This window comes from Paenibacillus sp. HGH0039, from assembly GCF_000411255.1.
Lineage (GTDB): Bacteria > Bacillota > Bacilli > Paenibacillales > NBRC-103111 > Paenibacillus_F.
Genome location: NZ_KE150412.1, coordinates 301,609 through 359,279, shown reverse-complemented (window position 1 = coordinate 359,279; position 57,671 = coordinate 301,609). Strand labels below are relative to the sequence as shown.

Below are 57,671 nucleotides of genomic sequence, written 5' to 3'. Positions count from 1 at the left end.
ACCGTTTGCAAGCATATCTGCCGGAGGAACGCATACGATTAGGCGAAGAAACGGGAAAAAGGAGGATCGCCTATGCCGGCTGACGAGATGCAGGTGACTTCGCTTGTATCGGGGTTTTTACCGCAAGGGGCGGAACTAATGACGATAGAGAAACCCTCTCCGCACACTGCGATTCACTCGCCCGACTTAACAGGAGACGGTATACCGGAAATTGCGGCGGTTTACCGGTTAAACGGTGAAATGTACCTGCTTGTATTGACTTACCGGGACGGCGTTTGGCAGAAGGCGGCGGCTGTAAAAGGAACCGGCTACGCCGTAACGCTGCTGTCGTCCGCCCCCGTGCTGCGGGCCGGTCTCGACAATCTGCTCGTGGGCTGGCAGATCGGTTCCATTTGGTCGAAGCTGTCGGTTTACGAATGGACGCCGGAAGGGCTTACAGATGCCGCTCCCGCGGACATGAGCTACAGTTATATCGAAGTGGGGGATATGCCGGGTCTTGCCGGACGTGACGGAAAAGCCGAAGTGGCGCTTTGGACTCATGATACGGGGAAAGCCTATAGCGTCCAGGTGCTGAGGTGGAGCAACGGGGCGTTTGTGCCGGCGCCGGATGTCTATCCCTATTATTTTCCGCGTGTGGTCCGGTACTACGAGGAGATGACCCGGCGGCATCCGGATTATACGTTTTACTGGTACTATCTGGCCGACGCCCAGTACCGGGCCGGGCTGCCGGAGGCGGCGCTGGTATCGGTCCGGAAAGCGCTGTCTTTTCCGAATCCTTTTCCTTCGCGTGACAAATTGCTGGAGCTCCGGCTGAACATTTTGGCGGCGCTCGGCAGATCACCCCAAGCACGGATGCCGGCCCTGTTTCCCGCTTCATTGAAAACGACGTCCGGACTGAAATGGGGCTACATCGATTCGGAAGGAAGGCTGGCGATCCGGCCGATGTACGAGGACGCCGCAGATTTCCAGCGGAACGGACTCGCCGTCGTCGGACGGAACGGGAAATACGGCCTGATCGACCGGTCGGCGCGCTTTGTCGCGCCGCCTGTTTACGATTCGATCAATCCGTTTTCCGGTCGGCGGGCGGTTGTCATCGACAGCGAAGGCTTCAAGCTGATCGACGAGAAGGGTAAAGTTCTGACCGGACGTGCCTACCCGTTTATCGCCAATATGGAGGACGGGAGAGCCGTTTTCTATGTCACCGGCGGGGGAAGCGGCGATACCGGAACGAGCAGATACGGCTATCTCGATGCGCAGGGCAGAGAGGTGATTCCGGCGCAGTACGAGGAAGCGAACGATTTTCACGACGACCGTGCCGTCGTGAAAATCCGGGACAGCGACTATGCGCTTATCTCCCCGGACGGTCGCAAGCTGGCGTCCTACCCTTACGCCTACGTCGGACCGCACGGAGACGGCCTTCTTGCGTTTCAGCAGACCTCCGGCGGCAAGTATGGCTACATCGATGAGCGGGGGAAAGTCGTTATTGCGCCGTCCTTTACGGTGGGGCTGCCGTTCCATGACGGCCGTGCCGTTGTCAGCACGTCGGAAGACTACAAGTGGACATACGGCGTCATCGACAAAGCGGGCCGATATGTGATCAAGCCGGCTTACAACGACATCCGGGATTTGGGAGAGAAGCGGTTTGCACTCGGCAGGGCGTTAGATCCCGAACAGCCTTTCCTCGGTTCGGTTTACGCGATCGCGGACTGGAACGGAGCGCTGCTGTCGGATTTTCTGTACGACGAGGTTTCCGACTTCAAGGGCGGTTTAGCTTCGGTGGCGGGAGCTGAACAAACCTATTTCATCAACCGCAGCGGCAAACCGGCGCCGGGCTATCCGAGAGTGGAAGGAAGCGGCTCACTCACGCTCGAGCGGGGAGGACTGATCAAAGCATACACCGATCGCAGGCTGGCTTATCTGAACCGGGCCGGCAAGGTGATCTGGCATCAGAACACGGTCATTTCCCTGACACCGCCTTACAGCGTAAGAGAAGAGAAATATAAGCCGAACCGGGACTATCTCGTCTATTATCCGCAGGTCGAAGGAATGAAGGACGAGACGGCGCAGCGGAGTGTCAACACCAAGCTCAAGGAATGGAGCCAGGTGAAGCCCGTTCCCGGAGACCGGAAGCTTGATTATTCATATTCCGGCGATTTCGAGGTCGCTTTTTACAAGGAAAAACTGCTTGAGCTGGAACTGACCGGGTACAAATACCCGTTTGGCGCCGCCCACGGCATGCCTTCCAAAACGTATGCGATCCTTAACCTGGAGAACGGCCGCATGTATGCGCTCAAAGATTTGTTTAAACCGGGAAGCGACTATGTCCGCATACTCAGCGGTATCGTGGGCAGGCAGATTAAAGAAGACCCGCAATATGCGTACGTGTTTACGGACAGCTATACGGGCATTAAGCCGGATCAGCCGTTTTATGTGACCGAGAATGCGCTTCATCTCTATTTTTTTCCGTACGATATCGGTCCGTATGCCGCAGGTTTTCCGACTTTTACCGTCCCTTTTGCCCGGATTGGCGCCATCGTCGACCGGGAGGGAGAATTTTGGAAAGCGTTCCATGCTTGAAGGGGGACGTTTTTCTTTTTTTGTTATCATTGATAATCATTATCATTTAAATTAAAATAGAGAGAAGCAGGGGAATCACGACGTCGATTATTATAAATCCCAGATGAGGGGGAATGCAGATGAAGCCGAGCAAATCAGCGGCACGCATCGAAGGTCGCGGAGAGCGCGCGGCGGCCACGAGACCATACCTGACTGACATCCGGGTGTATATGGATTCGCATTATCACGAGCAGCTGACCGTCCGGCAGCTTGCCGAACGCGTTCATGTCAGTCCGAAATATTTTGTCGATCTGTTCAAAAAAACGTTCGGCCAGAGTGCCATGGACTATTTGACCGATTTGAGGATCAACCGGGCCAAGCGTTATTTGTCCGAGCCCGAACCGCTTCTGTTGAGGGAAATCGCCCAGCGTGTGGGATACAAGGACGAATACTACTTCAGCCGGAAATTTAAAAAGGAAGTGGGCATGTCTCCTACGGAGTTCGCGCGGAGTTCGAAACACCGGATCGCGGCTTGGTCCCCCGACATGACCGGGTATCTGATCGCCCTTGGCCTGACGCCGCTGGCGGCTCCGCTTGATCCCAAGTGGACGGCTCATTATTACTACTCGTACCGGAAAAAAATCAGATACGCGCTGAAGCTGACGGACCCTTATATTACGGGAACTTTCGAGGAAAATGCGGATCTGATGGCACGCCTGAGGCCGGATGCCGTCGTGGCCGGGGACGGATTAAGCGACGAGCAGCAGGATACGATCCGTAAAATAGCGCCCGCTCTTTTTGTCCCGACTTCACGTGAGCTTGGCTGGCGGGAGTATTTGCGCCTTGTCGCGGTTTTTCTGAAACGTACCGACGAGGCGGAGCAGTGGATCCGGGGCTACGACAAGCTTGCGGATGAGGCCCGTATTCAGTCGGAGGGGGCGCTTGGAGATGACCGGATCCTGATCGTGCGGCTTTACGGCAAAGGGCTGTATTCCTACACGAACCGGGGAATGGAGGATGTGCTTTTCAAAGATTTGAACCTGCGGCAGGTCTCACCCGGTAAGCAGTCCTCCCCGATCCGGCCGGAAGATATCAAAGCGCTTGATCCAAGCCGGATTCTTGTCCTGGTCTGCCCGGAATCGGAGTCGAGGGCTTACTGGCTTGCCCTTCAGCATTCACCCGAGTGGAAAACGATCGGAGCGGTCCGTTCGGGAAGCATTTATCCCATATCGGCCGATCCTTGGCTGGAATACTCCCCGGTCGCCGTCGCACGTATGCTGGATGAAGCGATGCTGCTGTTTACGGGAAAATGTCCAAACGCCTTTCTGGATCATGTGCATGGCGGAAGCCCTCCCGCTGACTTATAATTCCTGTGAATGAGAATCATTATCATAGGGGGCAGAGCTTAGTTATGCGCAATTCATTCTTGAATAAAATCGTTACGGTGAAGGTGCTCGCCGTTATATGCACCGCTCTGATGCTGACCGCTTGCGGAGCTAATCCGAATGCGGGATCCGCTGACGGCAAAGCGGGAGACACAAGCGCTTCGGCGGCACCGATCGGTGCGGCCGGCGGACAGGAACGGACGTTTACGGACGAGTTTGGCCATACCGTCAAAGTGCCCGCTTCTCCAAAAAGGGTCTTTGCGCCCTACTTGGAAGATTCGCTCACTAAACTTGGAGTGACCCCGATCGCCCAATGGTCTGCGGGTGGACAAGGCAACAGTTATTTGAAGGAGAAGCTGAGTCAAGTGCCCAAGCTTGATTTTTCGAGCGGTGCCCCTTCTCCGGAAGTCGTGACCGAACTTCAGCCCGATCTGATTATTCTGCAAACCGAATCGTACGCATCCAACGGAGTTTACGAGAAATACTCCAAGATCGCTCCGACGTATGTATTCAAAAACGCTTCAAGCGACCCGGCTTCTTCACTAAGCAAGATCGGCGAGCTGCTGGGCAAGACCGAAGAAGCGAAGCAAGCTTTGCAGGCCCACGACAAGAAAGTGCAGGAAGCGAAAGCGAAGCTGCAGCAGGCTGCGCCGGGTAAAAAGGCAGCAGTCATCCGTTTCGCGAGCAGAGGCGTAAGCCTGATGGGCGGCAAATATCTGGCTGGCGCTGTCGTCCACGATAAGCTCGGATTCGGTATGTCCAAGCTCGTGGACGGCAAAAACTCCGCGGCCATTTCGCTTGAAGTGCTGCCGGATCTGGATGTGGATTACATATTTATGATGAACCAATACGGCCAGGGGACGGAGCGGATGAAAGAAATCACCGAAAGTCCGTTTTGGAAAAAGATTCCTGCCGTCCAGGCCGGACACGCCTATGAGGTGAACAGCGAATACTGGCTGGGAAGCGGAATGATTGCGGACGAAATGATGATCGACGATGTGGTCAAGCTGATTGCAAAATGATGGAGAGAACCGTGTTCGGGATTAGCCCGGACACGTTTTTTTTTCTGTAAACGTATTTGCTAAAAATGGATTTTGAACAAATAAATTCCGGATTTCTTCCATGTGCCGGGGAGAGAGGAGCCTATATAATTTTAAATGAAAATGATTATCAATATCACTTAATTGGTTGATTACATTTCTTTATTAGGAGGCCGCAAAGAATGGTTTCACGTGTGGAAACACCCCGCAGAACATTTCAGGGAGAGACGGCGTATGGCGGCGTGGAGATTCCGAACACCGAACAGCGGGTGATGCGTTCGTCCAGAACGAATCTTTCTTACCGGATTATGACGGCACTTCCGCCGGGACCGCCTCCTGCGACGGGCTACCCCGTCTTTTATGTCCTGGACGGCAATTCGGTATTTGCCACCGTAGCGGAGGCTTTGCGGGTTCAATGCCGACGTCCCGAAGTGACGGGCGTCAAAGCGGCGCTTGTCGTAGGCATCGGGTATCCGACGGACGAACCGTTTCATCCGCAGCGATACTTCGATTACACGCCGGAAAAGACAGCCAAGTATACGCGCAAGCCGGACGGAACTGTGCTTCCGGAGCAGGGAGGCGCGGCTGCCTTTCTCGATTTCATTCAGGAAGAGCTGAAACCGGTCATCGCTAGGGAGTACCCCGTCGACATTACGAATCAGACGATCATGGGTCATTCCCTTGGAGGATTGTTCGTCCTGCATACGCTTTTTACAAGACCGGAATATTTCCGTACCTATATCGCCGGCAGCCCGTCTATCCATTGGAACCGCGAATGGCTTGACGTGCGGGAGAAGCTGTTTACGGCTGCACTTGACGCGGGTTCGCTGCAGAGGAGTTCGGGTATCCGGGCACTGATTGCGATGGGCGAACTGGAAAATGCGCATCCCTCGGGCAATTACGGGATGGCGAAAGAGATGGCCGCCAGGCTCTCTAACATGGAGAGCCGCGGTTTAAGCGTACAGTGGCATTCGTTCGAAGACGAAGGGCATGTCTCCGTCCTGCCGGGACTGGTCAGCCGAGGACTGCGTTTCGCTTCCCGTCCGTGACGAAAGCGGGCTAAGCAGCAGGAAATACAGCCAATGGAAGGGAGCGAATTGAAGGATGAAAGAAAGCCCGTTTGCAGGTGCGCCGTACACGGGAATCTCCGGCAAAGTTGCCGTCGTGACCGGAGCCGCCCAAGGCATCGGTGAAGCGGCGGCAGCCGTTCTTGCGGGCCTGGGCGCCGTAATTGCCGCCGTAGATCTCCAAGGGGAGAAGGTGGAGCGGTCAGCCGAAGCTTTGGCCAGCTCGGGCGCTTCCGCCGCAGCCTATGCAGCCGACGTGTCGGACAGCAGGAGCGTGGAAGAAGTCATTGCCCGTATCGAGCGTGAGCAGGGCCCGGTCGATATACTCGTGCATGCGGCGGGAGTGCTGCAGCACGGAACCGGAGTAACGCTCGGCGACGAGGAGTGGGAGCGGACATTCGCCGTGAACACGACCGGCGCCTTCTATGTGTGCCGCTCCGTCATCAGCCGCATGTCCAAGCGCCGCAGGGGGTCGATCGTGCTGATCGGCTCTAACGCAGGGACCGTGCCGCGTTACGGCATGAGCGCCTACGCCGCTTCCAAAGCCGCCGCGGCCATGATGCTGAAATGCCTGGGTCTTGAACATGCCGCGGAGGGAATCCGCTGTAATATCGTTTCCCCGGGATCGACGGACACACCGATGCAGCGGGGCATGTGGGAAGACGAAAGCGGGGAATTCAAGACGATTTCGGGGTCGCCGGAACTGTACAAGCTGGGTATTCCGCTCGGGAAACTGGCGACTCCGGAGGATATCGCCTGGGCCGCGGCTTTTCTCTCGTCGGATCAGGCGGGTCATATAACGCTTCACGATATTCGAATCGACGGCGGAGCCACGCTAGGCCGCTGACAGATAAAAAGGAGTGGATAAACATGATGCTGGGACAAAAAGAAAAATTGTTATCCCCGGCCGACTTGCTCGATAAATACAGCGAAGGTTCGGCGTTTTATTTCGGCTCGCCCCGCCAGACGCTGCTTGCGGAAGGAGAGCTTGTCCGACTTTCCGTTGACGGGAAAGGGGAAGACCTGGAGCGGCTGCCCCGCCGGGTCGCGGACCTGCTGACGGGTGTCCGTGCGGGTAATGCCGCCGAACCCGTTATCGTCGGCGCGATTCCGTTCACCGTGAACAGCGGTGTCAGACCCGAACTGTTCGTTCCGCTGCAAACCCTGTGGGCGGGTCCCCTGCCGGAATCGGAGGAGGCCCTTGCCGAGATTGCGGGTGATACGGACCGTCCTGTTTTTGCCGGGGAAGCCGCTGGCGGAACCTTCAACATCGTCTCGTTTCCAACGGAATCCGATTACGAGGCGGCGGTGCGAAAAGGACTGGAGCAGCTGAGGTCCGGCAAACTGCGCAAGGTCGTCCTGTCGCGTTCGCTGCGGCTGGAAAATTGCCCGCCCGTTCAAACGGGACGTCTCCTGCGCCGCCTCGCGGCAGGCAACACGCGCGGCTACACGTTTGCCGTTCCTTTGCGGGGACAGCAATCTGCAGCGGCCGGCAGCGGCCACAGCGCCGGACAGGGCCAAGGCGCGGCGCCGGCTTCTGGCGCTCACACGCTGATCGGCGCCAGCCCGGAGCTGCTTGTCGCGCGCTCGGGCCAGCTGGTCACGGCCAACCCCCTGGCAGGCTCGGCCGCCCGCAGCAGCGATCCCGCCGAGGACAAGCGGCGTGCAGACGCGCTCCTGCTGTCGGCCAAAGACCGCCACGAGCATGCGGTTGTGGTCGAAGCGGTAGCCTCCGCGCTCCGGCCTTACTGCCGGAAGCTCGATGTACCGGCCGAGCCTTCGGTCATCGGGACCAAAACGATGTGGCATCTGTCCACGAAGGTAACCGGAGAGCTAATGGAACCGGCGGCAAGTTCCCTTGAACTGGCGGTCGCCATGCACCCGACGCCAGCGGTATGCGGCACCCCGACAGGTCCCGCGAGAACCGCCATCCGCGAGCTCGAATCGTTCGACCGAAGGTATTTTACCGGAATGGTCGGCTGGTGCGATGCGGCGGGTGACGGCGAGTGGGCGGTGACGATCCGCTGCGCGGAGATCGGGGAAGATGCCGTGACTTTATATGCGGGCGCCGGGATTGTCGAAGGTTCGGACCCCGCTGCCGAGCTGGCCGAAACCTCCTCGAAGCTCAAAACGCTGCTTCTCGCGATGGGAATGGACCCGGAGACGGGAAGCGGCGGGGGAGGGAAAAGCGTATGAGCGAAGATTATCCGTACTGGCCGGACGAGTTCGTCCGGAAGTACCGCGAAGCGGGCTGCTGGCGCGGTGAAACGTTCGGCGGGATGCTCCGCGAACGTGCCGCCGCTCATGGGGACCGGACCGCCATTGTCGGCGGTGAAGCGCGTGTCAGCTACGCCGAGCTGGATTTGAACGCCGACCGGCTGGCTGCCGGTTTGAAAAGACTCGGAATCCGGAAAGGTGACCGGGTCGTCGTGCAGCTTCCGAACGTACCGGTTTTCTTTGATGTGATTTTTGCGCTGTTCCGGCTTGGCGCTCTGCCCGTCTTTGCACTGCCGCTGCATCGCCGGAGCGAGATTGTTCATATCGCTTCCTATTCGGAAGCGGCGGCCTATATCACCATCGACAAGTACGCCGGCTTCGACTACCGCACGCTGGCTTCGGAAGTGAAAGCCGAAGTTCCCGGCCTTCGTCACGTACTCGTAGCCGGAAATCCGGGCGATCATCTGAGTCTGGAAGAAACGTACGTACACGAAATTCCGGCTATTCCGGGTAAATTACATCCCTTACAAGTGGATAGATCCGAGGGACAAGCATCCGATGGTCCGGAAGATCAGCCGGATACGCGGGATGCCGGGCCCGCTCCCGGAGACACCGCTTTTCTGCAATTGTCCGGCGGAAGCACGGGGCTTCCCAAGCTTATTCCGCGTACGCACGACGATTACATATACAGTCTTCGGCGCAGCGCGGAAGTATGCGGGCTGGACGGCGGCAGCGTATATCTCGCCGCTTTGCCGGTTGCGCATAATTTTCCGCTGAGCTCGCCCGGGGCGCTCGGAACCTTGTACGCTGGAGGCACGGTCGTGCTTGCGCGTTCGGGCAGTCCGGACGAGGTGTTTCCGCTGATCAGGAAGGAAAAGTGCACCATTGCGGCCGTCGTTCCGCCGCTGGCGCTTGTCTGGCTGGAAGCCGCCCGGACCAGAGGCGAAAACCTTCATCCGCTCCAGGTTCTTCAAGTAGGCGGAGCCAAATTCAGCGAGGAGGCGGCCAAGCGCGTCAAGCCCGAGCTGGGCTGTACGCTCCAGCAGGTTTTCGGCATGGCGGAAGGTCTTGTGAATTACACCCGGCTGGATGATGCGGAAAGCGTCATTACGGGCACACAAGGACGGCCCATGTCACCGCTTGACGAGGTGCTTATTCTCGATGACGAGGATCGTCCGGCGGCTCCGGGAACGATCGGTCATCTGCTTACCCGGGGACCTTATACCATTCGCGGCTATTACAAAGCCCCCGAGCACAATGCGCGCAGCTTTACGCCGGACGGCTTTTACCGGACGGGAGACCTGGCACGTTTGACCCCTGAGGGTAATCTCGTGGTGGAAGGCAGAGCCAAGGATCAGATTAACCGGGGGGGCGACAAAGTAGGCACGGAGGAAGTGGAAAACCATCTGCTTGCCCATCCCGCCGTCCGGGACGCCGCGATCGTGGCGATGCCCGACGATTTTCTGGGCGAGCGTTCCTGCGCTTTTATTTTGTCGAGGGATCCTCATACGGGGGGCGACGAACTGCGTTCCTTCCTCCGCCGCCGCGGCCTGGCCGCTTATAAAATCCCGGACCGGTTCGAATTCATCGACTCGTTTCCCCAGACGGGAGTCGGCAAGGTGAGCAAGAAGGATCTTCGCCAGCGTATTGGGGCTTTGCTGCTGGAAGAAGCCGGAGTTAAAAGCTAGATTCGCACAGCGGGTCATCGGACAAGGATAGCCCGGCTAACTTTATAGAGCCTGACAAGGAGAGGATTGAAATGGCAATACCATCCGTACAATCATACCCGATGCCTACGGCGGAGGATTTACCCGTAAACCGGGTTTCCTGGACACCCGACCCGTCCCGGGCGGCGTTTCTTATTCACGATATGCAGCAGTATTTTATGGCCTGCTTCGAACCAGGCCAATCGCCCGGGGTTGAGCTGACGGAGCATATCCGGCTGCTCGCAAATCGCTGCAGAGAACTGGGTGTGCCGGTTATTTATTCGGCCCAGCCCGGTGCCCAGACACCTGAACAGCGCAGGCTGCTTCAAGATTTTTGGGGGTCCGGTATCGGGCCCGACCCTCGGGAACAGCAAATCATTGCGGAACTCGAACCCGGAGACAACGATATCCGGCTGACCAAATGGCGCTACAGCGCTTTTCAAAAAACGGATTTGGCCGAGCAGTTGAAAGCGATGGGACGGGATCAACTGATTATCGTCGGAATTTATGCCCATATCGGCTGTCTGATGACGGCCTGCGAGGCTTTTATGAGAGATATCGAGGCCTTTATGGTCAGTGACGCTCTCGCCGATTTTTCGCGGGAAAAACACGACCTGGCGCTGGAATACGCGGCCGAGCGCTGCGCGTTCACACTGACGACGGAGCAGCTGCTGGCGCAGTGGGCAAAAGAGACTCCGGAAGGCGTGAACTTCGGGCAGGCGGAAGCGGGGGCTGTTTCAAACGCAGCCGGCTCCTTAAACGGAGCAGCCGCCGGTATCGCCGAGACCGCCGCGGCTGACGGCCCGACGGACGGGCCGGAAGCGACGGGCGCTCCCGATCCGTACGCCTTTGCTTTGTCGGCTCTGCGGCAGCAGGTTGCCGGGCTTTTGCGGGAGCGGCCGGATGCGATAGGAGACGAGGATAATCTGCCGGAATATTGGGGACTCGACTCCATCCGGATTATGACATTGGCCGAACGTTGGAGAAGCCTGGGGGCGTCCGTTACGTTCGCGGAGCTTGCCGAAGAACCGACGCTGCTTGCCTGGAGCAGACTGCTGGCTTCCAGAACCGTAACCTTCGTCCCGAACGGGGATTATTACGATGCGGCCGCAAGGGGGGAGCGTTGATGATAGAGAGCGCCCTCCGGCTGCCGCTTTCCGGCGCTCAGCAAGGAATCTGGTACGCCCATCAAATGGACGCACAGCGTTCCGTTTACAACACGGCGGAATGGCTGGAGATTCACGGTAACATAAACGAGGAACTACTGGAACAAGCGCTGCGGCTGACGGTGCAGGAAGCGAAGTGGCTGCACGCCCGTTTCGGCGAGGACGGCGACGGACCGTGGCAGGAGCTGGGACCCGAAACGGACTGGGCTCTGCTGAAAATAGACGTCAGCCGGATGAATCATCCTCATGCCGAGGCGGAAGCCTGGATGCGCCAGGATTTGCAGAAGCCCGTGGAACTCGCGGAAGGACCCTTGTTTACCCAGGCGCTGATCCGGCTGGCTTCCGACCGCTGGTGCTGGTATCAGCGCATTCATCATATACTGATCGACGCGTACGGCTATGCGCTGCTTCACCGGAGAGCGTCTCAGATTTATACCGCTCTCGCATCCGGCCGACCCGTTCCGCCGCATAATTTCGGTTCTCCCGAGCAAGTTCTCCGCGAGGAGGAAACATACCGGGCATCGGGGCAGCACGGACAGGACCGGGCGTACTGGCTGGACAAGCTCGCGGACGCCCCCGACTCTTCCGTCATGGGCAGAGGCGGAAACAGCCCGGATGGCAGCCCTCTCCGGCAGTCGGGACGACTTGCTGCCGCGGCAAGCCGCGTGCTGACCGAATCCGCCGCCGAGGCCGGATGCAGCTGGGCGGAAGCGGTGCTGGCCGCCGCCGCCGCTTACGTGCACCGGATGACGGGCTCCGCGGATATCCGGCTCGGCCTTCCTTTGATGAACCGGCTGGGCAGCTCGGCCCTGAATGTACCCGGTATGGTCATGAACGTCCTGCCGCTGTGCCTGACCGTCAAGCCGGAAACGAGCTGGGGAGACTTGAGACTGCAAGTTGCGGCGGAACTGCGCAAACTCCGCAGGCATCAGCGCTACCGGCAGCATGATCTTGTAAGAGATCTGGGTTTGCTGGGCGAGAGGCGAAGGCTTTACGGGCCGATGATCAACATCATTCCGTTCGTGGAAACCCCTTCTTTCGCCTCGGCCGGAACGGTTCGGCACTCCATTTACGCAGGACCCGCCGACGATCTCTCTCTGCATATTTATGAAGCCTCAGACGGTGACGGCTTGCAGATCGATTTCGATGCGAATCCCGGCATTTACAGCGAGCAGGAACTTTCGGGCCACCGGCGCCGTTTTCTCAGCTTCCTTGAGTCGGCCGCCTTCGCTGACCCGGATACGCCCGCCGGACTGCTGGACACCCTGCTGCCTTCGGAGAAGGACCTGCTCCTGAACCGCTGGATCGATACCGCTTGCGACGTGCCCGGAGATTCACCCGCAGAGCTGATCCGCCGGCGTGCGGAGCTTTCGCCCCATGCGGCTGCCGTTCTGTGCGGCGGACGGACGCTGACGTACGCGGAGCTGGACCGGCAGGCAGCGGTTCTTGGCGCGGAGCTTAGACGGCTCGGGATCGGGCCGGAGCGGCTCGTCGCGATTGCGCTCCCGCGGAGCGAGGCGGCCGTCGTTTCCATCCTGGCGGTTCTCCGGCTGGGAGCGGCCTATATGCCGGTTGATCCGGACTATCCGGCGGAGCGCATCGCCTACATGCTGGACGATGCGCAGCCGGCCTGCCTCCTGACGGATACGGAGTCGATGCGTTCGCTGCCGGATACGGGCAACGTGTCCCTGCTGCTGCTCGATGAACTGGGCAAGGGAGACCGTGCGGAAAGTCCCGGTTCCACTCCGAAAACCGGAGACCATGCAGATGCCGAATGTCATCCGCTGCGCCCGTCTCCGCTCCATCCCGCTTATGTGATCTATACCTCCGGCTCCACCGGCAGGCCGAAAGGCGTGCCCGTAACCTACGGCGGCCTCGCCAATCTTCTCGACGCCATGCAGAGGAAGTTCCGTCTTCAAGAAGGAGACAGCTTCTTATCGGTGACGACCATTGCGTTCGATATTTCCGTAATGGAGATTTTACTGCCGCTGATCGGAGGCGCTTGCCTGGATATCGCATCCCGGGAGCTGATTCTCGAACCGGGGGCGCTGGCCCGCAGAATAAGGTCAACCGGAGCCTCTATCATGCAGGCAACGCCGACTTTGTGGCAATCGCTCGTATCGGCGAGACCGGGAAGGCTCGACGGCCTGCGTGTCATTGCGGGAGGGGAAGCTTTGCCCCTGAGCCTCCAGCTTGCCCTGCAGGAACTTGGCTGCGAGGTGCACAACCAATACGGCCCGACGGAAACGGCCATCTATTCTACCGCGGCCGCACTTCCAGGGGGTTCGATGATCAAGCCTCCGATCGGTCCGCCGATCGCCAACACCCGGACGTATATCCTGGATGCCGGGCTCCAGCCCGTCCCTCCGGGAGCCGAAGGGGAACTGTACATCGCAGGCGCCGGAGTGGCCCGCGGTTATTTGAACAAACCCGTTCAAACGGCGGAGCGTTTTGTAGCCGATCCGTGGGGAGAACCGGGTTCGCGCATGTACCGCACGGGCGATCTGGCCCGCTGGCTTCCGGACGGAAGCATCGATTATCTGGGCCGGGCGGATCATCAGGTAAAATTACGCGGCTTCCGGATCGAACTCGGCGAAATCGAATCCCGTATCGCCGGACAGCCCGGCATAGCTCAAGCGGTTGTCGTGGTCAGGGAAGACAGGCCAGGGGAGCGGAGGCTCACCGCGTATGTCGTGCCCGAGGAGCTTCATGAACCGGATCATGCCCAATTGAAAAACCAGCTTCAGCAGGAGCTGCCTGAATATATGGTCCCGCTTGTCTGGGTTACCCTGGCGAGCCTTCCGCTGACGCCTAATAAAAAAGTCGACCGCAAGGCGCTGCCCGTTCCGCAAATGTCCGGCACCGCAAAAGAAGCTTCCGCACGGACGCCTCACGAGGAACTGCTTTGCCAGGTATTCGCGGAGGTGCTCGGCTTGTCCTCGGTTGGCATCGACGACGACTTTTTCCGTCTGGGCGGGCATTCGCTTCTGGCCGGACGAGCGGTTCTGCGCATACGCGAAACGACGGGAGTAGATGTGCGGTTGTCCGGCATATTCGAAGCGCCGACGGTTCGTGAACTTGCACAGCTTCTGGGCCGGAAAGGAACGCCTATCCCGCCGGTCGTTCCGGCCGCTCCGGGGGTTGCTGTCCCTCTATCAAGGGCCCAGAGACGCTTGTGGTTCTTATACCGCCTGGAGGGCCCGAGTTTCACCTACAACATCCCGCTGGTGTGCACGCTCTCCGGGAAGCTGGACCGTCAGGCGCTGAAGCAGGCCCTGCTCGACGTTACCGGACGTCACGAGCCGCTGCGCACCGTATTTCCGGAAACGCCTGACGGCATGCCGCAGATCCGCATAATGGACCGCGAAGCCGCCGCCGATATGTTTGTGTTTCAGGTTGTTCCGGCAGCGGGCCTGGAGGGAGACGACTGGCAGGAATCGCTCGACCGGGAAGTTCGTCACGGATTCGAGCTGTCTTCCGAGATCCCGCTGAAAGCGGTCCTTTTTGAACGGGAGGAAGAGGAATACGTCCTGCTGCTCATCGTGCATCATATCGCGGCAGACGGCTGGTCGCTCTCGGTTATCACGTCGGATCTGTCCGCCGCCTATGCGGCCCGGATTGCAGGCCGTGACCCGTCATTCAGCGATACTCCGGTCCGGTACGGCGATTTTACACTGTGGCAGGAAAAGCTGCTGGAAGAAGAAGGGGAGCCGCAAAGTCTGATGGGAAGCCAGCTGGCGTACTGGAAAGAGGCGCTGCGGGGTCTGCCCGAGGAGCTGCCGCTGCCGGCCGACCATCCGCGCCCGTCCGTATCCGGACAAGCCGGGGGTGTGATTCCGTTCCGGATCGGCGAAGAATTGCATGCGCAGCTGCTCGAACTGGCGGCCGAAGGGAAAGCCAGCTTGTTCATGGTGCTGCATGCGGCGCTGGCGGCGCTGCTGTCCCGGTTGGGCGGCGGCGAGGACATACCGGTCGGAAGTCCCGCTGCGGGCCGGCCGGACGAAGCGACCGGATCGCTCGTGGGCATGTTCATCAACACGCTCGTGCTCCGGGCGGATCTTTCCGGACAGCCCACGTTCCGCGAGCTGCTCGCACGTGTCCGGTATACGGATCTCAGCGCCTACGAGAATCAGGAGCTGCCGTTCGAGCGGCTGGTCGAGGCTCTGAGCCCGGCACGGTCCCGTTCGCGGCATCCGCTGTTTCAGATTATGCTAGTGCTGCAAAATACGCCGGCCACGAGGCTGGACCTGCCGGGAATCGTCTCGAAGCTGGAGCTGCGGGGGACAGGTTCATCGAAGTTCGATCTTACATTCGAACTCACAGAACATCGGCGCTCGGACGGGGAACCATGCGGCATAGAAGGTTTGCTGGAATACAGCGCGGATTTGTACTTGCCGAACACGGCTGAAGCATTTACCCGGCGGTTCCTGAAGCTGCTGGAACAAGCTGCCGCGCAGCCCGATCAGCCGGTCGGCCGCATAAGCGTGCTGCTGGAGGAAGAGAGGCTTGCGCTCACGGCCAAGCTGAAACCGGAGGCTGCCGAGCAAACGATCGCAGGCGGCAAACTGTCCGCCTCCGGACGCACCCTCACGGAGCTGTTCGAAGGGCAGGCCGCACTCCGTCCGGATGCTCCCGCTGTTGTGTACGGCACGCAGACGCTGAGCTATCGGCAGCTCAACGAACGGGCCAACCGGATCGCCCGCCTCTTGATGGAGGAGGGAGCCGGACCCGAGCAGTTCGTAGCTCTGGCTCTGCCGAGATCCGCGGATCTTCCGGCCGCCGTACTGGGCGTGCTGAAAACGGGAGCGGCTTATCTGCCCCTCGATCCCGATTATCCGGCCGACAGGCTGGCTTACATGCTGGAAGATGCGGGACCTTCGATTCTTGTTACTTCGGCGGACGCCGCTGCAGGTCTGCCGGAAGGAAGCGGCTTGAAAGTCGTGGTACTGGGTGATTTTTACTGCGAGGAGCGCCTGCGGCGGCTGCCGGATTCTGATCCCGAACCGGCTCTGCGTGCAGGAAGACATAACGCCCTCCATCCCGCATATCTCATCTATACGTCGGGTTCGACGGGCCGCCCCAAAGGGGTCGTTATTCCTCATGAAAATGTGATCCGGCTGATGGAATCGACAGAGGAATGGTTCGGCTTCGATGAGACGGACACCTGGACGCTGTTCCACTCGTACGCCTTCGACTTCTCTGTATGGGAGCTATGGGGCGCACTGTTGTACGGAGGGAAGCTCGTCGTCGTGCCGTTCTCCGTAAGCCGTTCGCCGTCCGAATTCTTGGATCTGCTGGAAGAGCAGGGCGTTACGGTGCTCAATCAGACGCCTTCCGCTTTCTATCAGCTGATTCAGGCGGACCGGGAGCAGTCAGAGAGAGCTTCTGCTCTTTCGCTCAAGCATGTCATTTTCGGAGGGGAAGCGCTCGATCCCGGAAAACTGGAGGAGTGGTACAGCCGCCATCCGGATCATTTCCCGAGACTCGTCAATATGTACGGCATAACGGAGACAACCGTGCATGTGAGTTACTATCCGTTAGACCGCCGCAGCGCGGAGGCAGGGTCCGGCAGCGTGATCGGCGTGCCGATTCCCGACCTGGACGTATACGTGCTGGACGATAACCTGGAGCCTGTACCGTTCGGCGTGAGCGGGGAGATGTACGTGTCCGGAGCGGGACTTGCAAGAGGCTACTGGCAAAAGCCGGAGTTGTCCGCTCAGCGTTTTGTCGCCGATCCGTTCGGTACTCCGGGAAGCCGGATGTACCGGACAGGGGACCTTGCCAAGAGATTCGCCGACGGCTCTCTGGAGTACTTGGGCCGGGCCGACCAGCAGGTGAAGCTGCGCGGCTTCCGGATCGAGCCGGGCGAAATCGAAGCCGTGCTGGAGAAGCACCCGGCGGTTGCGCAGGCGGCCGTCGTCCTGCGGGAGGATCAGCCGGGTGACAAACGGCTGGCGGCGTATATCGTTCCCGCTCAGTCCGGCGAAGTACCGGACACGGGCATGATCCGCCTGCACGCCTCCGCGGCGCTGCCGGATCATATGGTCCCTTCCGGCATCGTCGTGCTGGACAGTCTGCCGCTGACCGTTAACGGCAAACTCGACCGCAAAGCGCTGCCGGCTCCCGTCTACGCTTCCGCAAACGGAAGCCGGAGTCCGCGGACGCCGCAGGAAGAAGTGCTGTGCGGACTGTTCGCGGAAACGCTCGGCCTGGAAGATGTCGGTATCGACGACGGATTTTTCGAACTGGGCGGGCATTCGATGCTGGCCGTCCGTCTCATGAGCCGGATACGGGAGGTATGGGGCAAAGATCCCGGTATCGGTCTTCTGTTCGAAACGCCTACAGTGGCCGGACTTGCCGCGAGGCTTGAAGAGGATACGGGTGACGGAGCGCTGGAGATGCTGCTGCCACTGCGGTCCAACGGTTCCGGCGCACCGCTGTTCTGCGTGCATCCGGCCGGAGGACTCAGCTGGTGCTACGCCGGCTTGATGAAACATCTGAATCCGGACGTTCCGATCTACGGGCTGCAGGCGAGAGGCATAGCCGGTCCCGACCGGCTTCCGCAGACGCTGGGCGAGATGACGGAGGATTACATCCGCTGCATCCGAACCGTCCAGCCGGCGGGTCCGTACCGCCTGCTCGGATGGTCGCTGGGAGGCAATGTGGCTCACGCCATGGCGGTGCAGCTGCAGAAGGAAGGCGAATCCGTCGAGTTTCTGGCCATGCTGGACGCCTATCCGAGCCACTACCTGCCGCTGCGGGGAGAGCCGGATGAAGAAGAGGCGCTGACTGCTCTGCTCGCTCTCGGCGGGTACGACCCCGACAGCATCGGAGACGAGCCGCTGACGATGGAAACCGCGATTGAGATTTTGCGCGGAGACAACAGCGCGCTGGCTTCGCTGAGTGTCGAGACGATCCGCCAACTGCGTGTAACCTACGAAAACTCGGTCAAAATTTTGGCGGCCTATGTGCCGGAGAAATACGAGGGCGATCTTCTGTTTTTCCATTCGACGATCATTCCGGATTGGTTCGATCCTATCGATCCCGATATGTGGATTCCTTATGTGGGAGGACAAATCGAGCGTCACGATATCGAATGCCGGCACAAAGATTTGTGCCAGCCGGGACCGTTGTCCATCATCGGCCGTATGCTGGCCGGAAAGCTGTCATCCGCAAACATGAAGGAAGGGGAGGGAAGTTTCCATGGGCAATCCGTTTGACGATCAGAGCGGTTCCTTCCGGGTTCTTGTCAACGTCGAAGGGCAGTATTCGCTTTGGCCCGCTTTTATCCGGACACCGGACGGCTGGACGGCCGTTCTGGAGGAAGGCACGCACCAGGAATGTCTCGACTATATCGAGAGCAGTTGGACCGATATGAGGCCGGCCAGTCTGCGGGAGTAACGAGAAAGAGCATCCGATGGAAGCGGAGTTTTCCGAACCGCTAGGGGCCCTCTTGACTTCGCTTATCCTAAAAAGCGCGAATGCAAATAAAGGAAAGACGGTACCGGGTCATATTGCCCGGATACCGTCTTTTTTTATTCTCCTCCATGGAAAAGAACCGTTGTTACATATAGCGCTGCGCTGTATCATACCGACGCAGAACGGGCGTAGTCGCAAAGCGACGGAGGGTCTGGTCGGGAGAGCAGACAGCGGCAAAACAGCGCTGTCTTCCCAAATCCTTCTAAGCGGAAAAACCGCTCTAGCCAGAAGAGCGGCCCGGTTAAAACTATGCGATGGAGAGGGGGCGGATGGATGGAGAAGAGATACAGTAAGGGGGAGAGCCTAAACAGGTGTCTCTTCCGGCCCGATCTTTTACTTGCCGGTCTTGACTAACCACTCCGCTAATTCTTCGGTCTGGGACAGTACGGCAAGCGGGTCGTAGTACCAGGAACGTTCTTCCGGCCACACGTACAGTTTTCCGTTCTTGACGGCAGGCAGCGTGCTCCAAACCGGATCGGTGCGGAAGTCTTCGGCGGTTTTGTTGTTAGCGGTCACGATGATGTAATCTCCCGCATAACGTCCCAGCATTTCGGCCGAGATTTCGGCCCACTGTTTTTTCATGAGTTCGTCGGAGATTGCGGCAGGGGGTTTTCGGCCCAGAGCCTGGTACACCGGCTGACCTCCGCGTCCGAAATTATCCCCGTAAACCCATATGTTTTTATCGGAGCTTTCCATGATGGAAAAAGAAGCATTGGCAGGCAGGACGGCATCGACTTTGGACTTGGCCGCGGCGATGCGCCGGTCGTAATCCGCAAGCCATGACTTGGCTTCGGTTTCTTTGCCGAGCAAGGTGCCGAAGTATTCCAGTTCCTCGCGCGCGTTTTTCAATGTGCCGTACGGTATGACCAGGGTCGGTGCGATTTTGCTGAGCTGCTCGTAAGTCTCCGCGTTCCCGGTAATGATGAGATCGGGCTCCAGCCCGGCTATACGCTCTACGGAAGGTTTTCCGTAAGTTCCCGTATCCGCAACTCCGTTCAACGCTTTTTTGTAATAATAATTGTTCAGGGTTAATCCCGGCGCTCCGGCGGGTATGACATTAAGGGCGATCAAGCTGCCCAGATATTCCTCTGCGACGATCCGCTGCGGACGGGCGGGAATTTGAATCTCCCCTTTGACAGTGGAGACCTTTTTGAATTTTGCTTCTTTCGTTGTACCGGTTCCGTTCCCGCTCACATCCGAAGCTTGTACGTTCATTGTGCCGGACACGGTATTGCCGGCAGCCGAGTCCTCGCGTCCGCCGCAGCCGGATAGAATAACGGCCGCGAGCAGAAGGAAGGCAGTTGCTGCCGCCTGCAAACGGTATCGGGCGAATCGCTGATGAGAAAACATGGGTTGTCCTCCTAAATAAAAATGATAATCATTCTCATTAAATGTACAGCGGAAAGACCCCAAGAACGATACACATACATGATATCCGATCATGTAAATTTGTGATCCGGCGTCAATACGTTCATCAAAATGCGCAGCTGTTCCAGCGAGGAGAGCGGATCGAAGCCGAAGAACAGCTCCGGTTGATCCAGCAGGTAAACCCTGCGCCGGCGGACGGCATCGAGCGCCAGCCATTCCGGCGACCGGAACAGCCGCATCAGACGCTGCCGTCCATGAGAATCGCAGGGCAGCGAGGTAATAAAAATATGATCGGCGGCATATTGCACGATAGCTTCCACAGAGGTCTCCACGTACCCGCGCCACGATAAGCCCTGCTCGAGCATCCGCTCAGGCGGACGAAACCCGATGTCGTCATACAAAATCTGGCAGCTCCTGCCGTGACTGCTTCCGAAGCCGTAAGCCTTGTCCGGGCCGATTTCCCAGACGGCCGCCGTACCCCGGCTTCCAAGCTGCCGATCCAGCTGCCGGTTAATCGGAATGAGCCGCTTGTCGTAGAGCGCCAGCCATTCTTCTGCCTCCCGGCGTTTGTTTACGATGTCGGCGATCATCCGGAACTGTTCCCGCCAGCTCATCGTTTTGAAAGGCAGTTCCAGCACCGGGGCAAGCGGAAGAAGGGACCTATTTTCTTCTTCCGTATCATAGCTGATAATGATGTCCGGACGGGCGGCGGCAACCGCTTCATAAAAACTGGCGGAAGTACGGCCGTAAGGGTTGAATTTCTGCCCCTCCGGTATTTCGGGACCCCCCGCGATTTTCTCGGTCCAGCCCGTGTAAACGCCAAGCTCGGGAGTAATTCCCAGCGCAGTCAGAATAGCTGTATAGTTTTGATTAAGCGCGGCGATCCGCTTGGACTTCCCCCGGTAAACGGTAGGGGAAACGCCTACCGATTCTTTAAATTTACGGCTTAAATATGCGCCTTCTTTATACCCTATCTCGTGAGCGAGCGTATTCAAGTCCGGCGAACCGGTCAAAATCCGCTTCTGGGCGCCGCGAATCCGCAGCAGCGTCAAATATTCGTTGAAAGTTCGCCCGGTATACTTGCGGAAGGCGCGGGAAAAGTGCTCCGGGCTCACATTCGCTCTTTCGGCCAGCTGATCCCGCGTAAGGTCTTCGACAAAGTGCGCTTCCATGAAACTAACGCTCTGCTTCAGCCAGGAGCGGCCGGTCCTCTCCCTGGAAGCCAGCTCTTCGTAGAGCCCGTTCATCAATTCGATGAACAGCTGCTGTATCCGGAAAGGACCGCCCAGCTTGGGCTCGCGCCATAGTTTTTGCAGCTCGTCGGCCTGTCTCAAAAGCTTTTCCGGGCAACCGTGCAGAGGTTCGGGACATTGCAAGACACCGGTGTCCGGGTCTGCCGTGCCCAAGCGCCGGTACTCGATAAGCACACCCTTCAGCAAGCCGTGAGATGTCACGTCCAGCTTCTGAAAATCGTCGCAAAGATATATGCTTCCTCGGGAAACTTCGTACGGTTCTTCATGTATGCGCAGCACACCGCTTCCGCCAAGAACGACGAAAATCCGGGAACAACCCGTGCGTTCGCTGCGGCCAAGCTCTTTAACTTGGCTGTCCACTTCGGTAATACGAAAGGGGATATAAAAGAGATGAGCCGTAGAAACCGGCTCTGTATGGGGGCTGGAGATATCGGTCATGGCGATGATTTTCTCTCCTTCAGTGATAATGATTATCAATTATAGGTTTAGTATAGCAAAAGATTGACGAGGAGGGCAGACCTAACCATCTTTTTGAAAAAGCTCTTTCCCGGCTGACGTGAAAAGTGGACACCCGGTCCGCTCGGTTACGAACTCCGTGCTGCCGCTTGCCAAAACGAAAACGATACGTTATAGTGGTTTTGATTAGATTATCTAACTAACAGGAACGATGAAGGCTGCACCGGGAATGATCGAACAACGAAAAGGCGGATAACGGAGAAGGGAGGTGCATGACCGTGAACAGAAAACCCGCCAAGGAATATTCGACCGAACAGCAGCTGCCGAGACTGGGGACGAAGCCTTACCTGGATTTGCTGGAACGGACCGCGAATTCCGATACGGACCGCGATTCCGCGCTTACCGGCCTCCTTATGCTCTGGCTGGGGGACAGTGTGTTGGATGTGATGGATATTCATTTGTCCGATTATGACATCACGGAGAGCAAGATGGATATTCTGCTGCTGATCTCCCTTCATCAAGACAAAGAGCTCGTTACCCCTTCTTCCATAGCGGACCGGCTCGGAATACGCCGCTCCTCAGTGACGTCTTTATTGAACTGGCTCGACAAGAGAGACCTGATCATCCGCGAGCCGTACAGCAAAGACGGGCGAATGACACATATCCGGCTTAGTCCCGAAGGGAGCGAGTTGGTTAAGCGGGTGCTGCCCGAATTCTGGTCCACCTGCGCGTCCCTCGTCGAGGAATTGGATAAAGAGGAGCAGGAGCTGTTTAATAGGATGCTCGTTAAGCTTAACAGAGGCATAGAAAAACGGCTCGGAACCGGCAGATAATTTTTTTGATCATGTAGTTAGATAATCTAATCATATATCTGTTTTAAATCCAATCAACTTGAGGTGAAAGTATGAGTAATCAAACCCAACTTACGAATGCTTCTGTCGTGCGCAGAAACTATTCTCTTATGACCGTGATTTTGTGCTGGTCCGGTCTGGCGGTCATGTCCAGTCTGTATGTGACAATTCCCCTGATATCGGTTTTTGCCCGGCTGTATGACATAACGCCGACAGAGGCGGCCGCTGCGGGAAGCACGTTTTCGATCGGCTTTGCTCTCGGGTGCCTCATATATGGCGCTCTGTCCGATAAATACGGGCGAAAGAAGGTTATTTTTACCGGTCTTCTTGTTCTGACGCTTATTTCGCTCCTGTTGGGCACTGTCCATACTTTTGCGTGGATCGTAGTTCTCAGAGGACTTCAAGGAGCGGCGGCAGCCACTTTTTCTCCGGTAGCGCTTGCCTATGCCGTGGAAATGTATCCGGCGGAAAAACGCGTGACGACCATCGGTTTTATCAGTACGGGATTTTTGACAGCCGGAATTGTGGGACAGGTGCTCAGCAGTCTGATCAGCGAGCAGTACGGATGGAACGCGGTCTTTTATGTGCTTGCCGGTGTTTACGCGCTGACTGCGGTTCTGGTTTATGTATTTCTTCCAAAAGGAGGCGCCCAGCAGGCTCACGCGAATATTTGGGAGCCGATCAGACAGATCGGGCAAGTTTTTGTCCGTAAGCAGCTCGTGCTCAGTTATGTGGTCGCTTTCGTTCTGCTCATGTCTTTTGTGAACATGTATACGGTGCTGGGCAGTTATTTAAGCGGAGCTCCCTTCGATCTGGATAAACAGGGAGTTTTGGTTGTCCGGTCCATCGGAATCGCGGCCATGCTTCTTTCGCCGTTTGCCGGACGTGTCTCGAAACGCTTCGGAATACACATGACACTGCGGGGGTCTCTGGCGCTGGCGGCAGCCGGATTGGCTTCGATGGGGCTGATCTCCAGTCTGCCGGTTCTCGTTGCGGTAAGTCTCGTATTCGTGGCGAGCATCGCGCTGGCGGTTCCTTCACTCGTCTCTCTCGTCGGCCAGTTGGGCGGTAAACTGCGCGGAATAGCGGTGTCCGTCTATACGTTCGTTTTGTTTGCGGGAACGAGCTTCGGTCCGGTGTTGTCGCTTTCTTTTATGAAAAGCTTCAGCTATCCCGTTACGTTCCTTCTGCTCGCTTCCATTTTGTGCATAGGTTTGGCGGCTGCCTGTCTGATTGGCCGGGAGGAGCCTTTGGAAATTAAAAAATCGCGGTAAGGGAACGCATCGGCTTGTGCCGGGAGGTTTTTAACAACGCGCCTTCAACAAACACCGGGAAATGAAAAGGGAGCCATCTGTCCGTATGAGCGAACGGGTGGCCTTTTTTTGTTCGCCGGATGCAAATAAATGTAAATAAGCTTCTGGTAACGGCGGCATAGATTGTGCTACGATTTCATCTAGAACGGAGTGAAGGTATGGAGAAAACCAGAGAGAAAACCAGAGAGAAGACCAGATTATTGATCATCGAAGATGAAGAGGCTATTGCGGATTTGCTTGCTTACGGGCTGAACCGGGAAGGGTTTGAGGCTTTCACCGCCCATTCGGCGGCGGAAGGCTTACTCAAGATCGGCCAGGTGCGGCCCGATCTGCTTCTGCTTGACTGGATGCTGCCGGATTTGAGCGGGCTCGAAGTATGCAGACAGGTCACGGCCGCCTATAAAATCCCGATCATTATGATTACGGCCAAATCGGATATTACCGACAAGATTCAAGGGCTTGAATACGGGGCGGACGACTATATGACAAAACCGTTCGATTTGCGCGAGGTGGCTGTCCGCATCCGGACGGTGCTGAGGAGAGTCAGCCAAGCGAACGTAACGCCGGAAGCGCCGGCGGGTGCCGTGATCCGGTTCAGGGACATCGAAATCGTCGAGCACGAAAGAATCGTCACAATCGGCGACGAGGCTGTCGATCTGACACCGAAAGAATTCGATCTTCTTCTCACGCTGTGCAAGTACAAAGGCAAGATTTTCACCCGGACGGAACTGCTGGATTTCGTATGGGGCTACGATTATACCGGAGATACGAGAACGGTGGACATCCATATTCAGCGGCTGCGCAAAAAACTGGGAGCGGGCGATCTGATCGTGACGGTGTTCGGGGTGGGATACAAATTTGAAAAACAGGTGGATTAACGGCATGTTCTCGACCATCAGAGCCAAATTTCTGATCGGGCTGTTCGCGATCTTTTCCGTTTCTTTTCTGCTGCTGAATCATTTCGTCGTCCGGATTATTGAAACCAGTAATGAAAAGATCATTACCCAAGACTTGATCCAGCTCAAAAACAACAGCAGCATTTACGTCAAACAGGCGTTTCTGATTAACCATTTCAACACGGATGACATGTACTTCCAGCAGATGGCGGAGGAAATGGTCCGGGATCTGAACCATGTCACCTCCAGTCATACAAGCGCTTATTCGGTTGCGGGAGATCTTATCTTTGCTTCGGACGAAGCGAAGTTTTTGTCTGCGAATGCGGACGATCTTCAGTATGCGCTGGACGGAAAAACAGCCTACCGGATTCAATACACGGACGAGAAGGCGGAAGTGTTTTATGCCTATCCGGTTATTGTCGAAGGCAAGAAAGTCGGCATTCTGCGGTTCGGCAAAGATTTTTCATTGCTGTACGAACAAAGAAAACACATTCTGGACGTTTTCTCTTCCGTGACGATCGCCATTTTTATTGCGGCGTTTGTTTTTTCCTATCTGCTGTCCAGAAACATTACGATTCCCCTCATCAAGCTCACTAAAGCGTCTTCGGAAGTAACGAACGGCAACCTGAATATCAAGATCGGTTTCCGCAGAAAAGACGAAATCGGGCAGCTTGCGCACAACTTCGGCAATATGATCGTGCAGATCAAGAAACAAATTCAGCGGATCAAGAAGGATCGTGACCGATTGGAAGAACTGAACCGGCATCGTAAGCAATTTTTCGATCATGTCACGCACGAACTGAAAACGCCTCTTACTTCAATCATCGGGTACGCCGAGCTTATCCGTGAAGTAGGCAGCCGGGACGAAGCTTTTTTTGCCAAAGGAATGAATCATATCGTGAGTGAAAGCAAACGGCTGCACGAAATGGTGCTTCAACTGCTCACCCTATCCAGGGAAACCGGCGGACAGGATGCGGCGGAAACGATCGAACCGGGCCATATTCTGCGTGACGTATGCGACGGAATGCTGCTGAAAGCCCAGAAGTACAACAAATTCATTCATTGTGAGGCGGACGAAAACCTGTCCCTGGTCGCGGACCCGGCTAAAATCAGGCAGCTTTACATCAATATTATCGACAACGCGATCAAATACGGCCGGTCTCCGTCCACGGTTCATGTCAAAGCCGAGAAACTGCCGGGATTCGTCCGGATTTCCGTGAAGAACGAGGGGGAAACGATCCCGTCCGGAGAATTGGCTAAAATTTTCGAGCCGTTCTACCGGGTAAGCGGACCGGCCGACGGGGAAGCCGGCAGCAGCGGTCTGGGTCTGAGCATCAGCAAAGCGATTGTAGACGGGCTCGGCGGTACGATCGGGATAAGGAGCGCCGAACAGGTGACGGCGGTCCTCATCGAATTGCCTTACGAGGCGGCCGGGGAGGGGGAAGCAGGATGACAAAACGATCTATGCTGAGCTTGCCGCTTCTTTTGGCGGCATTAGCTATGCCGGCCGGCTGCGCGGGTTTGCCGAAGGCGAAAACCATCGTGATGGGAGACACGGCGGTAGACGCGCATACGGAAGAGGAAAGCACCGATTTTGAAACGAACAAAATTTACAAACTCTCCTTGCCCGGAAACAAGGCGGTGGATGTATGGGGATGGATGTCTTCCCGACTTCTGCTCGGTTCTTACAAAAACCAGGAGACGAAACTGGATATCCAACTGGTGGATTACCGGAATTTGTCCGCCGTGAGTTTGACCCCGCTTGCGGGGGATGCGCAGACCGGGAAACCTTCACCCGACGGGAAGTATATGGCCTATACGGGCCAGTCCTCTACCGGGGAGACTTTGTATATACTCGATCTAAACACGTCGCAAAGCTTCGCCCCCGGGATACCGGATAAATGGAAAGGGATTACCAGCGCCATGACTTGGTCCAACAACGGCCGGTACTTGTCTTTTACGGTAAAAAGCAGAGAGTACGGGACCGAATCCATTGTCGTATATGACATGAATAGCCGGACATCGCAGGAAATTCCTCTGCCGAGATGGCAGGAAAACAGCGAGGCGCCCGCTCCACGGGTGTTGAAACGCGATAGCAAATATACGGTGATTTCGGTTAAATTTGCGGACGACGGCAGCACGGCCCTGATGGGGCGGATAGGCGAAGATGGTTCGTATGTTACTCTCGGAGCGGTAACGGAGGATAAATGGACCCGCAAGTTCGAACATTCGGCCAGTGAGCGGCAGTTTGATTATGTGAACGACAGCCAAATTATTTTCCTCGACGCCAAAAACACACTGACGCTTTACGACGAGCGCGATGAGAATACGGTCGCACTGTCTGCGGGGGTCAGCACTTTCCGCCTGTCCGGCGATAATAAAACGATCGCCTACGCAAAGGACGAAGAGTCACTCTACGTCGCAAAGCTGCAGGGCCATAACATGATCAAGGAGAAATTGGTCTACAAAGGTCTTGTGTTGTCCCAAATGGACTGGAGTCCCGATAATAAGAAAATTTTGATAACGGGCTGGAAGTCTTACGACAGAGCTCCTGCTACCGGCAATCCGGAACAAACTCCGCTTGTGATCGAATTCAAATAGAATCAGCTTCTCCTAATATGGAGCGCCAAAGAAACGTACCTCCTTCGCGGACAAATTCGTGGTGATATACACAAGAAAAGCACCTTTCCAAATGCTGCGCTAGCATGAGGGAGAGGTGCTTATTTCACGGAAAATTTTGTCCTATTTTCATTTCATTTCATTTTATTAGAGTATGCAAATTGGGCGGGGACAACGAACTCTTTTACGTTGACAACAGTAAGTCCGTCTTTAGCTTTCATATCGCCGGGTCCTTTTATCCATTTTATCACTGTTTTCTTAAGGCGATGATTTCTTCCTCAGACAGCCCGGAGGACTTAGCTATGGCAGCTGTATCCACCCCATGCTTGAGAAGCTCCAAAGCCATCTGGATCGCTTTCCTTTTCTCGCCGCGAGCTTCCCCTTCAGCCAGAGCCTCTTCAATCATAGAAGCTTTATCATGCAGATACTTTTGCCTGTCTTCATACAATCGGCGTGCCTCGGCATCCTGACTAAGAAATTCCAATGTGTCCATTGCTTTTTTCAATACAGGCTCGTTCATCGTCAGCACCTCCCAATTGGATTTATCGACACCTTTTAAGAAAAGTAACCAATTGACTAATCCACCACTTTCAAATTTTATAGAATAGACAGGAAACAAAAAACACCCAAACAGGGTGTTAAGTAAATCTATCTTAAGATTAATTTTCAATTACAATACGGTTTAATTTGAGATTGACCAAATTTGCAATTGAATCACCAACAGGGCAAGTTTCTTCTAAAAATTGAATAAATTCTTCAACTCGTTCTCTGGGTGCGTCTGTTTTGATATAAAAAGTATAACGAATGTCAGAATAGCCTGGACGAACATCGGATTTTTTAAAGAACCCATCCAAATCCAGATCCCCTTCCACCTCAACTCGAAAGTCTTCAAGATTGATATCAAACTTTTTCGCATAAACTCGGGCTACTATTGACTGACAGGCACCTAACGAACCTAGGAGCGCTTCAACTGGATTCATCCCAGTGTCCGTTCCTCCCAGACTTTTAGGTTCGTCAATAGTAAACTCAAAATTTCTTGAACTAACTTTTACAACAACACCTTCTTGCAAGTGTGCTGATGCCTTAAATGTTGTAGTAGCTATTTTACTCACTCCTTTGGATTAAATAGATTCAAGATAACAATACCATATAATTCCGACCTTATGGTCCAGTTCGTGTTTTATTTATGACTGCAAAAAGCACAATACCCCGCTTTCCAAGATAACTGGAGGAGATTACATCTAAATGGATCGAAACAGAGCAGTTCGCCTATTAGAAAGATGGATATCTTTCGATGGCATGGATCACGAAGATGGGTGGGAAGTGGCTCCTAGCGAAACCCCGGTGTGGCCTCATGTACAGCATACAAGGCGTGCTATTGAATACGCCATTCATGGGAAGCAAAAGGTTCCAGGCTCTGAGGCACTTTTACGAGTTGATCGTTTAAGATAATGAACATTAAGAATGGATTTAAAGCCATCAATTACTTTTTATGATTTCATCAAAAGAAGTTAAATGGATTTCCGATAAAATAAGAAGCTTTGAATTCCAACATTCAAGAACTTCAATTTTTTTAGCTGTTGCATGTTTAACTCTCTCATGGACTAAGACAATCCCCTGTCTCCGCCCCGACGGCGTGCAGGGAGTTTTTCGTTCAGACACGGATTTCCAAAATGGAAACATTTTGTTTACAAGTTAGAGAGCTTTCTTTTACAAGCCGGGTTTATAACTATAGATAACACCCGCTAGCGCCGGCGGAAGAAATGTGGATGGGGGAGGATGCCGGAATGAAAAGAATGTTTCTGCTGCTCGCGACCCTGCTGCTCGCGACCCTGCTGCTTCTTACGACGACCGCTGCCTGCGGTGGAGGGGGGCGGACGCAAGCCCCGGATTCCGGCGGCACTTCACGCGGAGAAAACAAGAACGGTAAAAAGACCGTGGTCGTTTCGATGCTTTTTCTCGATGAGGTGTTCAGGGAAGCGAAAAAGAAATTCGAGCAAAAGCATCCGGATGTCGAGATTCGGCTTACGTACGTTCAAACCAAAGACAACTGGAAAGAAGGCGATCGGGTGAAGTTCGTCAAATCGACGAACACCGAGATGCTGTCCGGCAAAGGTCCTGACGTACTCGTTTTGGACCCGCTGCCAATGGGGAAATACGCGAGTAATAACGCGCTTGCTAATCTGAGCGGGCTCATGGATCAAGATCCTTCTTTCCATAAAGACCTGTACTTCGGCAATATCTTGGACAATCTCTCCATAAACGGAGCCCTCTACGGAATGCCGATGCGTTTCATATTGGAAACCATGGTCGGGGATGAAGGGGCGGTCAAGAAGGCCGGAGTCCGCATAGACGACAATGTCTGGACCTGGAATGAATTTGCCGAGACAGCCAAGGCTATGAAAAAAAACGGTTCTCCGGCAGCCTATGCCGCAAGCCCGCCAAGCTTGCTGAATGCGAGGGTCAAAGCCGATTATCCGGCCTTTGTGGATGAACCGAACCGGAAGGCGAAATTCGATCAAGTTTCTTTTATCAAGCTGCTTAACGAGGTTAAGGCGTTATTCGACGGGAACGTGATGGCGAACAAGGCGGCAGACGCTTCCTTCAAAAGCATCTACATTCAAAATCCCGAGGAATTTTTCAGTTTTCCCCGGGCTTTGTACAAGCAGCCCAAGCTTTATCGGAGTCCGCTGGCCGCCGGGCAGAAGCCGGGGGGATTCTTTCTGCCTTACCAGACCCTAGGCATTAATGAGAATTCCGCTGTGAAAACGGAAGCCTGGGCGTTTATCAAATTTATGCTGTCCGATGACATACAGGATGTCAAAGGGTTAGGCGGGTTTCCGCTGAACAAGGACGTTTACGGCAGGCAGCTGGATCAAATGTTGAAGAACGGCAAAGTCAAGATCGAGGACGGCCCCGAGGAAGGCGGAACCGTGGACGTTAACCCCGCGGATATCGAGTACCAGAAGCAGCTGATTTCCGGGCTGAGCCACCCGATCCCTACGAATACCTCCATGGTCGAGGATGCGCTGCTTATAGAGTCCAAATCGTTTTTCGCCGGACAGAAATCGGCGGAAGAAGCGGCCAAGGAGATCCAGGATCGTGTGAATGCGTATCTGAACGAATAACCGGTGAAACTGCCGGGCGGATCTTCCGCTTCATGACCTGAGCGGGCCCTATTCCGCATTTTAATGATTCATTCTAGCTTCTGATGATAGCCTCTGCAGGATGAAGAAGCCTATAATGGCGCTAAGATACGGTTGTAAACGGGTCCGTCAGGATACTCCGACATTAGAAAAGGGGATTCGTAAGGTGTATACAATCTTACTGGTTGACGATGAATCAACGACGATTAAATTGATGCGTTATATGCTGGAGAATTCCAGGTTTCCGGTTCTGCGCATTTTCGAGGCTTCCGACGGGAAAGAGGCGCTCCGTATGATGCACGAGTACGGGGCCGATCTTGTCGTAACCGACATAAGCATGCCTTATATGACCGGCCTGGAGCTGTGCCGTCAGCTTTCCAGGGAGTTCCGGTACACGCCCGCCATCATCGTGTCCGAGCACGATAAATTCGAATATGTGAGGGAGGCGCTAGTCTGCGGAGTGAAAGATTACCTCTTGAAGCCGCTGTGCAAAGAGCGCTTTCTGTCTTCCGTACGCAGGACGCTGGAGGAGCTGCCGGAAACGGTTCATACCATCGGCGAGACCTCGGACAGATGGAGAGGGCTTGCGGATACCTGGGTCGAAGCGGTGCTTCAGGAGAACCGCCCGGTTCAGGAGATGACGGGCCGCAAATGGCTGGCTTCACTGCAATCGGCGCCCCCTTATCTGTGCCTGAAGTGGCACAGTGCCTTTCACCGCATCCTTCTGCAGAGCGCCGCAGCCAAGCTCGAAAGAGAGGTCGAGTGCTCTCTGCATCCTTATCACGGACAAACCGGCGCCGAGCTGACGAACTGGGTCATAGGCGATTTCAAAGCTCTGCAGCATGCCGTGAAACTGGCGGCTTATACGGATAACCAGCGCATGATCTATAACGCGCAGAAATATATCCAGCAGCACTACAACAAGGAAATCACGCTGGAAGAACTGGCTTCGTCCGTGGGGTATTCCGCTCCTTATTTCAGCTATCTGTTCAAACTGAAAACCGGGATCTCTTACATGGCCTACCGCACCCAACTGCGGTTGAAACGGGCTCAAGAGCTGCTGCTTAAAAGCGACAAGCCGATGCCGCAGATCGCCAGCGAGGTCGGTTACAACGATGTAACGAGCCTGATCCGCGCCTTTAAAAAAGAGCTGGGCTACACGCCTTCGGATTACCGGAAAGGCGGCTTTGTTTAAACGGCGGAAGCGGGAGAAGCCGGAACTCAAATTTATGGAGCACATAACTGTTTTTAAATTAAAACGCTTAAACTTACTTGGAAACGCGTCATGGAAAGGATTCATTCAGAGGAGATGACTAAACCGGGAGACCTCGTCCGATGCGGGGCTGCCGGGTCTCTTCATCCGGGAGAGCGGGCGGTGAACGGCAGGACAGGAATTGCAATATTCGGAGCAATGAGCTATATTGGACATGTGATTAGATTATCTAACTAAAAAAGAGCGGGATGAAGAGAGGTGAAGAAAATTGTGCTTTTATAGTTAGATAATCTAATTAAATATAGTTGAAAGTACGTGATCTCCATGAAAGAAAGGCAGCAGACAACAGACCGGCCGGACCGGTCACACTCTATCATGAGCGTACGCGGCATGCTCAAAGAGATGTTTGTACACACAAAGGCCCACTGGGGCCTGCTTTTGACCGGGGCGCTGGCCGTCCTGTTCATTTCGTTCTGTGAATTTATCATTCCGCAGCTGACAAAAACCGTTATCGACAACATTATTCCAGGCAAAAAGGTAGACGCCCTGCTGGAAACGGGCGGGCTGCTTGTTCTGACGGCTCTCGTGCTCGGACTCCTTCATTTTACTTCAAGTTACGTTATGACCGTTGTCAGCCAGAAGGCCATTCTCGGGCTGCGCAATAAACTGTACACCCATACGCTAAGGCTGGATGTGAAGTTTTTTGACCGCAGCAGGACAGGGGATCTTATGGCGAGATTGACCGGAGACGTTAACCAGCTTCAGGAGCTGGTGTCAGCCGAGAGCCTATCCATTCTTGCCGATTTTGTCACTTTCGTCGCGATATGCGGCTATCTGTTTTATGTGGATTGGCAGCTGGCGCTTTTGACGGTTGCGCCCCTGCCTTTTTTATTTATATCGTCCCGTTTTTTCAGCTTGCGGATCAAAAGCGCGTATAGACGGGTGCGTCAAATCTCCGCCGAGCTGAACAACTTCCTGCAGGATACCCTGTCCGGTATCCGCATGATCAAATCTTTCGCAAGCGAAGAAAACGAAGAAAAGCAGTTCGTGAAGCTGAGCGACCGGAACCGGATCGCAGCGGTTTCGGCATCGCGGCTTTCGGCGCTCTTCTCACCGCTGACCGATTGGCTCAATTATATAGGGATGACGCTTGTTCTTCTGTTCGGAGCCTGGCAGACGATGCAGGGTAACCTGACTGTGGGGGAAGTCGTCGCGTATCTCGCTTACCTGCGCCTACTGCAGGCGCCTATCCGTTCCTTCAGCAGGCTGGTTACGAAAATCCAGCAATCGGCAGCGGCCTTCGAACGTATCCGGGATATTCTGGATACGGTTCCGGAGGTCCGCGACCAGGAAGGCGCGATTGTGCTGCCGCCCGTTAAAGGCGAAATCGTTTTCTACGACGTTGATTTCGCTTATGACGAAGGGCAGCCTGTGCTCGAAAGCTTCTTTTTGAAGCTTCGCGGGAACGAGACGACGGCTCTGGTCGGTTCGTCGGGCTCCGGTAAATCCACCATTGCGGACCTGATCGCCCGTATGTACGACGTGCAGCGGGGAGATATCTACATAGACGGCTACCCGCTGAAGGCGGTCACACAGCAGTCTCTCCGAAACCAACTGGGAATCGTATCGCAGGAAGTCATTCTGCTGAACGGCACGATCCGCGAAAATATCGCGTACGGACAGCCTGCCGCATCGGGCGAACAAATCGAAGCGGCCGCGAGAGCCGCGAACGCGCACGAGTTTATAACCGCTTTGCCGCAAGGCTATGACACTCCGATAGGGGAAAGAGGCGTCAAACTGTCCGGCGGACAGAAACAGCGGCTGTCTATCGCCAGAGCCTTCCTGAAAGATCCCCGTCTGATCATCCTGGATGAAGCGACGGCAGCCCTGGATACGGAATCCGAGCAAAAAATCCAGCAGGCGCTGTCACGCCTTCTTCCCGGCCGGACTTGTCTGGTCATTGCCCACCGGCTATCCACGATTCAGAATGCCGATCAGATTGTCGTTCTGGAACATGGAGAAATTGTGGAATATGGAAAGCATGACGTTCTTCTTCGCCGAAGCGGAAGGTATAAAGAACTGTACAGGATGCAGTTCCCTTGAAAGTACCGGCGAAGCGGCAGGATTCAGACTTACAGGACCGCGATTACCGCGGTCTTTTTATTTTAATGATGTGGTGTGAGGAATGGCGTAAGACGAAAGATGGCGAGAGCTCAGACTGACGCAAGTTTTTACGAAGCAAAGTGTCCGTCCGGCCTTAAAATCAACAAAAAACCCCCACGCCATGATCATTTGCGTGAGGGAGATGAAGGGAACGGGGTTAGACTTTAGCCGCCCATATTTCAATTTCAATTTTGAGTTCGGGCAATCCTAATTCCGAGATATAGCCGACCGTCATGGCGGGATAATTGAGGCCGAACAATTCGGCCCATTTTTCATATAGAAAATCCCAGTCGATTTTTTGGGTAGCCCATATATTGACTTTAATAATATGTTCGGATGATAGTTCCTCAGCGTGCAAGACGGTTCGGATATTATCGAACGTATTCCGGATTTGTTCGTTCATGCTATCGGGAATGTTACCGTGCGGATCCGCTCCGATTTGACCGGAAGTAACATACAGCTCTGCATTTCTTGGAATTTTAGTAATGTGAGTGTAGTTGCCTACGGGGCTGTATACACCTGCCGGATTTTTTCGAATGATTTTGGAGTTTTCCATTTTATATGACCTCGCATTCTATAAATGACCTGCCGTTTTCACTACTCACTTTTGGACAGACTTCACCCATAAAAGTGAATTCTAGAAAAAAACAGCGGTAGAGTATCCGTAACCGGCGGACAGAAACCCCAAAGACTTTTTCTTCATGGATCGGATACCCCTTTCCTTATACATGCGAAGAGAACAATTTGAATAGATTGTAAACCAAATCTTAGGGGGTGTCAAAATTTATGACGGTCAAAAATGTTTGAACGGTTGTAAGGAAGACCACCCTATGAATAAGGGCATACGCATTTACCATTTTTTATCATTGACTCCTTGGAAAGCTACCCTTTATGATGTGGTTAAGCATTACTTAAACGTTTCAGTACTTAAACGATTCAGCACTCAAATGAAGGGGGAAACATCATGTCCAAACGCTTATTTTCCGCCGGAATTGCCGTTCTCTTGAGCGTGACCGGCTTAACCGGTTGCGGAAACGATCAGCCTTCGCCTTCCGCGCAGCCGCAGGAACAGGGCGGAGGAAATGCGCAGCAGAAGGAGCTCAAACCCGAAAGCGGTGCCAAACTCGTCGTATGGGAATCGAAGGGTCCCGAACTGGATTATTTAAAAACCGTCGCCGCAAGCTTCGAGAAGGAATACGGAGTTCCCGTAAAGGTGGAGCCCGTCCCGGCCATCGATACCGTGAAAAAGCTGACCACCGACGGTCCGGCCGGAATCGGAGCCGACGTCTTCTCCGCGCCGCACGACCAGCTCGGCAATGCCGTCATGACCGGCCTTGTGCTGGAAAATGACGCTTTCGGCGAAGAGGACAAAAAGCAGCTGCTGCCTTCGGCTTTGGAAGGCGTCAGCTATTCCGGCGCCCTCTATGGATTTCCGACGGCCATCGACACGTACGCGCTTTTTTACAATAAAAAAGCGATGCCTCAAGCTCCGAAAACATACGAGGAGATCGTAAAGTTCGCCGAAACCTACAACGATCCGGCGAACAAAAAGTTCGCCCTGATGTGGGACGTCGGACAGCTGTACCAGTCGTATTCGTTCCTTGCCGGCTACGGAGGTTATGTTTTCGGCGGCAAAGGCACCGATCCGAACGATATCGGGCTGAACAGCCCGCAAGCGGTCGAAGGAGCCAAGTATTTGCAATCGCTTAAAAAGATTCTGCCGCTGAATATCCACGATATCAACGACAATATAATCACGGGCTTTTTCCAGGAGGGAAAAACAGCCTCCGTCATTAACGGGTCTTGGCTTATTTCCAGCTTGTCCAAAGCCGACTTCGAGTTCGGCGTCGCTCCGCTGCCGCTGCTGCCTAACGGGGAGCATCCCGTAAGTTTCTCCGGCATCCGGGCCCTGTACGTCAATTCGTACACGAAGTACCCCGATGCGGCAAAGCTGTTCGCAAGCTATGCGACAAGCAAAGACCATCTGATCGAGCGGTTTAAAATGACGGCTCAGCTGCCTCCGAGGCAGGACGTCATGACGGACCCTGTCCTTACGTCCGATCCATATGCGCCCGCTTTCCTGGAGCAGGCGAAGCATTCGGTGCCGATGCCTTCGATTCCCGAGATGGGCAACGTCTGGGTGCCGGCCGGAACCGCTATTTCCTCGCTGTGGAACGAGAACCAGGACCCGGCCGCCGTTTTGACGAAGGCCGTGGAACAAATCAAAACCGCGATGAAAACAACGAAATAAGCGGAACATCAAAACCTAAGTTAGGCGGTCTGACGTATGCAAGTAAATCCAAACAATCGCCGGCACCGGATACGGGCCGCTGCGGGCTCGGCGGTACTCATCGGCCTGGGGCAGCTCTACAACAGGCAGATTGTCAAAGGGCTTCTGTTTCTCCTTTCGGCACAGCTGTTTATCTGGAGCTACTGCCCGCTGGCCCTGCGGGGAATCGCCGGACTGATCAGCCTGGGTGACGTGCCGACCAAAGTGGTCCGGGGCAAAGTCGTACCCGGCGACCATTCCATCTTTCTGATGATCAATGGAGTGATGACCTGCGTAATCGTGCTTTTGTTCATCGGGTTCTACGCCCTGAACATTGCGGACGCATGGAAGAACGGAGAGCTGAGAGACAGAGGAAAGCCCGTTCCCGGATTTCGGGCGTCGGTGAAGCAGGCGAAGTTCAAGCATTTTCCGTACCTGCTTCTGCTGCCCGCGTTCGTGTTTGTCCTTTTCGTAACGGTGATCCCGCTCGTGTTTAACGTGATGATCGCGTTTACGAACTATTCGGCGCCCGGCCATATTCCGGACCGTTCGCTGGTCGATTGGACCGGACTCCGGACCTTTTACGACCTGTTCGCCCAGAAAGCGTGGCGGTCGACCTTCCTCGGCATTTCGCTGTGGAATATCGTCTGGGCGGCGGCCTCCACGATAACGGTCTTTTTTAGCGGACTCCTTCTGGCGATGATGATCAATCACCCGCGTATCCGCTTCAAAAAGTTCTGGAGAACCGCCTTTATGCTTCCCTGGGCCGTACCGCAATTCATTTCGATTCTGGTGTTCCGCGTGCTGCTCAACGGCTCGTTCGGTCCCGTCAACGGGTTTCTGGCCAGCCTCGGCTTGCCGCCGGTGTCCTGGCTGTCCGATCCGACGATGGCCAAAGCGTCGATTCTGCTCGTGAATCTGTGGTTCTCGACTCCTTTTCTGATGGCGCTGATGGCGGGGATCTTGACGACGATGCCGCGCGATCTGTACGAAGCGGCGGATGTGGACGGGGCTACCGCGGCGCAGAAATTTTTCGGAATTACGCTGCCGCTTGTGAAGCTCGCCACGGCACCGATTTTTATTATGCAGTTTGCGTTTAACTTCAATAACTTCAATCTGATTTATTTGCTGACGGACGGGAAGCCGAACAATCCCGATTATTATTACGCCGGAAGTACGGATATCCTGATTTCGTGGATTTTCAAAATGACGCTGAATCAGAGCCAGTTCAATATGGCCTCGGCCGTCTCCATCATTATGTTTGTGTTCATTGCCCTGTTCTCCTTATGGAATTACAGACGGATGAAGGCACTTTGAGAAGAGGAATGGGTCTGCATGAGGAAATTTAAAGACAATCTGACCGTTATGGGGATCTATCTCGTTTTTATCGCGCTACTTGTCGCAACGGTTTACCCGATTCTGTGGGTGATCGGCACTTCGTTGAATCCGGGGCAGAGTCTCCTGGTCAGCCGGATGATCCCGGATCATCCCACTTTCGCCCACTATGCCGAATTGATCAAGCAGACGGATTTTGTGCTGTGGTACCGCAATACGGTCAAGATCGCCCTGGTGAACGCCGTCGTGTCGACAACGCTTGTGGCCGCGACGGCCTATGCCTTCTCCCGGTTCCGGTTCAAGGGCCGGCAGCAGGGATTGATGACCTTGCTCATCCTGCAAATGTTTCCGGGCTTCTTATCCGTCATGGCCCTATTTGTTCTCCTGCTTCAGACGAAGCTGCTGGACACGCACCTGGGCTTGATTCTCATTTATGCGGGAGGCTCCGTTTCGATGGGAACCTGGGTGATGAAGGGGCATTTCGATACGATACCGAAGAGCCTGGAGGAGGCGGTATTCATAGACGGGGGGAGCCACGCCGACGCGTTTTTTAAAATCATTTTCCCCTTGTCGCTGCCGGCGGTTACTTTCGTCGCTCTGAACAGCTTCATCACGCCGTTTATGGATTTTATTTTGCCGCAAATCGTACTGAGGTCTTCGGAAAAAATGACGCTGGCCCAAGGCTTGTACAGCATGGTAGCCACCGAGACGAATTCGAGCTTTACACTGTTCGCCGCCGGAGCCGTGCTTGTGGCTCTTCCGATTACCTGCCTGTACATGTATTTCCAGAAGTATCTCATCCACGGAATTACGGCAGGGGCGGACAAAGGATAGAGAATAGAGCGGAATACTAGGAGAAAAAGGAGCAGACCATGTTACTGGAAGCGATTGACCACCGGTCGGGGCAGGCTTACTGCTATGCCTACGACGAGCGTACCGTGCATATCCGGCTGCGCACGAAGAAAGACGATGTTGACACGGTGCACGCGCTGCACGGAGACAAATACGATTGGGAGCGGACTGCTCTTGAAACAAGGCTGTACAAAACGGGCAGCGACCAATTGTTCGACTACTGGCAAGGAGAGCTTGTCCCGCCGCATTACAGATTGAGATACGCTTTTAAACTGACTTCGGGAGAAGAGGTCGTATGGTTGACGGAGAAAGGGTTCGGCACGGAAAAATCGCAGGATCCGCTCACTTTTTTCGATTATCCGTTTTTGTGGCCGCAAGAGGTGCTGAAGCCGCCGGCTTGGGTGAAGGAAGCCGTCTTCTATCAGATCTTCCCCGACCGATTCGCGAACGGAGATCCGGCCAACGATCCCCCGGGCGTCCGCCCGTGGAGCGACTCCGATCCGGGGCCGTACGATTTTTACGGCGGAGACCTGCAGGGAGTGTACGACCGCATCGACTATTTGACTTCGCTCGGCGTAAACGCGATCTATTTTACACCGCTGTTCGAAGCGGCGACGAACCATAAGTACGATACGGCCGATTACAGGAAAGTCGATCCGGCTTTCGGGGATACGGCGCTGCTGAAAAAGCTGGTTGCCGCGTTCCACGAAAGAGGCATCCGCGTGATCCTCGATGCGGTGTTCAATCACAGCGGAGAAGGATTTGCTCCGTTCCGGGATGTGCGCGAGAAGGGCCCGGAGTCTCCTTACCGGGACTGGTTCCACATCAAGGAATATCCGCTGCGGACGGAACCGAGACCGTCTTATCACTGCTTCGCGTTCGAGTCCCACATGCCAAAGCTCAATACGGCCAATCCCGAGGTCAGAAACTATCTGCTTGACGTGGCGGAGTATTGGGTCCGGGAGTGCGATATCGACGGCTGGAGGCTGGACGTGGCCAACGAAGTCGATCACGAGTTCTGGCGGGAATTCCGCAAGAAGTTGAAAGCGCTGAAGCCCGATTTCTACATCCTGGGCGAAATCTGGCACGATGCGATGCCGTGGCTTCAGGGGGACCAGTTCGACGCGGTCATGAACTATCCCGCCACCGACGCCATTCTCGACTATTTCGCCAAGGGCGAAATCGATGCCCGGGAGCTTGGCAGCCGGATAAACCGCCTGCTCGCTTCCTATCCGCAGCAGGTGAACGAGGCGGCCTTCAACATCCTGGGCAGCCACGACACCCCGCGGCTTCTGACCCGGATACCGGACGAGGCGAAAGCGAAGCTGGCGGTTCTGCTCCAGTTCACGCTCCCCGGAACTCCCTGCATTTATTACGGGGACGAAATCGGAATGCAGGGCGGACCTGACCCCGATTGCCGGAAGCCGATGCAGTGGGATACGGCCCGGCAAAATCACGGCCTCCTCGCGTTTTACCGCATGCTGATCGAGCTGCGGCGGACACGCCGCGCTTTGAGTGAAGGCACTTTCCGGTTTGTTTACGCGGAGAAGGATCAGCTTATCGTGCTGAGAAAGAACGCGGAGGAGGAGCTTTACATCTGCGTGAACAACAGCAACCGGGAGGCGTCCTGCCACGTTTTCGAGCCGGAACCTGTCTCGTCCGCCGCGAATGGGCAAAGCGGGCCTCTGCCGGGCCGGGAGAGAGGCAGCCGCATCCTGCCCGAAGCCGAAGTGATTCTCGGCCAGGGGTCGTTTGTCCGGACCGAGAACGGCCTTTCGGCAGCGCTGCCTCCGTTCGGCTGGCTGGTCGCATCGGTGCCCCTGGGGCGGTTTGACACCGGACAAGGGGATATGCTTTAATCAACCTAAACGTTTAAGTAGGAGCGATTAGGATGAAGAAAGCAACCATCAAAGATATAGCCAAAGCGGCGGGCGTCTCCATTGCCACCGTTTCGTATATTTTGAACGATGTGAAGACCCAGTCCATCTCGGACGAAACGCGCGTCAAGGTGATGAAAGCCGCCCGGCAGCTTAAATACGTGGCGAACCGGACCGCGCAATCGTTAAAAATCAAAAAAACGGGCCTGATCGGCATTTTGCTGTTTCAGGAGCACGAAGACCAGTACTGGTCCGATTTTAAATATGCCAAAACGGTAAGCAAAATCGAACAGATTTGCGGACAACTCGGATACCATATCATTTTTATGCAGGTCCGAAGCCAGCTTTCGGATTACAAAATGATCATGGAGCGGAATTTGGACGGCGTTTTCCTTCTTAATGCGGATCAGGAACGGTTCGGCACGATCTCGAATTATTTCGGTTTCGGTATACCCGTTTTTGTCATCGACAGTTATATCGACGATTCGCTGTTTCACAAAATCATTCCGGATTTCGCGCAAAGCTTCCGGGCTTGCGAGGCTGCACTTGGCGGGCGGCCGGAGTTTCTGGTCACGGATGCTTACAACAACGCGAAGCTTGCCGGTTTCATTCGGGAACAGTCCGGATTGGAGGATGAACGGATTTGCACGTATGACAGTCCGGAACAGCTGAACGAATTTCTGGCGCGTTTTGAAGGCAAGCCGGGGATCGTGATCAACGAATTTCTGGCGCTTGAAGTGCTGAAAAAAACGACCCGCATTGCCGCCGTATGCACGTGCCATTGTCCGCAGGTCCTTCCCGGTACGGTAGGGAGGATTACGTTCGATTTGAATGACTATCAGGAAATAGTTCATAAAATGGATCGTTACATTCAAGATGCGGACTATGTAGATCCTGAAAAATTTTACTACTTGTCTGGCACTCCGTAACGATCCGTTTCAAAGGAGAGTTCACGGTGAGTTCATCGCGGTTAATTGAAATCAATCCTTTTTATTCTCATACCTTGAAAAACGAGCGGACGATTTATGTGTATTTGCCGCCAAGCTATCACTCGGACGACCGGAAAAGGTATCCCGTCCTGTATATGCAGGACGGCCAGCATGTTTTTTTCAAAGACCGGAAGGGCGAGTCCTGGGATGTTCATCTCACCGTCGACGAGCTGACTGCGCAGGGCAGGATGAGAGAAATCATCGTCGTCGCCGTTTCGCATGTGGAGGACGCGCGCATCGCCGAATATATGCACGCCAATCCGGACGGCCACAACATTTTTAACACCACGAATCAAGGCGAATTATACGAAACGTTTCTCGTCCGTGAAGTGAAACCGTTCATCGATTCCACCTACCGGACCTTGACGGAGAAAGAACATACCGCTCTGATGGGTTCGTCCGCCGGAGGACTTGTATCTTACAACATCGGCTTCCGGCAGCCGGAAACGTTCGGCATGATCGGAGCGTTGTGCCCTTTCTTCGTAAGCGTAGATCCGGCCACGATGGAAGACCGGTGGCTGAGCTGCGTCTATACGGATAAAAAACCGCTGAAAATATGGATGGATGTCGGGGACGCGGAAGGCTTCACGGTTATGGAGAAGCATGTGAGACAAGTGGCGGATACGCTGATGGACGCGGGCTACAAGCCGGGCGGCGATTTCATGTACTATTTCGCCGTCGGCTCGGGCCATTCCCAGAAAGACTGGGCGGCCAGGGTCCATGCGCCTCTTCTGTATTTTTTCGGCGAAATCGGAACTCCTGTACGCCTAGATCTTCACGGCCCGGAAAGAATCGGTCTGCAGGGTCCGTCCTGCGCGCTTAATCCTGTCGTTCATTATGACAGCGGCTTTATGATGACCGATCTGGACGCGGACTATGAAGTAACGGACCCGGGTATCGTCGAGGTGACGGCCGAAGGCAGGCTCCTTCCTAAGCGGGAAGGAAGCGTCACCGTCCGCTACAACGGGCAGGGGCTCACGGCGAGTCTGGACTTGACCGTGGTTCCGCATCTTTCCGATACGGTCAGCGTTACGATGTTCGTCGAAGTGCCGGTCTGCACGCCGAAGACGGATACGCTCTATGCGGGCATCGAATTGCCGATGATCGGAGAAAGGCTCTACGGAGGCACGTTCCAAGTGCCGCGGGGTATTTCCTTCGAGTTCCGCATTTCGCGCGGCCTCGGCAAGCACGAAACGTACGCAAGCGGAAAGGAAATACCTTACCGCAAATTTACGGCCCGCGAGGGGCTGGAGCTATCTTACAAAGTGGAACACTGGGTTGACGTTCCGCCAGTAACGGAAGCAAAGGAGGCGGCAAACGGATGAAGAGTCTGTCGAGTTTGTTGAAAATCGAACAGTTTTATTCGGCCTTTCTGAACAACCGCCGCGATCTGTTCGTTTATCTTCCGCCCGGTTACAGCGAAGAGAGCGGCAGGCGTTATCCGGTATTGTACGTACATGACGGACAAAATATTTTTCATCCTGCCTTCAACGGCTATTCGTGGAACCTTCATGAAACGGTAGACCGGCTCGTTCAAAACGGTCTGATGGAAGAAATCATCGTGGTCGGCATCGCGAATATGGGCATGCAGCGGTCGGATGAATTCACTCACGAGCTGGAAGGCGTAGATTATTTGAGCGACAAAGTGGAAATTCGGCCGAAAGGGCAGCTTTACGAACAGTTCATCACCGATGAATTGATGCCGTATATCGATTCGCTGTTCCGCACGAAAAAAGGGCCGGAGCACACGGCCATGATGGGATCGTCCCGGGGAGGTCAAGTGACCTACCATATCGGCATGCGCCGCCCGGACCTGTTCGGGAAGCTGGCCATCCTGTCGCCCTATTTTTACTGCGTCGATCCCGTAACTTTGGAGGAAGCGCGTCAGTATCATACCTGGACGGATAAAGTCCCGTTATCCCGGATCTGGATCGATTTGGGGAGCTGCGAGGGCACGCTGATTCTGGAAAAGCATGTGCGGGAAGCGACGGAAAGCCTTCTGCGGCTGGGCTATAAACCGGATGACGAGCTCGTTTATTATCTGGACCCGACCGGCACTCATTCGGAAAAGGACTGGGCCGCGAGAGTGGCGTCTCCGCTTCTTCATATGTTCGGGAAAAAAGGAACTCCCGCCAAGCTCAGCCTGGAGGGAGAAGGAATCGCAGGTATCCGGGGACCGGGAATACGTCTGAATCCGATCGCGGAATTTGACAGCGGGTTTAAAATGTCGCTGCTAAGGGCGGATTACGCGGCCGAAGACGGGACGATTCTGGAGGTGCGTGAAGACGGCACCCTGGTGCCCGGGCGTGAAGGGGAGACCGCCGTTAAGGTGAGTTACGGCGGCCTGTCCGCAACACGGCCGATCCGTGTCGCCGGAGAGCTCAAGGAGCATGTCACGCTTGAGCTGCTTGTGCACGTGCCTGCGGATACGCCGGAAACCGCGGCCTTGTACAGCTGGATTCCGCTTCGCAGAGAAGCGGGCGAACCCGCCGTATATTCCGCACGACTCACCGTTCCGCTTTATGCGGCTTTTGAGTACCGGATCAGCCGGGGGGACGGAGCCGTGGAAGCGGATCAGGCCGGACAGGCGGTTACGCGCTTTTACAAGGCAGAAGCTGACGGCCGGCTGGAACTAACGGTACACAGTTGGAAGAGTCCTCGGTAAGGGAAGAGGGAGGAAAGTTTATGATGAACAAAATGATCGTTAGCGTTCTGCTAGGATCTTTGATTGTTTCCGGAAGCCTGATGCTGAACGGAACGGCCATGCGGCCCGCATTGCCGGATTCCGGTATGGCGGATGGCAAGGCGGCTCTCCCGGGAGCGGGCGGGACCTCAGATATTAAGGTGCCGGTGCCTGCCGGAAGCGTTGAATCCGCCGGCGAGAAGACTTACGCTCAGCTGCCCGTGACACAAACCGCAAATAACATCGAAGTAACCGTGCATGCCGTCAGGCTTAAGGCCGACACGGCGGATTTCGAGGTGACGATCCGGAATCTTTCGGACCGTGAGTCGATCGCGCCGGATCTGGCAAGCGTCTCCGTCGTTACGAATGAAGGCCTGCCGGGCCGGCACTCGGAGAAGGTACGTGCTGCGCAGGTTAATCCGGATTTCGAGCAGGCGGTGATCCAGCCGGGCAAGGAGAGATACGGATGGCTGAGCAGCGGTGCGTGGAGCGAGGAAGCTCCCGAGCGTCTCACTCTGAATGTGACAATCCGCACCAACAGCGGGGTGGAGCAGGCGTTTGCCATTCCCGTAGACTGCCGGGGACTTACGTTCCGCACGCTTTGATGATACGGGCCGTTACGGGCAGGATTGCCGAGACGGATGAAGAGAACCGGAGCCGAACGGATCGCTAAGAGTAATAGATAGGGCAAGGGCGAGGGCGAGGGCGAGGATAACAACAAGGATAAGAGCAAGGATAACAACAAGAACAAGAGCAAGAGATAAAAAAGATAATTGCATGCCGCACTCAGGTGCGGCTTTTTGCCGTATACCTGTGGCAGGCATCGCGCACCGGCATAAATACCTCTTGCATCTTTTGTAGCAAAGGTGTAATATAAGACCATAAAGACATTGTGATTTATTTCACAGACTAAACCTGATCCATTATTATTCATTTATCCGCTTTGGTTAATCGCCAACAGCTCTTTTTTAAAGAAAGTATGTGAATTAATTCACTAAATAAAATTTCGGGAGGCTATCATCATGACATTCAAAGTTGCCGTAATCGGATGCACACACGCAGGAACCGCCGCAGTTAAAAACATTGCAACACAATATCCCGACGCGGAAATCACGGTCTACGAGCGCAATGATACTATTTCGTTCCTTTCGTGCGGAATCGCGCTTCATGTCGGCGGAGTGATCGGGGATGCACAGGGGCTTTTCTACAGCAGCCCGGAAGAGCTTGCCCGGCTCGGTGTCGTTACCCGGATGCGCCACGAAGTGCTGGAAGTCGATGTGCAGGCCAGAACGCTCCGGGCCCGCAACCTGGAGAGCGGGGAAGAGTTCAGCGACACCTACGACAAGCTGGTCGTGACGACAGGTTCGTGGCCGGTCATTCCCCGGATGGAAGGCATCGGGCTGGAGAACATCCAGCTGTGCAAAAACTACGGCCATGCCCGTGAAATCATTGCCCGCGCGGCGGACGCGAAGCGCATCACGGTAATCGGAGCCGGTTATATCGGCATCGAGCTGGTCGAAGCGTTCCGCGATCTGGGCAAAGACGTGACGCTGATCGACAACATGGACCGCGTCATGGCCAAGTACCTGGACCCCGAGTTCACCGGCTTGGCCGACAAGGAACTCCGGGAACGGGGAGTACGGCTCGCGCTCGGACGGACCGTCGAAGGATTCCGCGGTACGGACGGCAAGGTCCGCGAAGTCGTGACGACCGACGGCACTTTCGAGACCGACATGGTCGTGCTGTGCATCGGATTCCGTCCCGGAACGGATCTGCTCAAAGGCCAGGTGGATATGCTGCCGGGCGGCGCTATCCTCGTGGACGATTATATGCGCACGAGCCATCCCGACGTGCTCGCCGCCGGAGACAGCTGTGCCGTCCGGTATAATCCGACGGGCGAAGCGGCTTACATCCCGCTGGCGACGAATGCCGTCCGCATGGGAACGCTGGCCGCCATGAACCTGCTGAAGCCGGCCGTCCGGTATCAGGGCACCCAGGGCACGTCGGCCATTAAGCTGTTCGACTGGAATATCGCTTCGACGGGACTTACGGAGGGAGCCGCGGCTGCGGCGGGCATGAATGTGAAGGCCGTCGTCATTCATGAGAACAACCGGCCGGAATTTATGCCGACCTATGACGATGTGATGCTCAAACTTGTTTTCGAAGCGGAAGGCGGCCGCCTGGTGGGAGCGCAAGTGATGTCGAAAGCGGATTTGACCCAGGCCGTCAATACGCTGTCGGTTTGCATCCAGAACCGGATGACCGTTCAGGAGCTTGCTTTTGTGGATTTCTTCTTCCAGCCGCACTATAACAAACCGTGGAACCTCCTTAATACGGCAGGCCTGGCCGCTATGCAACGGCTGAATGAAACGGTGGATACGGCTGAGGAGCCGGAACGGGCGCTGGCCGCCGCGGAACGTGCCGATGCTCGACCTCACGGTAAATACGGAGTCGCGTAAACGGGCGCAAACGGACAGAGTTTACGGGTAGAACTGCCCGATCCCTAAGCCTGATTAAAATAGAACCCGCTGCCGTTTTATAAGGGGAGCGGGTTCTTTTTATTCATTCGTATTTCTCTTTATGACCAGTTGTAAGCTCGAACCACTAACCCCCACCCTATAAAGGTAAGGGTCTTGTTCAGCGATAGCTCCCATCTCAAAAAGAGAAAATTTCCATCCGTCCCACAAATAGAGTAAAATATATTAGAAGCTGTACAGCCGGTTTTCAACCTAACTGCCGCAAATTTGGCGCAGCGCATTATAAGATACGGCCGGCTTTTTAGCACCGGGCCAAAGCAAGAAAGCCGTCACATACATACGCAGCTGAATCGGGCTTTTTGGCAGCCCTTTCTTACAATTTTTATCCGGGAGGATAAGCTGATGACATTTGCGGAACATTTTATATAACTCTGTTTACCGGATATCCGGGGACCTCCTTGAAACGTTTTCCTTTCAAAATGTGAACATGAAAACTCAGGAGGTGCCGATCTATGCGTTCGGAACAAGAAATATTTAATCTGGTATTGAAAGTGGCGGAGAATGACAGCCGTGTAAGAGCGGTCGGGTTGAACGGTTCGAGGACGAATCCGAATGTTCCCAAAGACATTTTCAGAGATTACGATATCGTCTATCTCGTCACGGATAGGGAGTCTTTTCTAAACGACCCGGAATGGGTGAACGTTTTCGGGGAACGGATGATTATGCAGACGCCGGAAGAGATGGCTCTGTTTCCTAACGAGCTGGGAAACCGTTTTACCTATCTCATGTTATTTGAAGACGGGAATCGGATAGACCTGATGCTTATTCCTCTTGAGGAGAAAGAGATGTACTGCCGGGAAGACAAGCTGACGGTGATCCTGCTCGACAAGGACAACGCTCTGCCGGTCATACCGCCTCCGACCGATGAAGACTACTGGGTGCAGCGTCCCAACGCCGAATTTTACGCCGATTGCTGCAACGAATTCTGGTGGGTGTCCACCTATGTCGCCAAAGGTTTGTGGAGACAGGAGATTTTGTATGCGATCGATCATTTGAACCTGGTCCGGGCGATGCTGCTCAAAATGCTGGAATGGAAGGTCGGGATTGATACCGGCTTCTCGCTCAGTATCGGGAAGAACGGCAAATTTCTAAAGCGGTACCTGGATGAAGAATCTTGGAACAAGCTTTTGTCGACCTATGAAAACGGCAGTTATGACCAGGTGTGGAACGCTTTGTATGTGATGGGAGAGCTTTTTGAGCCTGCTGCCCTACAAGTGGCGGCCGAATTCGGATATGTTTATCCTGCGGAAGAAGCGGAGAAGATCAAACCGTATTTGCGGCAAGTTCAACTTCTTGCTCCCGATGCGCGGGACATCTATTAACATTTCTTGTAACTAAAAAGAACCCTGACACATAGCTGTCAGGGTCTTTTTGTTACGATGGAAACAGGCCCGGCCACCTCGTTGTTTCAGTCGACGTTAGATTTTATATTGACTGTACGTTCATTCAATAATAAAATAAAGGTACTGAACGGAATATTTTACCTACAGAAAGGAGTTCATGTATATGGATTTGTATTATGAAGTACAGGGAAAAGGCGCTCCGGTCGTGCTCATCCACAGTCCCGGTGTAGACTCTCGCGAATGGAAGTTCATCGCTCCGATTTTGGCGCAGTCGTTCCAGGTGATCACGTTCGACGGCCGGGGGACCGGGAAATCCCCGGCTCCGACCGATCCGGCCAATCTGGTCGAAGATCTGAAGCGCCTGCTTGACCATTTGAATATCGGGCAGGCTGCCCTGATCGGTCATTCCATGGGCGGACAGGCGGCAGCGGATTTCGCTTTGACTTATCCTTCCATGGTTAGCCGGCTCATTCTGCTCGCCCCTTCGCTTTCCGGTTTTCCCTACTCGAAAGAATTTACGGAATGGCTGGCCCAAGTAAACTCTTTCGCCCCCGATCTCGACAAAATGATCGGCACTTCCTTGGCCGGGCCTAATTACCGGGTTGTCATGTCGAGTCCGCAGCGGGATTTTCTGATTGAGATGCATACGGACTATATGCGCAGAGTCTTTACGGAATGGAAGAGTTTCGAAGTAAACTGGCCTCAGCCTCCCGCGATCGAGCGTTTAGAGGAGATTAGCGCGCCAACCTTGTTTCTGCAAGGAACGGTGGAATGGGGGGATATGGAACGCGTTGCGGAGGAATATAAGCGTGTGCCTTCGTGTAAAATCATCCGGATAGAAGGTGCCGACCATATGCTGACATTGACTCATCCCGCGGAAACTGCCGGTTCTATCGAACAGTTCCTGAAGGACCCTATCTGATGCCGCGTTCAAGGGAAGAAAACGAGCGCGTCCGCCAGCTTGCCCAAGAAAACATCCGGACTTCGGCCATGCAAGTTTTTATAGAGAAGGGTTACTATAACGCCTCTATTGCCGATATAGCGAAGAGGGCGGGGGTTTCCAAAGGACTTTTGTACAATTATTATAAAGGAAAAGAAGAACTTCTCGGCGACATGGTACAAAGCCGGATAGAAGAAATCGAAGACGTCATGCAGAAAGCGGCGTCTCTGGCTACCCCGTCCGAGCAGTTGAAACATATCATCGACGGCGCTATCGACAATGTGCTCCAGCATCCGAAAATTTACCGGTTTTATTTGCATCTCCAAACGCAGCCCGAAGAAGATCTGCTGCTGTCCCGGTACAGCCAGATGCTCAATGAGGAAATGGCCCGGCAGTTTCAGCTCCAGTGTGAGATGTTCCGTAAACTCGGAGTTCCCGAACCCGAAATCAGATCGCTTCATTTTTCTTCCGCCATCCACGGGATTTCCCTGATGATCTCGACCTATCCCGAGCATTACCCTGTCCGGCAGGTGAAAGAACAGTTGTTTCGTGATTTTTGCGTTACCGAGTAATTATTCGAGAGGAGCGTCATGATGGAGAACCTTGCGGCGAAAAGCTTGATTGAAAAATACGTGGAGGCCTATAATGCTTTCGATATCGAAGGTATGCTTCTGCTTATGCATGAGGAGATTGTGTTCCGGAACATCTCTAACGGCGTCGTGAATGCGGAGACGGAAGGAAAAGACGCTTTTCGCGAATTAGCCGGACAATCCCAAAAGCTGTTCTCCCAGCGTTGTCAGACAATTACGGATTATGCGGTCAAAGGCGACCGGGTCGAAGTTGAGATTGATTACGAGGGAACTCTTGCGGCCGATCTGCCTCACGGTCCTAAAGCAGGGGACAAGATCGCTCTTAAAGGAAAGTCGGTATTTAAAATTGAAGACGGCAAATTGCTCGTAATCGAAGATTACAGTTAAAACGGTATCCGGGAGGGCTTGCCGTGCTTTCAGCGAAAAGCTGCGGGCCGTCCCCGTACAGAGCGGTTTTGGTCCACGGCGGTGGTTATACGGCGGCGCAATGCGAAGCGTGAAACCGCGTCATGCAAAGCAGCTGAAGTTTCAGCCGGAGAGCGGATATTGGGCAGTGTATATGCGGTGTACGAACGCAAACAGGTGCAGGCTTTTATAGCCTACACCTGTTCTTTTTTTGTCCCGGCGTCAGTAGCGGTCCATAATCAACTGAGTCTTGAGCGAATCCTGCGCGAGGAACCAGCCCTTGCTCTGCAGCAGTGCAATCAGTTCATCGTGCTTCGCGGACGCGGTTGATTCGCTCGTCGTCTTGAACGAAGCTTCGACTATGTATTCGGTGCCGGTTCCGGCAGAGTTCCGGATCGGCCATACTTCGATGTACAGCTTCAAGCCGTTCCAGGTACCGATCGAACGTTTGGCAAGCACCGGCCCGTAGTAGCGGGAGCTTCCGAGCAGACTCGTGCCCCAGCCGTTGCTGAGCCAATCGTCAAACTTGCCCGGCGCATTGCTGATCATCAGGCTGCGGGCATCGCTGACAGACGGAAGATCCATGCCGCTGTATCCGGATTTGCTGGCATTTTTGCTCCGCGTGATGCTCAAGGTTTTGTTCTGGTAGCCCCACTCGACTTGCGCTTCGTAGTTCGTGTCACTGGAGTCGAATCCGTCCTGGTTCGCTTTCGTAAGTGCGGCGTTGATATCGTTGTTTGCGATCGGGTACCGCTTTTTGTAGCTCAGCTCGAATTTGCTCTCGCCTTCGGTTTTACGAATGCGGGGGCTCCAGCCGCCGGTGTAAATAGTTTTGGCGTTCGTGTCCAGGAAAGCCACATTCATTTTGGTAACGCTGGACGGCATGGCGAACGTATCCAGCACGTCGCTTTTGAGCTTGTTATCCGAGCCCAGAACGGCCGCCGGACTCATTAAAATCTTTACCTCGTAATCGGGTACCATGTTGCTTGCGGCATGTGCGGGTTCGGACTGGATAACCGTGCCGGTCAGCAGAGTCGAACCGACGGTCAGGACAAGCGCGGTGGTGCGGAGCAAACGTGTAAACATCCAATTTTCTCTCCTTTATTCTCATCTTGAATAGTTTCCCATTATTTAGAATAAAGAACGTCTATTAGCTCATCGTCAAGGGAAAGGACGATTTATGTAAATACCGCTTTATTTATATTCGCAGAGAAGGTGAATTAAACCCCATAAAAAAGGGATAGGAAGGATACTCAATGCAGCTCGTTCGTTATTGCGTTTGGAATGAATAGAGGTTTGGTACGGAGAGAGGGTGTGGGGAATCGAGCTTAATCGACACATGTACATGTTTCAGCAATGACATATGTCACATGAAATGTTGTTATTTTGTAAAATTGGATAAAAATAGACCTTATTATTAAATTAATACAAAATAGTTCAAAAATACCATGATTACCGGGAGGACATCAGTTATAATTGGTAATTGATGGTGAATTATGTAATTTTATAAGAAGAGGAAGCAAATGGAATTCCTACAAAGCTTGGAAGCAAAAATAGTTTTAGATTTAAACGCAAGAATCTCTTGTTGCAAAATCCCTTAGACGGGATGATTTCATCCATTTGCTAAACTGCCCGCGAAGGGAGGATACCTTTACTCATTATCTCTATCCGACATCAAATGTCAAGTTTTGGAATATTTTTACCCATCGGACAATTCATTAGACGAGCCTGCCGAAAGTACCCCTTCACTTTTTGTCCAAGTTTTTTTTGAAAGTTTGGAGTGTGGAATTAGATAACAGGGTTGCATACCTGAAAACGAATCTCTATACCAGGAGAGTGTCGATGTGAGAGAAAATACGAACAAACGGTTTGCTTTAACTCAAGCGCAGCGAAGAATATGGAGTATGGAAATGATGTATCCGAATACATCGGTCGGAATCATCGTGGGTACTTTGTTTATTCGCGGACCCGTGAATACCGACGCTTTGATGCAGGCGATCTATCAGCTGGTCCGGGACCACGATGCGTTCCGAATCCGGATCGAGTCTTCCGAATCCGGCGAACCCGTCCAGTGGTTTGCGAATGAATCGGACATTGAACCGCACTGCGACTATATGGAAATGGGCAGCGAAGCCGAAGCGAAAGAGTGGCTGGATCAGTTTAATCATACGCCGTTATCCATTTTTGACGAACAACTGTATCAATTCTGCCTGTTTAATCTGAATAACGAAGAACATTGGTTTAACATCAAAATACATCACAGCATAGCGGACGGTATCGCATCGCATCTTCTTTGCACGACGATCATGGAAAACTATACGAAATTAATTGACGGCCGAGAACCGGACGCTAAAGCCAAAGGGACTTATCTCGATTACATCTACGCCGAACAAGAATACGAGCGTTCGGATCGCTACCAGAAGGACAAAGCCTACTGGCTGGACAAGTTCGAATCCTTCTCGGAAATTACACGAATGAAACCGAGTTCGCCTTACTCCGTGAGTACGGAGGCCGACAGGGTGAGTGTGCCTTTCGCAGGCAAGCGCTACGAGCAGCTGCAGCGTTTCAGCGAGGAGAACAACATCAGTACCTTTACGGTGTTTTTGGCGGCTTTATACATATTGCTCCATAAAGTAACGGGAAATGAAGATATTACAGTCGGCACCATCTATGCGAACCGGACGTCGAAGCAGGAGAAAGAGACGTTAGGGATGTTCGTGAGTACGGTTGCGACCCGAATGCTGCTCGAGCCGGATCAGCATGTATTGGCGTTTTTGCAGCATGTGTCCAAAGAACAGAAAGCGAATCTCCGCCACCAGAAGTACCCGTACAATCAGCTTATTCAAGACTTAAGAGAGCGGAACAAACAGTGGGACGTTCCCGAATTGTTCCGGGTGGACATCGAATATTTGCCCGTGAACTGGACTTATTACGACGGCCTCAGCGTAATTCGGAAAAGCAGTCATTCCGGGCACGAAGTGGGCGATTTTGCCGTACACGTTGTAGATATGCTGGACGATAAGGAAATTGATTTGAATATCGATTACCGGGCTCAGTTGTTCGATGAGAGTGAAATCTTACGGATCTCGGAGCAGTTGTTTACTATTATTGACCGGATCGTCCTTAATCCCCGGCAAACCGTGCGCGAGCTGTCCATGCTGAGCAATGAAGAGAAGAATAAGATTTTGGCGGAATTCAATCCGCCGGTGTCCGAACTTCCGCCTGACAAAACGTTCCACCAGTTGTTCGAGGAACAGGCGGCGCTGAATCCGGATACGGCGGCAGTGGTGTACGAGAGCAATCAGCTCACATACGGGGAACTCAACGATCGGGCCAACCGCCTGGCGGGCTCGCTGCGCGGAGCCGGAATCGGCCGAGAAGCGGTCGTGGGCATTCTGGCCGACCGTTCGGTCGATCTGCTCGTCGGCGTCATGGCGGTATGGAAAGCTGGAGGCGCGTACGTTCCGCTGGACCCGGATTACCCGTCCGATCGCATCCGCTACATGCTCGAAGACAGCGGTGCGGCCGTACTGCTGACGCAAAGCGGACTGAGGGACAGAGCCGGAACGTGGCAGGGAGAAGGAGGGGCGCTTCGCACGATTCTATGCCTGGACGACGAGAAGTCGTACAGCGAAGAAAGGGAGAACGCGCCGACGGAGAGTCGGCAGGACGACCTTGCCTACGTGATCTACACCTCCGGCACGACGGGACGGCCGAAAGGCGTTATGATCGAGCACCGGAGTTTGGTGAATACGGCAGCGGCTTACCGCAAGGAATACGGGCTCGATCAGTTCCCCGTACGCCTGCTTCAGCTGGCGAGCTTTTCCTTCGACGTGTTCGTCGGGGATATCGCCCGGACCCTCTACAACGGCGGCACCATGGTCATCGTGCCGAAAGACGACCGGATCGATCCGACACGCCTGCACGGCTGGATACAGAGCCGGCAGATTACCGTGTTCGAATCGACGCCTGCGCTAATCATCCCGTTTATGGAGCATGTGGCGCAGCAGGGGCTCGATATGAGCTCGATGAAGCTTCTCATCACCAGCTCCGACAGCTGCAGTGTGGAAGATTACCGGCAGCTGCAGGAACGGTTCGGTTCTCGGTTCCGGATCATCAACAGCTACGGCGTCACGGAAGCGGCGATTGATTCGAGCTTCTACGACGAACCGCTCTCCAAGCTGCCGGAAGCCGGAAACGTACCGATCGGCAAAGCCTGGCTGAATGCGAAATTTTACATCGTGGACGCTCAGTTGAACCCCGTTCCCGTAGGAATTCTAGGCGAGCTGTGCATCGGCGGGCCGGGCGTCGCCCGGGGGTACATGAACCGTCCGGAACTGACGGAAGAGAAGTTTGCGGACAGCCCGTTCGCTGCCGGGGAGCGCCTGTACCGCACGGGCGATCTGGCTCGCTGGATGGAAGACGGCAACGTGGACTTCATCGGGCGGATCGACTATCAGGTGAAGATCCGGGGATACCGGATCGAGCTCGGCGAAATCGAGACGGCCATGCTGCGTTTTGACGGCATCCGCCAAGCGGTCGTGACCGATCGTACCGACGAGCGGGGCCAGAAGTATTTGTGCGGGTACGCGGTGGCGGAATATGAAATCGATACCAGAGAATTGCACGCGTATCTGGAGCAGACACTCCCTTCGCATATGGTGCCGGCTCGCGTGATGCGTCTGGACCGGCTGCCTCTAACGCCGAACGGCAAGGTAGACCGCAAGGCGCTGCCCGAGCCGGAAGGAAGCGTACAGGCAGAGGTGAAATACATCGCTCCCCGAACTCCGGCGGAGCAGGCGCTTGCCGCCGTCTGGCAGTCCGTGCTGGGCGTAGACAGAGTCGGTCTGTCGGACAATTTCTTCGGACTTGGCGGCGATTCGATTAAAGCGCTGCAAGTTTCTTCAAGGCTCCTTCAGGCCGGTTACAAGCTGGTTATGCGTGATCTTTTCCATTATCCGACGATAGCGTCCCTCAGCCCGCAGCTTCAAACGGCCGGCAAAACCGCCAGCCAGGAAGAGGTGACGGGAGCCGTGACGCTGACGCCGATTCAGCGCTGGTTTTTCGGGCAAAATCCGGCCGACCCGCACCACAGCAATCAGGCCTTCATGCAGTACCGCAGGGAAGGTTTCGAGGAGACGGCTCTGAGGAAAACGATCGCTAAGCTGGTCGAGCACCATGACGCGCTGCGTACGGTTTACCGTAAAACCGGAACCGGATATGAAGCTTGGAACCGGGGGGCCGAGGAAGAATTGTTCAGCCTGGAAGTGGCTGATTTCACGGGCCTCGGAAACTGCAAGGCAGCCGTTGAGGCGAAGGCGAGCGAAATCCAGGGAAGTATCGACCTTGAAAAGGGGCCTTTGGTGAAGCTGGGCCTATTCCGCTGCACGGATGGCGACCATTTGCTCATGGCCATCCACCATCTTGTTGTGGACGGCGTGTCCTGGCGCATCTTGTTTGAAGATTTTGCGGCCGGTTACGAACAGGCTCTCGGCGGACAAGCGATTTCGCTTCCGCACAAAACGGACTCGTTCCAGACATGGGCCGGGCAGTTGTCCCGCTATGCGGGTAGTACGGCGCTTGAATCCGAGCGGACTTACTGGAGGCAGATCGGGCGGATCGAACTTGCGCCGCTGCCCAAAGATTTGGGACAGGAGAAATCAAGGCTCCAAGACAGCGATGTCGTGACCGTAAGATGGACGGAAGGCGAGACGGAGCAGCTCTTGAAACAGGCGCACCGCGCTTACAATACGGAGATGAACGATCTTCTGCTTACCGCCCTCGGTATGGCCGTCCAAGCCTGGACGGGACATAGCCGGGTGCTCGTGAATTTGGAAGGCCACGGCCGTGAAGACATTCTGCCGGATGTCGACATTACGCGCACCGTCGGATGGTTCACCAGCCAGTTTCCGGTCATGCTGGAGAGCGGCCGGGATCAGACGGTTGCCCAGCAGATCAAGCAGACCAAGGAAGGACTCCGGCGTATTCCCAACAAGGGAATCGGCTACGGCATTCTGAAATACATGCCGGAAGAGCGGGAGAGCGACCTATTCGGTTCCGATCCGGAAATCAGCTTTAACTACCTCGGCCAGTTCGATCAGGATTATCAGAGCAGCGGTCTGGAACCTTCTCCGTTCTCAACCGGGAACGATATCAGCGGAAACGCGGTGATGGATTTCGCGCTCGACATGAACGGAATGGTCACGGAGGGTTCGCTTGAGCTTACGATCCGCTACGGCACGACACAGTACCGCCGGGAGTCGATTGAGCGGCTGGGGAGCCTCCTGGAAACAAGCTTGCGGGGAGTAATCGCGCACTGCTTGTCCAAGGATCTGCCGGAGCTTACGCCGAGCGATGTCCTGCTGCCGGAGCTGTCCGTAGAAGAGCTGGAGCAGTTGACGGCACGCACCGCCCCCATCGGCGAGCTGGAAAATGTGTACACGCTGACTCCGATGCAGAAGGGCATGCTGTTCCACAGCCTGCTGGACGCCGATTCGGAAGCCTATTTCGAGCAGGTCACGTTCGATCTGCAGGGCAGCCTCGACGCCGAAGCTTTTGCGAAAGGGCTGGATGTGCTGATTCAACGGCATGAAGCGCTTCGGACCAATTTTATAAGCGGATGGAAAGATGAGCCGGTTCAGATCGTGTTTCGTCAGCGGAAAGGCGAAATTTACTACGCAGATATAAGCGGACTTGACGAGGCGGAGAGGGAGCAAGCACTCGCTGAACTGGCAAACGCCGACAAAGCCCGGAAATTTGATTTGGCGCATGACTCGCTTATGCGGGTGACCCTTGTGCGGACCGATGAACAAACCTGGCACTTGATCTGGAGCCACCATCATATCCTGATGGACGGCTGGTGCATGTCCTTCATGATCAAGGAAGTGTTTGAAAGCTATTTCGCGTTTCTGGAACGAAGAAAACCGGAACTTCCTCCCGTTACTCCGTTTGCCCGTTATATCGAATGGCTGGAGAAACAGGATCGGAACGCGGCAGCCGACTATTGGAGCGGTTACTTGAACGGCTACGACCATCACACGAAGCTTCCTCAGGAAAAAGCGCAGCGTAAAGCGGAAAGTTTCAACGCGGTCGAACTGGATTTTGAATTCAGCCGGGAACTGAGCGAGCGGATCGAGCGCGTGTCCAGGCAAAATCAGGTGACGCTGAGTACGTTCGTCCAAACGCTCTGGGGTCTTGTTCTGCAAGTTTATAACAACAGCCGGGATGTCGTGTTCGGCTGCGTCGTTTCGGGCCGTCCGGCGGATATCGCCGGTGTGGAAAGCATGATCGGCTTGTTTATCAATACGATTCCGGTCCGGGTTAGGAGCGAAGCGGGACAATCTGTGGCAGATGTCTTGCGAAAAACCCAGGAGCAGGCACTTGCCTCGGGCGCTTACGATACGTTCCCGCTTTATGAAATCCAGGCGCTTAGCGAGCAAAAACGCGATCTTATCAGTCATATCATGGTATTCGAAAACTATCCGATGGAGGAACGGATCGAACAGCTTATCGGAGGAAACGGAGCTTTGGCCATTTCCAACATTCAGGCCCCGGAGCAAACGAACTACGATTTCGATATAACGGTTATTCCGGGCGAGCGGATTGTGATCCGGTTCACCTATAACGCGGATACGTTCAGCGAGGAAGACATCCGTGGGATTCACGGGCATTTCACCCGGGCGGTCGAGCAGGCTGCGGCCGATCCGAACATCCCCGTCGAACAGTTGGAGCTGCTTACGCTTTCGGAAAAAGAGCAGCTGTTCGAAGCGTTCAATCCGGCCATGTCCGAGCTTCCGCAGGTGCAGACGTTCCACCGGCTGTTCGAGGAACAGGCGGTCCGGACTCCCGATGCGTTGGCCGTTGTCTATGAAGACAAGCAGCTGTCCTACCGGGAGCTCAACGAGCGGGCAAACCGGCTGGGCGGAACGCTGCGCGCCGGAGGCGTCGGCAGAGAGTC

General features: G+C 54.8%; 37 protein-coding genes and 1 pseudogene. 32 read left to right on the top strand and 6 right to left on the bottom strand.

The window, feature by feature from the left end:
* The first annotated feature begins 72 nt into the window (after nt 1-72).
* From HMPREF1207_RS01295 to HMPREF1207_RS01250, 10 genes are all read left to right on the top strand, one after another.
* Nucleotides 73-2,577 carry a WG repeat-containing protein gene (locus tag HMPREF1207_RS01295; protein ID WP_009676641.1) on the top strand — a complete coding sequence of 835 codons (2,505 nt, stop codon included), beginning with the start codon at nt 73-75 and terminating at the stop codon, nt 2,575-2,577.
* Nucleotides 2,578-2,696: 119 nt separating this feature from the next.
* Nucleotides 2,697-3,923: an AraC family transcriptional regulator gene (locus HMPREF1207_RS01290; RefSeq protein ID WP_009676645.1), complete on the top strand. Its 1,227-nt coding sequence runs from the start codon at nt 2,697-2,699 to the stop codon at nt 3,921-3,923.
* A gap of 44 nt (nt 3,924-3,967) precedes the next feature.
* Nucleotides 3,968-4,963, top strand: coding sequence for an ABC transporter substrate-binding protein (locus HMPREF1207_RS01285; protein WP_009676656.1), 996 nt, complete (start codon nt 3,968-3,970; stop codon nt 4,961-4,963).
* Between the two features lie 200 nt (nt 4,964-5,163).
* Nucleotides 5,164-6,030 (top strand): alpha/beta hydrolase, encoded by an 867-nt coding sequence (locus HMPREF1207_RS01280; protein WP_009676604.1) that lies wholly within the window; start codon nt 5,164-5,166, stop codon nt 6,028-6,030.
* Nucleotides 6,031-6,085: 55 nt separating this feature from the next.
* Nucleotides 6,086-6,895 (top strand): 2,3-dihydro-2,3-dihydroxybenzoate dehydrogenase, encoded by an 810-nt coding sequence (locus HMPREF1207_RS01275; protein ID WP_009676609.1) that lies wholly within the window; start codon nt 6,086-6,088, stop codon nt 6,893-6,895.
* Nucleotides 6,896-6,918: 23 nt separating this feature from the next.
* A complete protein-coding gene (gene dhbC, locus HMPREF1207_RS01270; protein WP_009676657.1) occupies nt 6,919-8,244 on the top strand; it encodes an isochorismate synthase DhbC in 1,326 nt (441 codons plus the stop codon).
* The gene (locus HMPREF1207_RS01265; RefSeq protein ID WP_009676620.1) at nt 8,241-9,953 is read left to right on the top strand and encodes a (2,3-dihydroxybenzoyl)adenylate synthase; all 1,713 of its coding nucleotides are present in this window, start codon (nt 8,241-8,243) and stop codon (nt 9,951-9,953) included. Before dhbC ends, HMPREF1207_RS01265 begins: the two co-directional genes overlap by 4 nt.
* Before the next feature lie 71 nt (nt 9,954-10,024).
* Nucleotides 10,025-11,098, top strand: a complete 1,074-nt coding sequence (locus HMPREF1207_RS01260; protein ID WP_009676617.1) for an isochorismatase family protein — start codon at nt 10,025-10,027, stop codon at nt 11,096-11,098.
* A complete protein-coding gene (locus HMPREF1207_RS01255) occupies nt 11,098-18,357 on the top strand; it encodes an amino acid adenylation domain-containing protein (RefSeq protein WP_009676654.1) in 7,260 nt (2,419 codons plus the stop codon). The genes HMPREF1207_RS01260 and HMPREF1207_RS01255 overlap by 1 nt, the downstream gene beginning before the upstream one ends.
* Entirely contained in the window at nt 18,341-18,538 is a 198-nt protein-coding gene (locus HMPREF1207_RS01250) for an MbtH family protein (protein WP_009676635.1), read from the top strand. The genes HMPREF1207_RS01255 and HMPREF1207_RS01250 overlap by 17 nt, the downstream gene beginning before the upstream one ends.
* A 411-nt stretch (nt 18,539-18,949) precedes the next feature.
* Here HMPREF1207_RS01250 and HMPREF1207_RS01240 read toward each other — a convergent pair whose 3' ends face one another.
* Both HMPREF1207_RS01240 and HMPREF1207_RS01235 read right to left on the bottom strand, forming a co-directional pair.
* Entirely contained in the window at nt 18,950-19,966 is a 1,017-nt protein-coding gene (locus HMPREF1207_RS01240; RefSeq protein WP_009676634.1) for an ABC transporter substrate-binding protein, read from the bottom strand.
* Nucleotides 19,967-20,055: 89 nt separating this feature from the next.
* Entirely contained in the window at nt 20,056-21,675 is a 1,620-nt protein-coding gene (locus HMPREF1207_RS01235; RefSeq protein ID WP_016423382.1) for an ABC transporter substrate-binding protein, read from the bottom strand.
* Between the two features lie 290 nt (nt 21,676-21,965).
* Between HMPREF1207_RS01235 and HMPREF1207_RS01230 the strand changes: the two genes are divergently transcribed.
* The 5 genes from HMPREF1207_RS01230 to HMPREF1207_RS01210 all read left to right on the top strand — a co-directional run bounded on the left by HMPREF1207_RS01230 (nt 21,966) and on the right by HMPREF1207_RS01210 (nt 27,354).
* Nucleotides 21,966-22,526, top strand: coding sequence for a MarR family winged helix-turn-helix transcriptional regulator (locus HMPREF1207_RS01230; RefSeq protein WP_009674648.1), 561 nt, complete (start codon nt 21,966-21,968; stop codon nt 22,524-22,526).
* 71 nt (nt 22,527-22,597) lie between these two features.
* Nucleotides 22,598-23,818, top strand: a complete 1,221-nt coding sequence (locus HMPREF1207_RS01225; protein WP_016423381.1) for an MFS transporter — start codon at nt 22,598-22,600, stop codon at nt 23,816-23,818.
* A 197-nt stretch (nt 23,819-24,015) separates the two neighbouring features.
* A complete protein-coding gene (locus HMPREF1207_RS01220; protein WP_009674621.1) occupies nt 24,016-24,735 on the top strand; it encodes a response regulator transcription factor in 720 nt (239 codons plus the stop codon).
* A 4-nt stretch (nt 24,736-24,739) separates the two neighbouring features.
* On the top strand, nt 24,740-26,206 hold the full coding sequence (locus tag HMPREF1207_RS01215; protein ID WP_009674649.1) for a sensor histidine kinase: 1,467 nt from the start codon (nt 24,740-24,742) through the stop codon (nt 26,204-26,206).
* A complete protein-coding gene (locus tag HMPREF1207_RS01210) occupies nt 26,203-27,354 on the top strand; it encodes a TolB family protein (RefSeq protein ID WP_009674624.1) in 1,152 nt (383 codons plus the stop codon). The genes HMPREF1207_RS01215 and HMPREF1207_RS01210 overlap by 4 nt, the downstream gene beginning before the upstream one ends.
* Before the next feature lie 265 nt (nt 27,355-27,619).
* Here HMPREF1207_RS01210 and HMPREF1207_RS01205 read toward each other — a convergent pair.
* A pseudogene (locus tag HMPREF1207_RS01205) lies at nt 27,620-27,961 on the bottom strand (Rpn family recombination-promoting nuclease/putative transposase); the annotation flags it as partial.
* A 70-nt stretch (nt 27,962-28,031) separates the two neighbouring features.
* On the bottom strand, nt 28,032-28,475 hold the full coding sequence (locus tag HMPREF1207_RS01200) for an OsmC family protein (protein WP_036739767.1): 444 nt from the start codon (nt 28,473-28,475) through the stop codon (nt 28,032-28,034).
* A 684-nt stretch (nt 28,476-29,159) separates the two neighbouring features.
* Here HMPREF1207_RS01200 and HMPREF1207_RS01195 point away from each other — a divergent pair.
* The 3 genes from HMPREF1207_RS01195 to HMPREF1207_RS01185 all read left to right on the top strand — a co-directional run bounded on the left by HMPREF1207_RS01195 (nt 29,160) and on the right by HMPREF1207_RS01185 (nt 33,834).
* Complete coding sequence (locus HMPREF1207_RS01195) at nt 29,160-30,500, top strand: ABC transporter substrate-binding protein (protein WP_009674633.1); 1,341 nt, start codon at nt 29,160-29,162, stop codon at nt 30,498-30,500.
* 184 nt (nt 30,501-30,684) lie between these two features.
* Complete coding sequence (locus tag HMPREF1207_RS01190) at nt 30,685-31,713, top strand: response regulator transcription factor (RefSeq protein WP_009674639.1); 1,029 nt, start codon at nt 30,685-30,687, stop codon at nt 31,711-31,713.
* 393 nt (nt 31,714-32,106) lie between these two features.
* Nucleotides 32,107-33,834, top strand: a complete 1,728-nt coding sequence (locus HMPREF1207_RS01185; protein WP_231391993.1) for an ABC transporter ATP-binding protein — start codon at nt 32,107-32,109, stop codon at nt 33,832-33,834.
* Between the two features lie 217 nt (nt 33,835-34,051).
* On the opposite strand, the gene HMPREF1207_RS01180 is transcribed toward HMPREF1207_RS01185, so the two are convergent.
* Nucleotides 34,052-34,450 (bottom strand): RidA family protein, encoded by a 399-nt coding sequence (locus tag HMPREF1207_RS01180; protein WP_009674637.1) that lies wholly within the window; start codon nt 34,448-34,450, stop codon nt 34,052-34,054.
* Nucleotides 34,451-34,858: 408 nt separating this feature from the next.
* On the opposite strand from HMPREF1207_RS01180, the gene HMPREF1207_RS01175 reads away from it, so the two are divergent.
* The 13 genes from HMPREF1207_RS01175 to HMPREF1207_RS01115 all read left to right on the top strand — a co-directional run bounded on the left by HMPREF1207_RS01175 (nt 34,859) and on the right by HMPREF1207_RS01115 (nt 49,696).
* The gene (locus HMPREF1207_RS01175; protein ID WP_009674635.1) at nt 34,859-36,145 is read left to right on the top strand and encodes a sugar ABC transporter substrate-binding protein; all 1,287 of its coding nucleotides are present in this window, start codon (nt 34,859-34,861) and stop codon (nt 36,143-36,145) included.
* Between the two features lie 36 nt (nt 36,146-36,181).
* Nucleotides 36,182-37,480, top strand: coding sequence for a carbohydrate ABC transporter permease (locus tag HMPREF1207_RS01170; RefSeq protein ID WP_009674636.1), 1,299 nt, complete (start codon nt 36,182-36,184; stop codon nt 37,478-37,480).
* Between the two features lie 18 nt (nt 37,481-37,498).
* The gene (locus HMPREF1207_RS01165; RefSeq protein ID WP_009674641.1) at nt 37,499-38,332 is read left to right on the top strand and encodes a sugar ABC transporter permease; all 834 of its coding nucleotides are present in this window, start codon (nt 37,499-37,501) and stop codon (nt 38,330-38,332) included.
* 38 nt (nt 38,333-38,370) lie between these two features.
* Nucleotides 38,371-40,209 carry a glycoside hydrolase family 13 protein gene (locus HMPREF1207_RS01160; protein WP_009674628.1) on the top strand — a complete coding sequence of 613 codons (1,839 nt, stop codon included), beginning with the start codon at nt 38,371-38,373 and terminating at the stop codon, nt 40,207-40,209.
* Between the two features lie 32 nt (nt 40,210-40,241).
* A complete protein-coding gene (locus HMPREF1207_RS01155; RefSeq protein ID WP_009674645.1) occupies nt 40,242-41,156 on the top strand; it encodes a LacI family DNA-binding transcriptional regulator in 915 nt (304 codons plus the stop codon).
* Between the two features lie 26 nt (nt 41,157-41,182).
* Nucleotides 41,183-42,541: an alpha/beta hydrolase gene (locus tag HMPREF1207_RS01150; RefSeq protein WP_009674622.1), complete on the top strand. Its 1,359-nt coding sequence runs from the start codon at nt 41,183-41,185 to the stop codon at nt 42,539-42,541.
* Nucleotides 42,538-43,881, top strand: a complete 1,344-nt coding sequence (locus HMPREF1207_RS01145) for an alpha/beta hydrolase (RefSeq protein WP_009674631.1) — start codon at nt 42,538-42,540, stop codon at nt 43,879-43,881. The genes HMPREF1207_RS01150 and HMPREF1207_RS01145 overlap by 4 nt, the downstream gene beginning before the upstream one ends.
* A 20-nt stretch (nt 43,882-43,901) precedes the next feature.
* On the top strand, nt 43,902-44,504 hold the full coding sequence (locus HMPREF1207_RS01140) for a hypothetical protein (protein WP_009674642.1): 603 nt from the start codon (nt 43,902-43,904) through the stop codon (nt 44,502-44,504).
* Nucleotides 44,505-44,921: 417 nt separating this feature from the next.
* A complete protein-coding gene (locus HMPREF1207_RS01135) occupies nt 44,922-46,358 on the top strand; it encodes an FAD-dependent oxidoreductase (protein ID WP_009674623.1) in 1,437 nt (478 codons plus the stop codon).
* A 530-nt stretch (nt 46,359-46,888) separates the two neighbouring features.
* Nucleotides 46,889-47,758 carry an aminoglycoside 6-adenylyltransferase gene (locus HMPREF1207_RS01130; protein WP_009674646.1) on the top strand — a complete coding sequence of 290 codons (870 nt, stop codon included), beginning with the start codon at nt 46,889-46,891 and terminating at the stop codon, nt 47,756-47,758.
* A gap of 184 nt (nt 47,759-47,942) precedes the next feature.
* Entirely contained in the window at nt 47,943-48,701 is a 759-nt protein-coding gene (locus HMPREF1207_RS01125; protein WP_009674634.1) for an alpha/beta fold hydrolase, read from the top strand.
* Nucleotides 48,701-49,291, top strand: coding sequence for a TetR/AcrR family transcriptional regulator (locus tag HMPREF1207_RS01120; protein ID WP_009674638.1), 591 nt, complete (start codon nt 48,701-48,703; stop codon nt 49,289-49,291). The genes HMPREF1207_RS01125 and HMPREF1207_RS01120 overlap by 1 nt, the downstream gene beginning before the upstream one ends.
* Nucleotides 49,292-49,312: 21 nt before the next feature.
* Nucleotides 49,313-49,696 carry a nuclear transport factor 2 family protein gene (locus HMPREF1207_RS01115; RefSeq protein WP_009674647.1) on the top strand — a complete coding sequence of 128 codons (384 nt, stop codon included), beginning with the start codon at nt 49,313-49,315 and terminating at the stop codon, nt 49,694-49,696.
* A gap of 240 nt (nt 49,697-49,936) precedes the next feature.
* On the opposite strand, the gene HMPREF1207_RS01110 is transcribed toward HMPREF1207_RS01115, so the two are convergent.
* Nucleotides 49,937-50,800: a hypothetical protein gene (locus HMPREF1207_RS01110; protein WP_009674626.1), complete on the bottom strand. Its 864-nt coding sequence runs from the start codon at nt 50,798-50,800 to the stop codon at nt 49,937-49,939.
* A 758-nt stretch (nt 50,801-51,558) separates the two neighbouring features.
* On the opposite strand from HMPREF1207_RS01110, the gene HMPREF1207_RS01105 reads away from it, so the two are divergent.
* A partial coding sequence (locus tag HMPREF1207_RS01105) for a non-ribosomal peptide synthetase (RefSeq protein WP_016423377.1) occupies nt 51,559-57,671 on the top strand: 6,113 nt, incomplete at its 3' end.

Bases quoted from the DNA above. Each gene is read 5' to 3' on its own strand.
- HMPREF1207_RS01295 (WP_009676641.1), top strand. From the start codon at position 73: ATGCCGGCTGACGAGATGCAGGTGACTTCGCTTGTATCGGGGTTTTTA.
- HMPREF1207_RS01290 (WP_009676645.1), top strand. From the start codon at position 2,697: ATGAAGCCGAGCAAATCAGCGGCACGCATCGAAGGTCGCGGAGAGCGC.
- HMPREF1207_RS01285 (WP_009676656.1), top strand. From the start codon at position 3,968: ATGCGCAATTCATTCTTGAATAAAATCGTTACGGTGAAGGTGCTCGCC.
- HMPREF1207_RS01280 (WP_009676604.1), top strand. From the start codon at position 5,164: ATGGTTTCACGTGTGGAAACACCCCGCAGAACATTTCAGGGAGAGACG.
- HMPREF1207_RS01275 (WP_009676609.1), top strand. From the start codon at position 6,086: ATGAAAGAAAGCCCGTTTGCAGGTGCGCCGTACACGGGAATCTCCGGC.
- dhbC (WP_009676657.1), top strand. From the start codon at position 6,919: ATGATGCTGGGACAAAAAGAAAAATTGTTATCCCCGGCCGACTTGCTC.
- HMPREF1207_RS01265 (WP_009676620.1), top strand. From the start codon at position 8,241: ATGAGCGAAGATTATCCGTACTGGCCGGACGAGTTCGTCCGGAAGTAC.
- HMPREF1207_RS01260 (WP_009676617.1), top strand. From the start codon at position 10,025: ATGGCAATACCATCCGTACAATCATACCCGATGCCTACGGCGGAGGAT.
- HMPREF1207_RS01255 (WP_009676654.1), top strand. From the start codon at position 11,098: ATGATAGAGAGCGCCCTCCGGCTGCCGCTTTCCGGCGCTCAGCAAGGA.
- HMPREF1207_RS01250 (WP_009676635.1), top strand. From the start codon at position 18,341: ATGGGCAATCCGTTTGACGATCAGAGCGGTTCCTTCCGGGTTCTTGTC.
- HMPREF1207_RS01240 (WP_009676634.1), bottom strand. From the start codon at position 19,966: ATGTTTTCTCATCAGCGATTCGCCCGATACCGTTTGCAGGCGGCAGCA.
- HMPREF1207_RS01235 (WP_016423382.1), bottom strand. From the start codon at position 21,675: ATGACCGATATCTCCAGCCCCCATACAGAGCCGGTTTCTACGGCTCAT.
- HMPREF1207_RS01230 (WP_009674648.1), top strand. From the start codon at position 21,966: ATGACCGTGAACAGAAAACCCGCCAAGGAATATTCGACCGAACAGCAG.
- HMPREF1207_RS01225 (WP_016423381.1), top strand. From the start codon at position 22,598: ATGAGTAATCAAACCCAACTTACGAATGCTTCTGTCGTGCGCAGAAAC.
- HMPREF1207_RS01220 (WP_009674621.1), top strand. From the start codon at position 24,016: ATGGAGAAAACCAGAGAGAAAACCAGAGAGAAGACCAGATTATTGATC.
- HMPREF1207_RS01215 (WP_009674649.1), top strand. From the start codon at position 24,740: ATGTTCTCGACCATCAGAGCCAAATTTCTGATCGGGCTGTTCGCGATC.
- HMPREF1207_RS01210 (WP_009674624.1), top strand. From the start codon at position 26,203: ATGACAAAACGATCTATGCTGAGCTTGCCGCTTCTTTTGGCGGCATTA.
- HMPREF1207_RS01195 (WP_009674633.1), top strand. From the start codon at position 29,160: ATGAAAAGAATGTTTCTGCTGCTCGCGACCCTGCTGCTCGCGACCCTG.
- HMPREF1207_RS01185 (WP_231391993.1), top strand. From the start codon at position 32,107: ATGAGCGTACGCGGCATGCTCAAAGAGATGTTTGTACACACAAAGGCC.
- HMPREF1207_RS01180 (WP_009674637.1), bottom strand. From the start codon at position 34,450: ATGGAAAACTCCAAAATCATTCGAAAAAATCCGGCAGGTGTATACAGC.
- HMPREF1207_RS01175 (WP_009674635.1), top strand. From the start codon at position 34,859: ATGTCCAAACGCTTATTTTCCGCCGGAATTGCCGTTCTCTTGAGCGTG.
- HMPREF1207_RS01170 (WP_009674636.1), top strand. From the start codon at position 36,182: ATGCAAGTAAATCCAAACAATCGCCGGCACCGGATACGGGCCGCTGCG.
- HMPREF1207_RS01165 (WP_009674641.1), top strand. From the start codon at position 37,499: ATGAGGAAATTTAAAGACAATCTGACCGTTATGGGGATCTATCTCGTT.
- HMPREF1207_RS01160 (WP_009674628.1), top strand. From the start codon at position 38,371: ATGTTACTGGAAGCGATTGACCACCGGTCGGGGCAGGCTTACTGCTAT.
- HMPREF1207_RS01155 (WP_009674645.1), top strand. From the start codon at position 40,242: ATGAAGAAAGCAACCATCAAAGATATAGCCAAAGCGGCGGGCGTCTCC.
- HMPREF1207_RS01145 (WP_009674631.1), top strand. From the start codon at position 42,538: ATGAAGAGTCTGTCGAGTTTGTTGAAAATCGAACAGTTTTATTCGGCC.
- HMPREF1207_RS01140 (WP_009674642.1), top strand. From the start codon at position 43,902: ATGATGAACAAAATGATCGTTAGCGTTCTGCTAGGATCTTTGATTGTT.
- HMPREF1207_RS01135 (WP_009674623.1), top strand. From the start codon at position 44,922: ATGACATTCAAAGTTGCCGTAATCGGATGCACACACGCAGGAACCGCC.
- HMPREF1207_RS01130 (WP_009674646.1), top strand. From the start codon at position 46,889: ATGCGTTCGGAACAAGAAATATTTAATCTGGTATTGAAAGTGGCGGAG.
- HMPREF1207_RS01125 (WP_009674634.1), top strand. From the start codon at position 47,943: ATGGATTTGTATTATGAAGTACAGGGAAAAGGCGCTCCGGTCGTGCTC.
- HMPREF1207_RS01120 (WP_009674638.1), top strand. From the start codon at position 48,701: ATGCCGCGTTCAAGGGAAGAAAACGAGCGCGTCCGCCAGCTTGCCCAA.
- HMPREF1207_RS01115 (WP_009674647.1), top strand. From the start codon at position 49,313: ATGGAGAACCTTGCGGCGAAAAGCTTGATTGAAAAATACGTGGAGGCC.
- HMPREF1207_RS01110 (WP_009674626.1), bottom strand. From the start codon at position 50,800: ATGTTTACACGTTTGCTCCGCACCACCGCGCTTGTCCTGACCGTCGGT.